The sequence below is a fragment of the Mesorhizobium sp. M0701 genome (assembly GCF_040320365.1).
Taxonomy (GTDB): Bacteria; Pseudomonadota; Alphaproteobacteria; order Rhizobiales; family Rhizobiaceae; genus Mesorhizobium.
The window spans coordinates 1-55,755 of the sequence record NZ_JAMYPO010000045.1; the positions used below are offsets into that span (position 1 = coordinate 1).

Annotated in this window: 55 protein-coding genes, 1 tRNA gene and 2 pseudogenes (1 of these 58 only partly in view); 18 read left to right on the top strand and 40 right to left on the bottom strand. The window is 61.9% G+C overall.

The genetic code is table 11. The annotated features are described in order from the left end of the window. Nucleotides 1-94 precede the first annotated feature (94 nt). Nucleotides 95-184, bottom strand: a tRNA-Ser gene (locus tag NKI24_RS29285). Nucleotides 185-644: 460 nt separating this feature from the next. On the opposite strand from NKI24_RS29285, the gene NKI24_RS29290 reads away from it, so the two are divergent. The 8 genes from NKI24_RS29290 (at nucleotide 645) to NKI24_RS29325 (ending at nucleotide 9,246) form a co-directional block, all read left to right on the top strand. Further along, nucleotides 645-1,376: a hypothetical protein gene (locus NKI24_RS29290; RefSeq protein WP_352750096.1), complete on the top strand. Its 732-nt coding sequence runs from the start codon at nucleotides 645-647 to the stop codon at nucleotides 1,374-1,376. Nucleotides 1,377-1,649: 273 nt separating this feature from the next. After that, nucleotides 1,650-2,873, top strand: a complete 1,224-nt coding sequence (locus NKI24_RS29295; protein ID WP_352750097.1) for a septal ring lytic transglycosylase RlpA family protein — start codon at nucleotides 1,650-1,652, stop codon at nucleotides 2,871-2,873. A 101-nt stretch (nucleotides 2,874-2,974) separates the two neighbouring features. Continuing rightward, nucleotides 2,975-4,135, top strand: coding sequence for a D-alanyl-D-alanine carboxypeptidase family protein (locus tag NKI24_RS29300; protein ID WP_352750098.1), 1,161 nt, complete (start codon nucleotides 2,975-2,977; stop codon nucleotides 4,133-4,135). 64 nt (nucleotides 4,136-4,199) lie between these two features. Next, nucleotides 4,200-4,874 (top strand): dTMP kinase, encoded by a 675-nt coding sequence (gene tmk / locus NKI24_RS29305; protein WP_352542016.1) that lies wholly within the window; start codon nucleotides 4,200-4,202, stop codon nucleotides 4,872-4,874. Further along, nucleotides 4,871-5,926: a DNA polymerase III subunit delta' gene (locus tag NKI24_RS29310; protein WP_352750099.1), complete on the top strand. Its 1,056-nt coding sequence runs from the start codon at nucleotides 4,871-4,873 to the stop codon at nucleotides 5,924-5,926. The genes tmk and NKI24_RS29310 overlap by 4 nt, the downstream gene beginning before the upstream one ends. 153 nt (nucleotides 5,927-6,079) lie before the next feature. After that, nucleotides 6,080-7,630, top strand: a complete 1,551-nt coding sequence (gene metG / locus NKI24_RS29315; RefSeq protein ID WP_352448923.1) for a methionine--tRNA ligase — start codon at nucleotides 6,080-6,082, stop codon at nucleotides 7,628-7,630. Next, a complete protein-coding gene (locus NKI24_RS29320) occupies nucleotides 7,630-8,424 on the top strand; it encodes a TatD family hydrolase (protein WP_352448924.1) in 795 nt (264 codons plus the stop codon). The genes metG and NKI24_RS29320 overlap by 1 nt, the downstream gene beginning before the upstream one ends. 3 nt (nucleotides 8,425-8,427) lie before the next feature. After that, on the top strand, nucleotides 8,428-9,246 hold the full coding sequence (locus NKI24_RS29325; RefSeq protein ID WP_352750100.1) for an MBL fold metallo-hydrolase: 819 nt from the start codon (nucleotides 8,428-8,430) through the stop codon (nucleotides 9,244-9,246). A 188-nt stretch (nucleotides 9,247-9,434) separates the two neighbouring features. Here the strand turns inward: NKI24_RS29325 and NKI24_RS29330 are convergent, their stop codons facing one another. Genes NKI24_RS29330 through NKI24_RS29350 form a run of 5 tightly spaced genes read right to left on the bottom strand, consistent with a single transcriptional unit; the run spans nucleotide 9,435 to nucleotide 12,445 of the window. Further along, nucleotides 9,435-9,695 (bottom strand): hypothetical protein, encoded by a 261-nt coding sequence (locus tag NKI24_RS29330; protein WP_352750101.1) that lies wholly within the window; start codon nucleotides 9,693-9,695, stop codon nucleotides 9,435-9,437. Nucleotides 9,696-9,729: 34 nt separating this feature from the next. Beyond that, the gene (locus tag NKI24_RS29335; RefSeq protein WP_352750116.1) at nucleotides 9,730-10,377 is read right to left on the bottom strand and encodes a DUF2076 domain-containing protein; all 648 of its coding nucleotides are present in this window, start codon (nucleotides 10,375-10,377) and stop codon (nucleotides 9,730-9,732) included. A gap of 32 nt (nucleotides 10,378-10,409) precedes the next feature. Further along, complete coding sequence (locus NKI24_RS29340) at nucleotides 10,410-11,117, bottom strand: Bax inhibitor-1/YccA family protein (RefSeq protein WP_352750102.1); 708 nt, start codon at nucleotides 11,115-11,117, stop codon at nucleotides 10,410-10,412. A gap of 24 nt (nucleotides 11,118-11,141) precedes the next feature. Continuing rightward, a complete protein-coding gene (locus tag NKI24_RS29345; RefSeq protein ID WP_352448928.1) occupies nucleotides 11,142-11,915 on the bottom strand; it encodes an anti-sigma factor family protein in 774 nt (257 codons plus the stop codon). Next, the gene (locus NKI24_RS29350) at nucleotides 11,912-12,445 is read right to left on the bottom strand and encodes a sigma-70 family RNA polymerase sigma factor (protein WP_502901495.1); all 534 of its coding nucleotides are present in this window, start codon (nucleotides 12,443-12,445) and stop codon (nucleotides 11,912-11,914) included. Before NKI24_RS29350 ends, NKI24_RS29345 begins: the two co-directional genes overlap by 4 nt. A 218-nt stretch (nucleotides 12,446-12,663) precedes the next feature. Here NKI24_RS29350 and NKI24_RS29355 point away from each other — a divergent pair, with 218 nt between their 5' ends. Together NKI24_RS29355 and mazG are read left to right on the top strand one after the other, a co-directional pair. Then, the gene (locus tag NKI24_RS29355; protein WP_352448930.1) at nucleotides 12,664-13,848 is read left to right on the top strand and encodes an amino acid aminotransferase; all 1,185 of its coding nucleotides are present in this window, start codon (nucleotides 12,664-12,666) and stop codon (nucleotides 13,846-13,848) included. 136 nt (nucleotides 13,849-13,984) lie between these two features. Then, nucleotides 13,985-14,809 carry a nucleoside triphosphate pyrophosphohydrolase gene (mazG, locus tag NKI24_RS29360; protein ID WP_352750104.1) on the top strand — a complete coding sequence of 275 codons (825 nt, stop codon included), beginning with the start codon at nucleotides 13,985-13,987 and terminating at the stop codon, nucleotides 14,807-14,809. A gap of 6 nt (nucleotides 14,810-14,815) precedes the next feature. Here mazG and hflX read toward each other — a convergent pair whose 3' ends face one another. The 8 genes from hflX to dusB all read right to left on the bottom strand — a co-directional run bounded on the left by hflX (nucleotide 14,816) and on the right by dusB (nucleotide 24,937). Then, nucleotides 14,816-16,207, bottom strand: a complete 1,392-nt coding sequence (hflX, locus tag NKI24_RS29365) for a GTPase HflX (protein WP_352750105.1) — start codon at nucleotides 16,205-16,207, stop codon at nucleotides 14,816-14,818. Beyond that, a complete protein-coding gene (gene hfq, locus NKI24_RS29370; protein ID WP_006202172.1) occupies nucleotides 16,208-16,453 on the bottom strand; it encodes an RNA chaperone Hfq in 246 nt (81 codons plus the stop codon). 145 nt (nucleotides 16,454-16,598) lie between these two features. Then, nucleotides 16,599-17,462, bottom strand: a complete 864-nt coding sequence (locus NKI24_RS29375) for a D-amino-acid transaminase (RefSeq protein ID WP_352750106.1) — start codon at nucleotides 17,460-17,462, stop codon at nucleotides 16,599-16,601. Nucleotides 17,463-17,550: 88 nt separating this feature from the next. After that, a complete protein-coding gene (gene ntrX / locus NKI24_RS29380) occupies nucleotides 17,551-18,912 on the bottom strand; it encodes a nitrogen assimilation response regulator NtrX (protein ID WP_352615761.1) in 1,362 nt (453 codons plus the stop codon). Beyond that, nucleotides 18,902-21,187: a sensor histidine kinase NtrY-like gene (locus NKI24_RS29385; protein ID WP_352750107.1), complete on the bottom strand. Its 2,286-nt coding sequence runs from the start codon at nucleotides 21,185-21,187 to the stop codon at nucleotides 18,902-18,904. Before NKI24_RS29385 ends, ntrX begins: the two co-directional genes overlap by 11 nt. A gap of 128 nt (nucleotides 21,188-21,315) precedes the next feature. Then, nucleotides 21,316-22,776, bottom strand: a complete 1,461-nt coding sequence (ntrC, locus tag NKI24_RS29390) for a nitrogen regulation protein NR(I) (RefSeq protein WP_023675074.1) — start codon at nucleotides 22,774-22,776, stop codon at nucleotides 21,316-21,318. Further along, nucleotides 22,773-23,915 (bottom strand): two-component system sensor histidine kinase NtrB, encoded by a 1,143-nt coding sequence (locus NKI24_RS29395; protein ID WP_023675075.1) that lies wholly within the window; start codon nucleotides 23,913-23,915, stop codon nucleotides 22,773-22,775. The genes ntrC and NKI24_RS29395 overlap by 4 nt, the downstream gene beginning before the upstream one ends. Continuing rightward, nucleotides 23,912-24,937: a tRNA dihydrouridine synthase DusB gene (dusB, locus tag NKI24_RS29400; protein WP_352448935.1), complete on the bottom strand. Its 1,026-nt coding sequence runs from the start codon at nucleotides 24,935-24,937 to the stop codon at nucleotides 23,912-23,914. Before dusB ends, NKI24_RS29395 begins: the two co-directional genes overlap by 4 nt. A 179-nt stretch (nucleotides 24,938-25,116) precedes the next feature. Here dusB and NKI24_RS29405 point away from each other — a divergent pair, with 179 nt between their 5' ends. Both NKI24_RS29405 and NKI24_RS29410 read left to right on the top strand, forming a co-directional pair. Then, nucleotides 25,117-26,337 (top strand): bifunctional 2-C-methyl-D-erythritol 4-phosphate cytidylyltransferase/2-C-methyl-D-erythritol 2,4-cyclodiphosphate synthase, encoded by a 1,221-nt coding sequence (locus NKI24_RS29405; RefSeq protein WP_352750108.1) that lies wholly within the window; start codon nucleotides 25,117-25,119, stop codon nucleotides 26,335-26,337. After that, entirely contained in the window at nucleotides 26,334-26,843 is a 510-nt protein-coding gene (locus tag NKI24_RS29410; RefSeq protein ID WP_352507412.1) for a CinA family protein, read from the top strand. Before NKI24_RS29405 ends, NKI24_RS29410 begins: the two co-directional genes overlap by 4 nt. Here NKI24_RS29410 and NKI24_RS29415 read toward each other — a convergent pair. From NKI24_RS29415 to eno, 11 genes are all read right to left on the bottom strand, one after another. After that, entirely contained in the window at nucleotides 26,819-27,280 is a 462-nt protein-coding gene (locus tag NKI24_RS29415) for a type II toxin-antitoxin system RatA family toxin (protein WP_023675079.1), read from the bottom strand. The genes NKI24_RS29410 and NKI24_RS29415 overlap by 25 nt on opposite strands. Before the next feature lie 12 nt (nucleotides 27,281-27,292). Beyond that, nucleotides 27,293-28,258, bottom strand: a complete 966-nt coding sequence (gene lipA / locus NKI24_RS29420; RefSeq protein WP_352448938.1) for a lipoyl synthase — start codon at nucleotides 28,256-28,258, stop codon at nucleotides 27,293-27,295. A 137-nt stretch (nucleotides 28,259-28,395) separates the two neighbouring features. Further along, nucleotides 28,396-28,653, bottom strand: a complete 258-nt coding sequence (locus NKI24_RS29425; protein WP_352448939.1) for a GlsB/YeaQ/YmgE family stress response membrane protein — start codon at nucleotides 28,651-28,653, stop codon at nucleotides 28,396-28,398. A 98-nt stretch (nucleotides 28,654-28,751) separates the two neighbouring features. Then, nucleotides 28,752-30,197, bottom strand: a complete 1,446-nt coding sequence (lpdA, locus tag NKI24_RS29430; protein WP_352507415.1) for a dihydrolipoyl dehydrogenase — start codon at nucleotides 30,195-30,197, stop codon at nucleotides 28,752-28,754. 11 nt (nucleotides 30,198-30,208) lie between these two features. Further along, a complete protein-coding gene (locus NKI24_RS29435; RefSeq protein WP_352750109.1) occupies nucleotides 30,209-30,847 on the bottom strand; it encodes an SGNH/GDSL hydrolase family protein in 639 nt (212 codons plus the stop codon). Continuing rightward, nucleotides 30,844-31,263, bottom strand: coding sequence for a hypothetical protein (locus NKI24_RS29440; protein WP_352750110.1), 420 nt, complete (start codon nucleotides 31,261-31,263; stop codon nucleotides 30,844-30,846). The genes NKI24_RS29435 and NKI24_RS29440 overlap by 4 nt, the downstream gene beginning before the upstream one ends. A 17-nt stretch (nucleotides 31,264-31,280) precedes the next feature. Next, nucleotides 31,281-32,657: a pyruvate dehydrogenase complex dihydrolipoamide acetyltransferase gene (locus tag NKI24_RS29445; protein WP_352448943.1), complete on the bottom strand. Its 1,377-nt coding sequence runs from the start codon at nucleotides 32,655-32,657 to the stop codon at nucleotides 31,281-31,283. Nucleotides 32,658-32,675: 18 nt separating this feature from the next. Then, complete coding sequence (locus tag NKI24_RS29450) at nucleotides 32,676-34,079, bottom strand: pyruvate dehydrogenase complex E1 component subunit beta (protein ID WP_352448944.1); 1,404 nt, start codon at nucleotides 34,077-34,079, stop codon at nucleotides 32,676-32,678. Between the two features lie 15 nt (nucleotides 34,080-34,094). Next, the gene (pdhA, locus tag NKI24_RS29455) at nucleotides 34,095-35,084 is read right to left on the bottom strand and encodes a pyruvate dehydrogenase (acetyl-transferring) E1 component subunit alpha (RefSeq protein ID WP_352448968.1); all 990 of its coding nucleotides are present in this window, start codon (nucleotides 35,082-35,084) and stop codon (nucleotides 34,095-34,097) included. A gap of 222 nt (nucleotides 35,085-35,306) precedes the next feature. After that, a complete protein-coding gene (locus NKI24_RS29460) occupies nucleotides 35,307-35,627 on the bottom strand; it encodes an FtsB family cell division protein (RefSeq protein ID WP_023675088.1) in 321 nt (106 codons plus the stop codon). A 134-nt stretch (nucleotides 35,628-35,761) separates the two neighbouring features. After that, nucleotides 35,762-37,036 (bottom strand): phosphopyruvate hydratase, encoded by a 1,275-nt coding sequence (eno, locus tag NKI24_RS29465; RefSeq protein WP_352747263.1) that lies wholly within the window; start codon nucleotides 37,034-37,036, stop codon nucleotides 35,762-35,764. 203 nt (nucleotides 37,037-37,239) lie between these two features. On the opposite strand from eno, the gene NKI24_RS29470 reads away from it, so the two are divergent. Continuing rightward, a complete protein-coding gene (locus tag NKI24_RS29470) occupies nucleotides 37,240-37,362 on the top strand; it encodes a hypothetical protein (RefSeq protein ID WP_084642452.1) in 123 nt (40 codons plus the stop codon). 77 nt (nucleotides 37,363-37,439) lie between these two features. Here the strand turns inward: NKI24_RS29470 and NKI24_RS29475 are convergent, their stop codons facing one another. From NKI24_RS29475 to NKI24_RS29505, 7 genes and pseudogenes are all read right to left on the bottom strand, one after another. Continuing rightward, the gene (locus tag NKI24_RS29475) at nucleotides 37,440-37,805 is read right to left on the bottom strand and encodes a PRC-barrel domain-containing protein (RefSeq protein WP_023675091.1); all 366 of its coding nucleotides are present in this window, start codon (nucleotides 37,803-37,805) and stop codon (nucleotides 37,440-37,442) included. 122 nt (nucleotides 37,806-37,927) lie between these two features. Then, nucleotides 37,928-38,779: a 3-deoxy-8-phosphooctulonate synthase gene (kdsA, locus tag NKI24_RS29480; RefSeq protein WP_352448946.1), complete on the bottom strand. Its 852-nt coding sequence runs from the start codon at nucleotides 38,777-38,779 to the stop codon at nucleotides 37,928-37,930. Next, nucleotides 38,776-39,663: a VOC family protein gene (locus tag NKI24_RS29485; protein ID WP_352747266.1), complete on the bottom strand. Its 888-nt coding sequence runs from the start codon at nucleotides 39,661-39,663 to the stop codon at nucleotides 38,776-38,778. Before NKI24_RS29485 ends, kdsA begins: the two co-directional genes overlap by 4 nt. Nucleotides 39,664-39,759: 96 nt before the next feature. After that, a complete protein-coding gene (locus NKI24_RS29490) occupies nucleotides 39,760-40,047 on the bottom strand; it encodes a Dabb family protein (protein ID WP_023675094.1) in 288 nt (95 codons plus the stop codon). Nucleotides 40,048-40,148: 101 nt separating this feature from the next. Continuing rightward, complete coding sequence (locus NKI24_RS29495) at nucleotides 40,149-40,283, bottom strand: hypothetical protein (RefSeq protein WP_023675095.1); 135 nt, start codon at nucleotides 40,281-40,283, stop codon at nucleotides 40,149-40,151. A gap of 368 nt (nucleotides 40,284-40,651) precedes the next feature. Next, a pseudogene (locus NKI24_RS29500) lies at nucleotides 40,652-42,624 on the bottom strand (bifunctional 2',3'-cyclic-nucleotide 2'-phosphodiesterase/3'-nucleotidase). Between the two features lie 131 nt (nucleotides 42,625-42,755). Next, nucleotides 42,756-44,021 carry an NAD(P)/FAD-dependent oxidoreductase gene (locus NKI24_RS29505; protein ID WP_352750111.1) on the bottom strand — a complete coding sequence of 422 codons (1,266 nt, stop codon included), beginning with the start codon at nucleotides 44,019-44,021 and terminating at the stop codon, nucleotides 42,756-42,758. A gap of 180 nt (nucleotides 44,022-44,201) precedes the next feature. On the opposite strand from NKI24_RS29505, the gene NKI24_RS29510 reads away from it, so the two are divergent. Further along, entirely contained in the window at nucleotides 44,202-44,858 is a 657-nt protein-coding gene (locus NKI24_RS29510; RefSeq protein ID WP_352705493.1) for a 5-formyltetrahydrofolate cyclo-ligase, read from the top strand. Between the two features lie 13 nt (nucleotides 44,859-44,871). Here the strand turns inward: NKI24_RS29510 and NKI24_RS29515 are convergent, their stop codons facing one another. Then, entirely contained in the window at nucleotides 44,872-45,345 is a 474-nt protein-coding gene (locus tag NKI24_RS29515) for an Lrp/AsnC family transcriptional regulator (protein ID WP_023675099.1), read from the bottom strand. A gap of 157 nt (nucleotides 45,346-45,502) precedes the next feature. Between NKI24_RS29515 and ald the strand changes: the two genes are divergently transcribed. Then, nucleotides 45,503-46,618: an alanine dehydrogenase gene (gene ald / locus NKI24_RS29520; RefSeq protein WP_352705491.1), complete on the top strand. Its 1,116-nt coding sequence runs from the start codon at nucleotides 45,503-45,505 to the stop codon at nucleotides 46,616-46,618. A gap of 248 nt (nucleotides 46,619-46,866) precedes the next feature. On the opposite strand, the gene NKI24_RS29525 is transcribed toward ald, so the two are convergent. The 6 genes from NKI24_RS29525 to NKI24_RS29550 form a co-directional block, all read right to left on the bottom strand. After that, nucleotides 46,867-47,334, bottom strand: a complete 468-nt coding sequence (locus NKI24_RS29525; protein WP_352457506.1) for a DUF1203 domain-containing protein — start codon at nucleotides 47,332-47,334, stop codon at nucleotides 46,867-46,869. 77 nt (nucleotides 47,335-47,411) lie between these two features. After that, entirely contained in the window at nucleotides 47,412-48,218 is an 807-nt protein-coding gene (gene dapB / locus NKI24_RS29530) for a 4-hydroxy-tetrahydrodipicolinate reductase (protein ID WP_352750112.1), read from the bottom strand. A gap of 150 nt (nucleotides 48,219-48,368) precedes the next feature. Beyond that, nucleotides 48,369-48,932 carry a GNAT family N-acetyltransferase gene (locus NKI24_RS29535; protein WP_352448953.1) on the bottom strand — a complete coding sequence of 188 codons (564 nt, stop codon included), beginning with the start codon at nucleotides 48,930-48,932 and terminating at the stop codon, nucleotides 48,369-48,371. Between the two features lie 5 nt (nucleotides 48,933-48,937). Continuing rightward, nucleotides 48,938-49,789 carry a 3-mercaptopyruvate sulfurtransferase gene (gene sseA / locus NKI24_RS29540; protein ID WP_352750113.1) on the bottom strand — a complete coding sequence of 284 codons (852 nt, stop codon included), beginning with the start codon at nucleotides 49,787-49,789 and terminating at the stop codon, nucleotides 48,938-48,940. Between the two features lie 35 nt (nucleotides 49,790-49,824). Further along, a complete protein-coding gene (locus tag NKI24_RS29545; protein ID WP_023675105.1) occupies nucleotides 49,825-50,568 on the bottom strand; it encodes an alanyl-tRNA editing protein in 744 nt (247 codons plus the stop codon). Then, nucleotides 50,568-51,602: a cysteine synthase A gene (locus NKI24_RS29550; RefSeq protein WP_023675106.1), complete on the bottom strand. Its 1,035-nt coding sequence runs from the start codon at nucleotides 51,600-51,602 to the stop codon at nucleotides 50,568-50,570. The genes NKI24_RS29545 and NKI24_RS29550 overlap by 1 nt, the downstream gene beginning before the upstream one ends. 215 nt (nucleotides 51,603-51,817) lie before the next feature. Here NKI24_RS29550 and NKI24_RS29555 point away from each other — a divergent pair, with 215 nt between their 5' ends. Next, nucleotides 51,818-52,639 (top strand): SDR family oxidoreductase, encoded by an 822-nt coding sequence (locus tag NKI24_RS29555; RefSeq protein WP_352457508.1) that lies wholly within the window; start codon nucleotides 51,818-51,820, stop codon nucleotides 52,637-52,639. A 28-nt stretch (nucleotides 52,640-52,667) separates the two neighbouring features. Beyond that, nucleotides 52,668-52,819 (top strand): annotated as a pseudogene (locus tag NKI24_RS29560) (alpha/beta hydrolase); the annotation flags it as partial. Between the two features lie 102 nt (nucleotides 52,820-52,921). Here NKI24_RS29560 and NKI24_RS29565 read toward each other — a convergent pair. Continuing rightward, nucleotides 52,922-54,340, bottom strand: coding sequence for a DEAD/DEAH box helicase (locus tag NKI24_RS29565; RefSeq protein ID WP_352448957.1), 1,419 nt, complete (start codon nucleotides 54,338-54,340; stop codon nucleotides 52,922-52,924). 388 nt (nucleotides 54,341-54,728) lie between these two features. Here NKI24_RS29565 and NKI24_RS29570 point away from each other — a divergent pair, with 388 nt between their 5' ends. Next, nucleotides 54,729-55,755: the 5' portion of an acyl-CoA carboxylase subunit beta gene (locus tag NKI24_RS29570; RefSeq protein WP_352750114.1), read on the top strand. 506 nt of this gene lie beyond the right edge of the window; 1,027 of the gene's 1,533 nt are visible here — the first part of the coding sequence; it begins with the start codon at nucleotides 54,729-54,731; its stop codon lies beyond the right edge, outside the window.

The following is a 55,755-nucleotide window of genomic DNA, read 5'->3' on the forward strand; positions in this document are numbered from 1 at the left end:
TGCAGACCATCGACAACCCGTTCGGCACGAGGTTGTCACCCATGTCTTAAGTACAATCTGTTACCCATGTCTCCGGGTTGGACAAGGACGGATATGGCGGAGGGAGTGGGATTCGAACCCACGGTGGGCTTGCACCCACGCCGGTTTTCAAGACCGGTGCCTTAAACCGCTCGGCCATCCCTCCAAGGTGATTTTTCAATCACTTAGGATATCGCGAGAGGAGCGGGTTCGAGCTGTCGGTACCGGATTGGCACCAGGACGTTCCCCGACCGGTTCGCGCTCCATTCCTGTAAAGCCGCATTCAACGCCAAGTCAACCGTGGCGGCCGCACCTTTCGGCGCGATCCAGCGCGTTGAGCAGCGTCATGGCGAGCTGTGTTTGTGCTGAGTGTGGAAAATCGTTTTTAAAACCCGCACGGACTATTAATCGTTGAGCGCTGATATGTTGGGCGCGTTAGGCACATGTAAGTAAATCGTATTCTGGAGTTGATTTTGGCCGTACTTGGCGCTCTCCCGCCCGGTCTTCGCTGTAGACCAGTCCGCGAAACCGACTGGGAGGGAGTGGTTGATTGCCTGTGCAGGGGCTTTCCGGCGCGTAACCGGAGTTACTGGATACACGCTCTGACCCGCTTGTCGCAGCGGCCTGTGGTTGCCGAGTTCCCACAATATGGCTTTGCTTTGGAGCATGCCGGTCGGATCGTCGGCGTTGTGCTCACCCTTTATGCTCGCTATCACGGGTCGGAGAGCGAGGAAATTCGCTGCAATCTTTCAAGCTGGTCAGTCGATGCAGATTTCCGTCCCTATGGCGCCATGTTGGTTGCGGCGGTTCTCAAGCGGAAGGACGTGACCTACACGAACATTTCGCCTGCACAAGCGACATTGAAAGCCAACCGGGCGCTAGGCTTTCGGCTCTTCTCCAGCGGACAATTTACCTTCTTGCCGGCTTTAAGTTCGGCGCAGCGGTCATGTCGCGTGGTCGAAGTGCGTCCCGATCTTCCGGAATTGGCGATGCTGCCCGAGGGTGAGAGATACATACTCTCGGAACACGCCGCGCTGGGCTGCCTGTCGTTGATCTGCATTTGCGACGGAGCAGCGTTCCCCATGGTGTTGATGCCGCGCCGAATGTTGCACGGTGTTATCCAGTGCCATCAGGTCATCTATTGCCGCTCGCTTGCGGATTTGAGCCGCTGCGCCGGCGCGATGGGGCGCTTTCTCTTGCGAAGCGGAATCCTGGTTTGCTTTGTCGACGCCAAGGAGCCGATTCCAGGCTTGGTGGGATGGTACCGCCCCAACAAGGGGCTGAAATACTTCAAAGGTCCCAGACCACCCGCACTTGGAGATCTGACGTTCACCGAACTTGTGATATTCGGTCCCTGAATCTGCGCTCGCAGCCACGCCAAGCCAGGGGCAAAGTGCGCCACGAATGGCGTTTCTGATCGATAAGCGATGATTTTCATGCCGATCAGCGAGGCGGTCCGTGCCACAATCTCGCCCGGTTCCGACCACAATCGGTTAATACGGTGATAAACAATTCCTGCGCACAAAAAGGATTGGGGTAGGGCGTCGCCGGCGTTTCTGGAGTGGGTGCTTTGGCATCGCTGACGTTCATGCTGCGGTGCCTTCGTCGATGCTATAGGGGACAATCAAAATATGCAGACCACGGCGCGCCCGCGTCTTCGTCGCGCTTCCGCTTTCGCGCTGTTTGCCTTGTCGGCAGCCTTTCTTGCAGCATGTGCCGGGCCGCAGCAAAGGGCGATGGTCAACAAGAAACCTCGCTCCAAGGAATATTTTTCCGAAGCCGAATACGGCGTGAAAGCCAGCCCGCGCGTCATGTTCAAGACGTCTCGCGGACGCGACCAGCTCGGCAAGCCCTATCAGGTGCGCGGCAAGTGGTATTATCCGAAGGAAGACAAACGTTACGCCAAGGTTGGCCTCGCATCCTGGTACGGTGAGGCCTTCCACGGCCGGTTGACGGCCAACGGCGAAGTCTACGACATGGCAGATCTGACGGCGGCGCATCCGACCATGCCGCTGCCGAGCTATGCGCGGGTCACCAACATGAAGACCGGCAGCTCGGTGATCGTGCGCGTCAACGACCGCGGGCCCTATCATGATGGACGCATCATCGATGTGTCGAAGCGCGCTGCTGAAATGCTCGATTATGCCAATGTCGGTACGGCCGAGGTGAAGGTCGAATATGTCGGCCGTGCGTCGCTCGAAGGCAATGACGGGCAGTATCTGGTGGCTTCGTATCGTCCAGGCAACAGGGCGCCGGATCCGTCGGACGGTCTGCCCAGCGGCGTCATGGTCGCGATGAATGGGCCGTCGCCAAGCCTGCCGGTGAGCGCTGCTGCCGTGCCGTTCCCCGGTCAGCTGACGAATTCCGGGCAGGGATCCGATGCACGGCCTGTCATGGCGGTGCAAGCATCTGCTTCGGGAGACATTGTACTGCCCGATTTCGGCCCGATCGTGCCGGAGCGTCCGGAGATCAACCTGCCGGCGCAATCGCCGTTCACCATGGCGTCGCTGTCTTACGCCGACGAGCGCGTGCAGCGCGCCTCCAACGCGTTTGCCGGGCTGGATCGCACCGGCATGTCGTCCGCCGAGCTTCTTCAATCGTGGAAGCGGCAAGCCCCTCCAGCCGGGTCGCCCACCGCCTATGTCGCGGCGGGTTCATTCGAGAATGCCGCCGAAGCGGAGCGTGTGGCTGCCCAGCTTTCCAGCTTCGGCAAGACCGAAATCCAGCGCTCGGAACTTGAAGGCAAGGACTGGTACTCGGTCAACCTCTTTGCCGACGGTCGTGGCAGCCTGGACGAGATGCTGCAGGCAGCGTGGTCGCATGGTGCGCCGGATGCGCTTGCGGTACGCAACTGAGTTCGGGGCTGCCTGGTTTTTTCGCGCGCGATTGATCCGCCAGGCAAAAGCCTGATAGCTTCTGCCAACTTGCAAAAGCGCCGGCTCACTGGTCGAACCTGATGAAATCTTTTCACCCTTTCACCGGGCTTGTGGCGCTCGGCCTGCTGCTGCTCTCGCTTGCGCAGGCCTCAGCTCAGCTTTTCGAGACCAAGGCCGCCCAGGCCTTCATGATCGATGCCGAAACCGGAACCGTGCTGTTTTCCAAGGACGCCGACAGGTTGATCCCGCCGGCCTCGCTGGCCAAGCTCATGACGATGGAAGTGGCTTTCGACGCCATCAAATCAGGGCGCATGACGCTCGATGACACCTTCGTGGTGAGCGAGAACGCCTGGCGCAAAGGCGGCGCTCCTTCGGGGACATCGACCATGTTCGCCAAGCTCAAGTCGACGATCCGGCTGGAAGACCTGATCCAGGGCGTGACCGTGCAGGCGGCCAATGACGGCTGTATCGTCATCGCTGAAGGGATGGCCGGGTCCGAAGCAAACTTCGCGGCGCAGATGACCGGGCGTGCCCGCCAGATCGGCTTGCAGAAATCGACTTTCGTCAATTCCACCGGTCTGCCGGCCGATGGGCAGCAAACGAGCGTTCGCGAACTCGCGCTTCTGGCGCTGCATATCTGGCGCAACTACCCGGATCTCTACCGCTATTACGGCCAGAAGGATTTTACCTGGAACAAGATTTCCCAGAGGAACCGCAATCCGCTACTGGCCATGGACATAGGCGCCGACGGGCTCGCGGTCGGTGCCAGCGAGCAATCCGGGTTCGGCATTGTCGGCTCGGTCAGCCACAACGGCACAAGGGTGATCGCGGCGATGAGCGGTCTGGCAAACGACCGTGAGCGGGCTGAGGAAGCGCGAAAGCTGCTCGACTGGGGCGTTCGCTCCTTCGAGAAGACTGAAGTATTCGCCAAGGACGAAGTGGTTGGCGAAGCCCAGGTCTTTGGCGGTGCCAAGTCCGGTGTCGCGTTAAAGGCAAAAGGACCGGTGGAGATCTTCCTGCCGATCACCAACCGCGACAAGCTCACCGCCAGGATCGTCTATGACGGACCGGTGGCAGCGCCGGTGGAGGAGGGGCAGCCGGTGGGTACGCTGCGCGTCTGGATCGGCGATACGCTGAGCCAGGAGACGCCGCTGTTTGCCGCCGAGTCGATCGGTGTCGGTTCGCTGCCGCAGCGCGCGCTCGACGCCGCCAAGGAACTGGCCGTCGGCTGGCTGCGTTAGCACCGTCGCGGTGGACCTTTTTTCCCGCCGGGACTATACGGTCCCCGAAGTATGGACAAAGGCTTTGGCGCGCGGATTTTTCATCACTTTTGAAGGCGGCGAAGGAGCAGGCAAGTCGACGCAGATCGAGCGGCTGGCAAAGAAGATGCGCGCCAAGAAATACGATGTGCTGGTGACACGTGAGCCGGGTGGCTCGCCGGGCGCGGAGGCGGTCAGGCATGTCCTGCTTTCAGGCGCAGCCGAGCCGTTCGGCCCCAAGATGGAAGCTCTGCTTTTCGCCGCTGCGCGTTCCGACCATGTCGAACAGGTCATCCGGCCGGCAGTCGAGCGCGGTTCGGTCGTACTTTGCGATCGTTTCATGGATTCCTCGCGCGTCTACCAGGGCGTCACCGGCGGCCTCGACCCGGCATTCATGGACGCATTGGAGAAGGTCGCCATCAACGGCATGGTGCCGGACATGACACTGATCTTCGACATCGACCCCGCCGAGGGCCTGAGGCGCGCTACCGCCCGGCGGGGCAGCAGTGACGGACCGGACCGCTTCGAGAAAGAAACATTGGCCATCCACCAACGCCGGCGCGAGGCGTTTCTCGCGATCGCCTCAGCTGAACCCGAACGCTGCGTTGTCGTCGATGCCTCAGCCGACCTAGATGCGGTGGAGGATGTCGTTACCGCCGCGGTCTTCGCGGCTCTCGAGAGGATGATGCCGGCGCAAAGAAAGCAGGCGGCGCCAGCATGATTTTCGAACGCATCGCGCCCGAACAGCACGACACGCTGGACGGGGTGCCCGAGCCATCCGAGACGCCGCGTCTTGTCGGTCACCTGCAGGCGGCCAACATGCTCGCCACCGCTTACCGCTCGGGAAAGCTGCCGCACGCACTGATCTTTGCCGGACCGGTTGGCATCGGCAAGGCGACGCTGGCCTTTCACCTGGCGCATCATCTGTTGAAGCACCCGGCCTTCGAGCAGGCGCCGGAAAGCCTTGCCGTTCCAGATCCGGCTTCGTCGCTGTTTCGACAGATCGCCACCGGCGCGCATCCTTCGGTGCTGCATCTTACACGCCCGGTGAACGACAAGACCAAGAGCTTCAAGACAGTGGTCACGGTCGACGAAATCCGCAAGGTCAGCCGTTTTCTGTCGCTGACCTCGCATGACGGCAGCTACCGGGTGGTTATCGTCGATCCCGCCGACGACATGAACACCAATGCTGCCAATGCCTTGCTGAAGAATCTTGAAGAGCCACCCGCGCGCACCTTGTTCATCCTCATCGTCCATGCGCCGGGCAGTCTGCTGCCGACGATCCGGTCGCGCTGCCAGATGGTGCGGTTGGCGCCGCTCGATGCCGAGAGCTTGATGACGGTTCTGGAAGGCATCGAGCCGCCGCCACCGGAGGATCCTGGGGCGCGCGCGGCGCTGGCGGAGCGGGCAGGGGGCAGCGCGCGCAATGCGATCCTGTTGACGCAGTATGGAGGGCTCGAAATCGCCGCCACCCTCGACGCCCTGGTGATGTCCAAGAAGATAGATGTCGCAGGCGCCTACCGTCTTGCCGAGGCGGTCGCCGGCCGCGACCAGGCAATCCCGTTCGAGATATTCAATCGCCGCGCGCTTGATCTGCTGTCGGCCGGCGCCAGCCAGGCCGCGCTCGCCGGCGATCTCGCGCGGGCCAAAACGCTGTCGGATACTTGGCACGAGGCTTTGAACGCTATATCTGAAACCGAGACCTACAATCTCGACAAAAAGCAGCACGCCCTGACCATGATCGACCGCCTGAATTCTGCAATGCGAATGTGACGGCCGCCGGCGTGGCTTTGAAGCCCCTGAGTATTGATCCCAATCAATCGCAGGAACTTCGAAGCCACCACATTGGCGTCGGATGGCAATTGCCGTTTCGATGCGATATCTCACCGCGACATCTTTCATTCAGACATTCATGACGGCTCATCCATGGCACGCGAAAAATACTACGTCACGACGGCTATTTCCTATCCGAACGGCAAACCGCATATCGGCCATGCCTACGAGTTGATTGCCACCGACGCGCTGGCCCGCTTCCAGCGGCTCGACGGTAAGGACGTGCTCTTTCTCACCGGCACCGACGAGCACGGCATCAAGATGCTGCAGACGGCGAAGAGAGAAGGTATTTCAGCGCGCGATCTGGCAGACCGCAACTCGGCCGATTTCGAGCGCATGGCCGTCGCGCTCAATGCCTCCAACGACGATTTCATCCGCACCACGGAAAAGCGGCACTACAAGGCCTCGCAGGCGATCTGGAAGGCGATGGCCGCCAATGGCGACGTCTATAAAGGCGGCTATGCCGGCTGGTACTCGGTGCGTGACGAAGCCTATTACGGCGAAGAAGAGACCGAGGTGCGTAGCGACAATGTCCGCTACGGGCCGCAGGGGACGCCGGTCGAATGGGTCGAGGAAGAGAGCTACTTCTTCCGGCTGTCGGCTTATCAGGACAGGCTCCTTGCACTTTACGAAAACCAGCCCGATTTCGTCGGTCCTGCCGAGAGGCGCAATGAGGTGATGAGCTTCGTCAGGTCCGGCCTGAAGGACCTATCGATCTCGCGCACCACGTTCGACTGGGGCATCCCGGTGCCGGGCGACGAGAAGCATGTGATGTATGTCTGGGTCGACGCCTTGACCAACTACATCACCGCCGCCGGCTATCCGGATCCGGCCAATGAGAGATGGTCGTTCTGGCCGGCAAACGCGCACGTCATCGGCAAGGACATCGTCCGCTTCCACGCGGTCTACTGGCCGGCTTTCCTGATGTCGGCTGGCATCGAATTGCCGAAGCGCGTGTTCGCGCATGGTTTTTTGTTCAACCGCGGCGAGAAAATGTCGAAGTCGGTCGGCAACGTCATCGACCCGTTCGCGATGATCGAGCACTACGGCCTCGACCAGGTGCGCTATTTCTTGCTGCGCGAAGTGCCGTTCGGCCAGGACGGCAGCTACAGCCATGATGCGATCGTCAACCGCACCAATGCCGACCTTGCCAATGGCCTCGGCAATCTGGCGCAGCGCTCGCTGAAGATGGTCGCCAAGAACTGCAGCGGCGCGGTGCCAAAGCGCGGCGAACTGACCGAAGCCGACAGCGCCATCCTCGACCAAGCGGTGGGGGCACTCGCCGTCGCGCGAAAGGCGATGGCGGATCAGGGCATCCATTTGGCGCTGGCGGCGATCTTCGGAGTGGTGGCCGAAGCTGACCGCTATTTCGCCTCTCAGCAACCCTGGGCGCTAAGCAAAAGCGATCCGGACCGTATGAAGACAGTTCTGTGGACGACGATCGAAGTCGTCCGGCGCGTGACGCTGCTCTGCCAGCCCTTTGTTCCGGGGTCGGCTGCAAAGCTGCTCGACCTGCTGGCGGTGCCGGCAAACAACCGTGACTTTGCGCATGTCCACGCCGACTATGCGCTGGTGCCCGGCACGGCATTGCCCGCGCCGGAGGCGGTCTTTCCGCGTTACGAAAAGCAGGACGCGAACGCCTGATGCTGGTCGACAGTCACTGCCACCTCGACTTTCCGGATTTCGCCGAAGAGCGGGCGGCCATTGTCGCCCGCGCCCTAGCGGCCGGCATCGGCCGAATGGTGACGATCTCGACGAGGGTTAGGCGATTTAACCAAGTGCTTGAGATTGCAGAGACTTTCGATGAGGTCTATTGCTCGGTCGGCACCCACCCGCATAATGCGGCCGAAGAGCTTGATGTCACTGTCGATGATCTGGTGCGGCTCTCTGCTCATCGCAAAGTGGTGGCGATCGGCGAGGCCGGACTCGACTATTTCTACGATCATGCGCCGCGCGACGCACAGGCGCAGGGCTTTCGCACCCACATCGCCGCGGCGCGCGTGACCGGTCTGCCGCTGGTCATCCATTCGCGCGACGCCGACGACGACATGGCTGATATCCTCGAAGAAGAAACGGGGAAGGGCGCCTTCCCCTTCATCCTGCACTGTTTTTCGTCGGGGCGCCGGCTGGCCGAGATCGGCGTGGCGCTTGGCGGCTACGTCTCGTTTTCCGGCATCCTCACCTTCAAAAACTCCGCCGAGCTGCGCGCCGTCGCCGCCGATGTGCCGCGCGACCGTCTGCTGGTCGAAACCGACGCGCCATACCTTGCGCCGATCCCGTTTCGCGGCAAGCGTAATGAGCCCGCCTATGTCGCGCATACAGCCAAGGTGCTGGCCGAGACGATCGGCTTCAGCGAGGCCGAGATCGCTAATATCACCACGGATAATTTCTTCCGGCTGTTCAGGAAAATGCCGCGCCCGAGCGCGCCGGGCGCCTGACGCATGAGCGACCGGTTACGTCTTACCGTCCTCGGCTGCGGCTCATCGCCGGGCACGCCACGCATCACCGGCGACTGGGGCGATTGCGATCCCGCGAACCCCCGGAACCGGCGCACGCGCACCGCAGCGCTCGTCGAGCGGATCGCGGCGAGTGGCGCCCGGACCACGGTCGTCATCGACACCGGCCCGGATTTCCGCGAGCAGATGCTGCTGGCATCGGTCAAGCGCATCGATGCGGTGGTCTATACACATCCGCATGCCGACCATATCCACGGCATCGACGATTTGCGCGGCTTCGTGCTCGAGCAGCGCCACCGGATCGACATCCATGCGGATCAGGCTACCATGCTGCGCCTACGCGAGGCGTTCCGCTACTGTTTCGAAACACCGAAAGGCAGTTCGTATCCGCCGATCGTCAACGCCCATATCATCGACCACCACAGGCCGGTGGTGATCGCAGGCGAGGGCGGCGCCCTCACCCTCGAACCGCTGCTGCAGCTCCATGGCGACATCACCTCGCTGGGTTTCCGCATCGGCGGGCTGGCCTATTGCCCTGACGTCAGCGACTTTCCGGAGGCGACCGCCAAGCGTTTGCGCGGGCTGGACATGCTGGTCATCGACGCGCTGCAATACACCGTCCATCCGAGCCATCTGTCGCTTGGCCAGGCGCTTGGCTGGATCGAAAGACTGGCGCCGAAGAACGCGGTGCTGACGCATATGCATGTGCCACTCGACTACGCTACGGTAATGGCCGAGACGCCGGCCAACGTCGAGCCTGCTTATGACGGCATGACGATCGAAATCCCTTACGAATCAGCGTGAAAGACTAAGTTTTTACGTCCTGGGTTCCCGAGTTGGATCTCGCGAGGTGCTAGCTTCACGTCACATCCAATCGGCCATGCCAGTTCCATAATCTATCTTATGCGACTACACCTATAGGATCCGTCGGCGGCGAGATCAGGCCGGTCACTCTTAGACATTCGCAACAGCGCTGTGGGGCAACGGGCATGCTAGGGTTGCGAATCATGAACACGCTTCCGCTGCTTGCAAGTCTTGCCCTCACCCTCGCCTGCGCGCTCACTGGCGCGCGAGCGCAGGACCTTGATCGTGCGCCAGGCAAGAACGACCTGGCTTTCGCCAAACGTGTTGTTGGGTTCGCCGACAATGCTGATCCGCACACCACAGCCGTGAGCTGGAATGGCCTCCAGACACTCTTCGTCGATTACCTGACCGCTGAGGACTATCCGGAACGCCCGCTCGTCGCGCTGCAACGGCTAGCCGACAACAGATATCGCGCAATCCAGGTCACGATCGGTGAACAAGAGGGCGACACACCGGACATAGCGCTCGGCCTCGCCAACGCCGACCACGACCCGGCAAAGGAACTGATCGTGATACTTTCCTGGGCTCAGATGCACTACGATGTCGAAGGGACGCTCTACGAAGTTCGCATCTTCGATGGCCCCAAGCCAGCGGCGTCGGCTGTTCAGCTGCCTTCGCTTCGCTGCCGCCAAACCCGCCGGCGATCGCGTTGCCGAGCAGCACGCCGCCCGCCACGCCCATCGCGGTCTGCGCGGCGCCGGCAAGAAAACCGCCGCCTGCCCGCTGTGGCGAGTCCTGCGGCCCTTCAGTTGCAACGGAGGCGGTGCGCCCTACCCGCGGAACCGAGCCTGAGCGCCTGCCGCCGCTGCGGCCGAAGAAGCCGCTGAGCGGTCCACCGCCGGCCGGCTGCCGCGCCTGCTCCTCCAGTTCTTCTATGCGCGCCTGAGCTGCGTTCAGGGCCTGCTCCTGAACCACGATCGTCTGGGCCATGTAATATAGCGCCCCAGGCTGCTGGGTGATCTGGTCCTGGATGAAGCGCTCTGCTTCGGCATCGCGCGGCGGCGCCTGGCGCTCGGCGCTTGCCAACTTCTCGAAGAGCTGTCCGATCGCTTGCTGATCGTTTCTGTCCATGATGTCCAACTCCGGTCTTGGTTCAACGCCGGCTATTCGCGCTCGCCGGTGAAGTTCAACAGCAGTTGGAAGATGTTGATGAAGTTCAGATAGAGCGAGAATGCACCGAAGACAGCGAGTTTCTGCTGTGATTCCGCGCCGAAGTTTTCCGCATACTGCTCCTTGATCGTCTGGGTATCCCAGGCGGTGAGGCCGATGAAGACGGCGATGCCGATCACAGAGATCGCGAATTGGAGCGCGGTCGAGCCCAGGAAGATATTGACGATGCTGGCGATCACCACGCCGATCAGGCCCATGATCAGGAACGACGAAAACTGCGTCAGGTCGCGTTTGGTCGTGTACCCGTAAAGGCTGGTCACGCCGAACATGGTGGCGGCGATGAAGAAGGTGCGCGCGATGCTGGTGCCGGTAAAGACCAGGAACACGGAAGCCAGCGACAGGCCCATGACCGCGCAGAATGCCCAGAACATCGCCTGGGCGCCGCCTGCCGACATCGCCTGCATCCGAAACGAGAACAAGAGCACAAAGGCCAGCGGGGCCAGCATCACCACCCATTTCAGCGGTGTGGAGAAGATCGGCACGTAAAGAGCGGGCGTAGAAGCCACCACGAACGCGATCACGCCCGTAACGACGAGGCCAAGGCCCATATAGTTATAGACGCGCAGCATGTGCCGGCGCAGGCCTTCATCGTAGACGGCTCCGGCTCGGGCTCCGGCCCCGATATATCCGAGATTGTTCATGTGGTTCTCCTTCTTGCAAGTCGATCAGTAAAGCGTTTTGGCGAGGGCTTCGGCCGTGCGATCGAGACCGCCGACATCGCTGCGTCCGACGACCGCGTAGGCGACCTCGCCGATCTGGAAATAAGCCGAGGAAACTTCGCCCGAGGGAACGACGGTCGGCTTGACGACGTCGAATGTTCCGGGCCTGATCGCGAACAACGAGACCAGCCCCATCTCTTTCGTCTCGACAGCCATCTCGACGCTCGGTCCGAATTGCGATGGATAGATCTGCACGTCACGGACCGTCCAGTCCGCTGGCAGCGATGGCATCACGATCGCCGTCGCGGCGCGGATTTCGTCGGCATTGTAGCCGGGTGCTTCGGGTTGCGACGACATCGCCTCGCGCACGAGCGTCGTGCGGTGCGCCCGGACCGCATCCTCCACATAGGCCGGCGGATGGGTCGAAGCGACGACTTCCGTCACCGATATCGGTCCGATGAGCCCGTTCGCAAGCCAGCCGGCAGCGACGAAGACAGCGACTGCCGCAGCTCGCTGCAAAGCACCAAGGACGCGGCCGCGCGCCAATCCCCGCTCCAGCCGCCGTGCAGCATCGGCCGTCGCGGGCCGCGCCATGCCTTTCGATCCGGCAAGCGCCACGCGCAATTCGTCACGCATCCGTAAGTCGGACATCACCCGCGCGGCCGCGTCCGGGCGGGCCGAAAGGAACGCCTCGACCTCGATGCGACGAGCCACGTCCAGCTGATCGTCGACATAGGCGTCGAGATCGGCGTCGGTCACGGGATCGCGCAGTTGGTTCATGATCCACCTCCGACGATCTTCAGATGGCCTTTCGCGCGTGCCGGCACCGCGCCCTCCATCTCGCGCAGGGCCGCACGCGCCCTGCCGATGCGCGACATCAGCGTGCCAAGCGGCACGCCACTCACCTCAGCGGCCTGGCTGTAGCTAAGCCCCTCGATGGCGACGAGATGCAACGCCGAACGCTGCTCCTCCGGCAATTCGAAAAACGCTTCGCGCACCTGCGCCAGACGGACCGAATGTTCCTGCGGAGCCGGGACATTCGCCTCGGCGAGATAGCCCGCCTGTTCGATGCGCATTGCTTCGGATTTGCGGGACCGCAGACCGTCGATGAATGCATTATGGACGATCGACAGCAGCCATACGCGAAGATTTCCGCCGGAGCGGAAGCTGCCGCGTCGCTCATAGGCACGCACCAGCGCATCATGCACCAGATCCTCTGCATCGGCGCTGTCGCGCGTCAGCGAGCGTGCATAGCGGCGCAGCGAACCAAGCTGTCCCAGAATATCGAAGCGTGGCATCGGCCGTTTCATGTCCTGTTTACGGAGCAGGTCGGGATGTTAATCCCGCTCTCCCCGAAATTTTCTTACGGCTCGCCGCGTTCTCGTCCTGGGAGATATCGGGCCCGCTCTCGCCCGCCAGATAGTATCGGCCGCCTTCGAGGCAAACCGGCGCCGAGTTGGCGCATATGAAACTGCTGGCAAAGCACGGCCGGTTTGCGTATCACTCCGCCGCCAACGGAACCTTATCGATGTTCGAAAATCTCCAGCCCGCGCCTGCCGACAAGATCCTGGCCTTGATCGGCCTCTATCGCGCCGACCCGCGTCCCGACAAGGTCGATCTTGGGGTCGGCGTCTATAAGGATCGCGACGGCAAGACGCCGGTGATGCGCGCGGTGCGCGAAGCCGAAAAGCGGCTGCTGCAGGGCCAGGATACCAAGACCTATCTCGGCCTTGCCGGCGATACCGCCTTCAACGCGGCGATGGCCAGGTTGGTGTTCGGCCCAGCCGCCGACATGACGCGCATTCGTGCGGCGCAGGCGCCAGGCGGCTCCGGCGCGCTGCGGCTGGTAGCAGAGCTGCTGAAAAGGACCCGCACCGACGCGATGGTCTGGCTGTCGGATCCGACATGGCCGAACCACATGCCGGTGATGCGCGCCGCTGGCCTGCAGACACGCGAATATCCCTATTTCGACGCTGCTTCTGGTGCGGTTCGCTTCGACGACATGCTGAATGCATTGAGAACCGCGAATCCTGGCGACGTCGTATTGTTGCATGGCTGCTGCCATAACCCGACAGGCGCCAATCTAGACATCTCGCAATGGGCTGCCATTGCCGATCTTGTCGTTGAGCGCGGCCTGCTGCCCTTTGTCGACATCGCCTATCAGGGCTTTGGCGAGGGACTTGATGCGGATGCCGCCGGCTTGCGCCTTCTGGCGGCAAAAGTTCCGGAAATGGTCGTTGCCTCCAGCTGCTCGAAGAACTTTGCCGTCTATCGCGACCGAGTCGGTGCAGCGCTGATCATGGCGAAAGGTGGCGCGCAGGCGGATTTGGCGATGGGCCAGATGCTGTCGGCGGCGCGCGCCATGTATTCGATGCCGCCGGACCACGGCGCGGCGGCGGTGCGCATCGTGCTTGAAGACCCCGTATTGCGTTCCGACTGGGAGGCAGAGCTTGAAGAGATGCGGCTGCGCATGCTGCGGCTGCGCGTCCAGTTCGCCGAGGCGCTGCGGCGGCAGTCCAACTCCGACCGTTTCGATTTCGTCGCCAGCCATCGCGGCATGTTTTCCCGGCTTGGCCTGTCGGAAGCGCAAGTCGAGCGGCTGCGCGCCGAGCATGCCATCTATATGGTCGGCGACAGCCGCATCAACGTTGCCGGCCTGCCCGAGGACGGCATGGATGCGCTCGCCAAGGCGATAGTCTCCGTGCTCGACTGATGCTTTTGCTAACTAGGATCTTCCGGAAACCGGCTTCCACTTTCGTATCATGGTCTGGCGGCCCGTCTGTGGACAAGGCGCCCTCACCGGCTGAAGCCGTTGGCCGCACAGCCGTGTACAGGATAGCGTTTCCCAGATGAAACCCTCGAAAGACATTTCCCGACTGATCGAGATCATGGCAGCGCTGCGGGCGCCGGAAACCGGCTGCCCGTGGGATATCGAGCAGGACTTTTCGACAATCGCGCCGTACACGATCGAGGAAGCCTACGAAGTGGCGGACGCCATTGCGCGCGGCGATCTGGACGATCTGCGGGATGAACTCGGCGATCTCCTGCTGCAAGTGGTCTACCACGCGCAAATGGCCGAGGAGGCCGGCGAATTTTCATTCGGCGATGTGGTCCTGGCCATCACCACAAAACTGATCCGCCGCCACCCCCATGTCTTCGGCGACGACAAGGCGCGCAGCGCCGGCATGGCCAAGGGCATGTGGGAAAAGATCAAGGCAGAGGAAAAGGCGGAGAAGCGCAGTGCGCGCCTCGCCCGAGGGCTCGACCCGGAAGACCATGGCAAGGGCTTTCTCGACAGTGTGCCGGTCGCCCTGCCCGCACTGACCCGAGCGCTCAAGCTGCAGGAAAAGGCCGCCCGCGTCGGCTTCGACTGGAGCGAGGCGGCACCGATCCTCGAAAAGATCGAGGAGGAGATCGGCGAATTGCGAGAAGCGCTGGCCAAAGGCGACAGCGCGCCGATCAAGGATGAGTTCGGCGACATGCTGTTTGCGGTCGTCAATCTCGGCCGGCACCTCAAAATTGATTCCGAAGCGGCACTCAGCGGCACCAACGAAAAATTTCGGTCGCGCTTCCACTATGTCGAGCGGACGCTGCAAGCGTCGGGAAACAGCCTTGAAGAGGCAACGCTGGACGAGATGGAAGCGCTCTGGCAGCAGGCAAAAAGCGCGAAGTAAACGCCCCTACCCATTGTTTTGACGGCGCAATCGGCTTTCGATCTCCTGCCGGGCGCTGTGCGTGGCCTTGAGCGCGATGGTCACACTGCCATCCTCATTGTCATCACGCGAGACGATGTCGCCGTTGCGGTAAAGCCAGTCGATGACGCCGAGTTGGTCAGGCTTGAGTGTGACGGTGAACGTCTCCAGTTCGCCCGACATCATCGTCTCGATGATCGCCTTCAGCGCATCGATGCCCTCGCCGGTCACCGCCGATATGGCGATCGGCGGTGCCTTCTTGCCGTCAGCACCATCGGCAAGCAGCCGCGCCCGGTTGCCCTCGTCGAGCCGGTCGATCTTGTTCCATACTTCGATGACGCGCTTGCTATCGCGGGCATCGACGCCGAGATCGGCAAGGATGCGCTCGACATCTTCGGCCTGCGCGGCCGTATCGGGATCGGAGATGTCGCGCAGATGAATGACGAGGTCTGCCTCGACCACTTCCTCCAGTGTCGCCCTGAAGGCCGCGACAAGATGCGTTGGCAGGTCGGAAATGAAGCCGACCGTATCGGAAAGGATGATCAGCGTGCCGTGCGGCAGACGCACGCGGCGCAGCGTCGGGTCGAGCGTGGCAAACAGCATGTCTTCGGCCAGCACCCCTGCTCCGGTCAGCCGGTTGAACAGAGTCGACTTGCCGGCATTGGTGTAGCCGACGATCGCCACCACCGGAAATGGCACCTTCTTGCGCTTGGCGCGGTGCAGGTCGCGGGTGCGGCGCACAGTTTCGAGCTCGTGCTTCAGCTTGGTGATCTTGTCCTGCAGCACACGCCGATCCGACTCGATCTGGGTCTCGCCAGGGCCGCCGAGAAAGCCGGCGCCGCCACGCTGGCGCTCGAGGTGGGTCCAGCTCCGCACAAGGCGGCCTTTCTGGTAGTTGAGATGGGCAAGATCGACCTGCAGCGTGCCTTCCTTGGTGCGGGCGCGCTCGCCGAAAATCTCCAGGATCAGCCCGGTGCGGTCGAGCACCTTGGCGTTCAACTCTTTTTCGAGGTTGCGCTGCTGTACCGGGGTCAGCGGATGATCGACAATGACCACTTCCGCGTGGCCCTCTTTGACGATCTCAGCGAACTCCGCCACCTTGCCGCTGCCGAGCAAGGTCGCCGGGCGTGGATCGTTGACGGTCACCACCGCCGTGTGGACCAGGTCGAGGTCGATTGCGCTGGCGAGGCCGACGGCCTCGTCGCGACGAGCCTCGGCGGAGCGGGTCAGGCGGGGGCGGTTGGTGTCGTCGTCGCCACGAGGCTGCCGGGTAAGCACCGGCACGATAACCACCGCCCGGGTCGGGCCGTTGGCCTCTGTCCCGGTCTGATGTGCTGGTTTTCCGCGAACGCTGCGGTCCGCGTCTTTCTCACGTGCCAATCAGGCGCCCTGGCTTTCCTCACCATCGAACATCTGAACCGGCTGGCTCGGCATGATCGTGGAAATAGCGTGCTTGTAGACAAGCTGGGAATGGCCGTCGCGACGCAGCAGAACGCAGAAATTGTCGAACGAAGTGACCACGCCGGTCAGCTTCACGCCGTTGATGAGAAAGATGGTGAGTGGATTTTTGCTCTTGCGAACTGAATTCAGGAACAGGTCCTGAAGATTTTGCGATCGTTCCGCCATTGTTCTTGTCTTTCGCCGATCCCCTTCGGTTTGCAGGCCAATGCGCCAAATTAGCCGGCACATGTCAAGCACGCAAACACCATCTTGCCGTCAGTAACGACAAGCAGAACGAGATATATTGATGTTCATTCCATCTGTGCGGTTATCAGGCTGGACTTTTTTCCGCAACGTCAAAAAAGGCCTGCCGTAATGAAACTGTTATCGAGCCCGGGTAGCCGTTGGCGACGGGAGCGCCATCGATCGCCACCACCGGCATGGCAATCGTGGTCGCGGAGCTGATGAAAACCTCGCGCGCGGCCTTGGCTTCAGCCACCGAAAAACCGCGCTCCTCGATCTTCAGGCCGAGCTTGGCGGCCACGTCGAACAGCGTCGTACGGGTGATGCCGCGCAGGATGCCGTGCTCGGCCGGCCGCGTCACCAGCACGCCATCCCCGGTGATGATCCAGGCGTTCGACGATCCACCTTCCTTGACGGTGCCGTCGACATCGACGAACCAGGCCTCCTGAGCGCCGGCTTCCTTGGCTTTCTGCTTGGCCAGCACGTTCGGCAGCAGGCCGACCGACTTGATATCGACCCGATCCCACCGGTTCTCCGGCACCGTGATAACCCGGATCCCGCTCTCGGCCCGCTTCGCGGCAGCTGCAGGATCGGCTTTTTTGGCAGTCACCACCAGCGACGGCTTCGTGTCCGCCGGCGGGAAGAAAAACTCGCGGCTGGCGACGCCGCGTGTCACCTGGACATAGACCAGGCCGTCGACGACATGGTTGCGGCGCACCACCTCGCGCATGACGAGCGGCAGCACGCCGCGCGTGATCGGCCAATCGATCGAGAGTTCGGCAAGTGAGCGGTTCAATCGGGCGAGATGGCGCGGCATGTCGACGATGAAGCCTCGTGCCACCTCGCAGACCTCGTAGACGCCGTCGGCGAATTGATAGCCACGGTCCTCGACATGCACGGAAGCTTCGGCGTGAGCGACGTAGCGCCCGTTCACATACGCAATGCGCGGCATGGCTAATCCCTGAAAAAAGTCCAGCTTTCTTATGCGATTCCAAGACCGCCGTAACCGATAATTGGGTGGGCCACGACTGGTTTGGCTGTCAGACGCCCAGCGACTTCAGCTTGCGGTGCAATGCAGAGCGTTCCATGCCGATAAACTCTGCCGTCTTCGAGATATTGCCGCCAAAACGGTTGATCTGGGCGATCAGATAGTCCTTCTCGAATTGTTCGCGCGCTTCCCGCAGCGGCAGCGCCATTATGTGCTGATCGGATTTGTTTGGAGTGCGCGGCATGACGTCGCCGATCTCGGCAGGCAGGAGATCGGCGGTGATCGGCGCATCGACATCGTCGCCGCGCGCCAGGATCATCAGCCGCTCGACATTGTTGCGCAACTGGCGAACGTTGCCCGGCCAGTTATGCGCCTGCAGCACCGCCAGCGCGTCGTCGCCGATGCGGCGCGGCTTGATGCCGGCCTGGCGAGCGATCTGCTTCATGAAATTGTCGACCAGATAAGGAATGTCCTCGCGACGCTCGGCCAGTCCCGGCACCATGACCGGAACCACGGCCAGGCGATGATAAAGGTCCTCGCGGAAACGGCCGTCGGCGATCATGGCTTCCAGGTTCTGCGAGGTCGACGAGATGATGCGCACGTCGACCTTGACCCGCTTGGTGCCCCCTACCCGCTCGAACTGCTGTTCGACCAGCACGCGCAGGATCTTGTTTTGCGTCTCGCGCGGCATGTCGGCCACTTCATCGATGTAGAGAATGCCGCGATGGGCTTCCTCCAGCGCGCCGACCTTGCGTTCGACGCCGTTCGATTCGGTGCCGAACAACTCGATCTCCATACGCTCAGGCGTGATGTTGGCGGCGCTCAGCGTCACAAACGGTGCACTCTTGCGCGCAGAGAGCGCGTGAATGGCGCGCGCCGCCAGTTCCTTGCCCGAGCCGGAGGGGCCGATAATCATGACGCGGCTGTTGGTCGGCGCGACGCGCTCGATGGTCTGGCGCAATTGGCTCATTGCCGATGACATGCCGATGAGGTCGAAAGTCTCGCCGCTGCGCAGCTTGAGATCCGAAACCTCGCGTCTCAATTTGGAGGTTTCGAGCGCCCGTTCGGCAATGAGGATCAGCCTGTCGGCCTTGAATGGCTTTTCGATGAAATCATAGGCGCCGCGGCGGATGGCCGAGACTGCCGTTTCGATATTGCCGTGGCCCGAGATCATCACCACCGGCAGGTTCGGGTGCATCGTCTTGATCTCGTCAAGCAAGACAAGGCCATCGAGCCGCGAGCCCTGCAGCCAGATGTCGAGGAAAATCAGCCTGGGTGCCCGGTCGGCAACCGCCGCAAGCGCGCTGTCGGCGTCAAACGCCGTGCGTGTTTCGTGACCTTCGTCGCTCAGGATACCGGCGACGAGTTCGCGGATGTCTTCCTCGTCATCGACGATGAGAATATCAGACGCCATTACCGACCTTTTCAGTTTCTTTTTCGTGTTCCGTCTTGCCCTCGCCGCGTATCGGAACGGTGGCGGCAACCGGCAGGATGATGCTGATCATTGCGCCCCGCCCATCGTGGAAGTCCGCTGGTGCATCGTGCAATTCGAGTCGCCCGCCATGGTCCTCCACGATCTTCTTGACGATAGCGAGGCCAAGCCCGGTGCCTTTCTCGCGTGTCGTCATGTAAGGCTCGAGCAAGCGCTGCCGGTTTTCGCGCGGCAAGCCCCTGCCGTTGTCGATGACGTCGATTCGAATCGCGCCATTCTGACGCCCGGCTTGAATCCGGATTATGCCGTGCGGACGATCCTCTGCATCAAGTCCGTCGATGGCCTCGGCAGCATTCTTGACGACGTTGCCGAACGCCTGCGCCATCAGCCGGCTGTCGAACGTGCCTTTGAGCGGCTCATTGCCGAAGACGCGCTCGAAGGTGATGTCGGCGCGGCTCACTTCGACCAGGAACGAGGCCTCGCGCAACGAATCGCGCAGATCGATTGCCTTCATTTCCGGTTTCGGCATGCGGGCGAACGCCGAGAACTCGTCGACCATGCGGCCGATGTCCTCCACTTGCCGGATGATGGTGTCGGTGCATTGATCGAAAACCTCACGGTCCTCGGTGATGACCTTGCCGTAACGGCGCTTGATGCGCTCGGCCGAAAGCTGGATCGGCGTCAGCGGGTTCTTGATCTCGTGGGCGATGCGCCGCGCCACGTCGGCCCATGCAGAGGAACGCTGTGCCTGGACCAGATCGGTAATATCGTCGACTGTCACGACGTAGGATTTATCCTCCGAACCGTCGTCGCCGGCTTCGATCGTGATCTGCACGTTGAAGGTCCGTTCGGTGCCGGCACGATAGAAGGTGACTTGTTCGCGATAGACCGGCTTGCCCGACTTGCGGCCGATCTCGAAGACGCGGCCGACATGCGGCAGCACGGCCGAAAGGTTCTGCCCAAGCGCTGCCGTGGCGGATATGGCCAGCATCGTTTCGGCCGAACGGTTGACGATGGTGACGATGCCATATGGATCGACGCCGATGACCCCGGCGGTGACGCCGGCAAGCACCGCCTCCGAAAAGCGTCGCCGCTCGTCGATCAAATCCTTGGCCGACAGGATCTCGTTACGCTGCGATTTCAGCTCCATCAGCATCTTGTTGAAGGTGTCGCCGAGCGAGGCGACGTCGCCGTCGGAGGGGCGGACTGGCACGGCCACATCGAGATTGCCGGTGGCGACCTCGTCGGCCGCGCCGATGAGCTGACGAATCGGCCGCACCAGGCGGTCGGCCACCGCAATGCCAGTCCAGATGGCGGACAGGATGATGATCAGCGTCAGCGACAGATAGGGAAGCGCGAAAGCCACTTGCGAGGTGCGGCGATTGTCTTCGAGACCGCGATATTCGGCGGTGTTGGATTTGACGATCTGCCGTGCCTTGATCACCTCGGGATCGACGAGGCGGATGGTGTAGAGATAGAGGCCGTCGATCTCGCGCAGCTTGACGATCGCACCCATGATGTTGCGGGTGCGCGGCTCTATCAGCACCGGCTTGCCGTCGGCAGCGCTTGCCACGGCGCCCTCCGGCGGCTCTGGCATGGCAAAGTCCGCGTCGGTCTTGGCGCTCATAACGAAGGAACCATCGGGCTTGATGAGTGCTGCGTGTGCCAGCGAACGTCCCACCGCCTCCTTGTTCATGAGATCGAGGAACCCGGTGCGATCGAGGCCGTAGAGCGTGCGCGAAGCGTCGAGGTCGTAAGCCATCGACAACGTCGTGCCCTGAAGATTTCGCGCGTTTTCCTGCACATAGGCGTCAGCGATCGACAACGACGAATTGACGATCGTCTTGGTGCGGATCTCGAACCAGCGATCGAGGCCGATGTCGAGCGTGATCGACGCGATGATCGCCACCATGATCGCGGGGATGGCGGCGACCAGCGCAAACATCGCCACTATGCGCACATGCAGGCGCGACGCAGCCTTGCCGTGCCGGCGTGCCATCAGGATGCGATGCACCTCGCGGCCGACCAGCAAGATCAGAAACAGGACGAACGCCGCATTAAGCGCAATCAGCGCCAGCGTCGTCCTCGCGTCGGGCGTGATCGGCGTCGCGCCGACCAGAATGGCGAAGGAGATCGCCGCCGTCACCAGCGCACCGGCAACGGCGATCACGCCGGGCAGCGCAAGCAGCCGGCGACCGTCTCGCGCGCCCGTATTGCTGAAAAGCGATTTGCTCAGTGTCGGTGCGTGCAGGGCCATGTCGCCGTCTAGAGCCAGTGATTGCGTCGGATGTATGCAACGCATTGTGGCGATTATGCAACAAGTGTGGCCGAGACGGAAATCTTTCCGCAATCGATCCCCTGGAAAGCGCTCGTAAAGGGATTCGTCTAGACCTGCCTGGACGATTTGTAGACGTTGACGCCGAGTTCGCGAATCTTTTTGCGCAGCGTGTTGCGGTTGAGCCCCAGCAATTCCGCAGCCTTGATCTGGTTACCGCGCGTTGCGGTCATCGAGGCGAGGACCAGCGGGTATTCGACCTCGGAGAGGATTCGCTGATAGAGCCCGGCCGGCGGCAAGTCGCCGGCAAACGAGGCAAAATAGCGCTGCAGGAAATGCTCCACCGCCTGGCCGATGGAAAGGTCGTCGGGAATGAGGTTGCCGCCACCTGGAACGACAGGCCTTTCACCGGTCTTCAACTCCGCCTCGATGATCTCGGCGGAAATCTCGTCCTGCGAATACAGTGCGGCCAGCCTGCGGATGAGGTTTTCGAGTTCGCGCACGTTGCCCGGCCATGGGTAGCGCTTCATCAGCTCGATGCCGCCGGTGGAAATGCGCTTGGTCTGCAGGCCTTCACTGGCGCCGAGCTTGAAGAAGTGGCGGACGAGGTCCGGAATGTCCTCCGATCGCTCGCGCAGCGCCGGCAGCCTGAGCGGCACAACGTTCAAGCGGTAGAACAGGTCCTCGCGGAAAAGCCCCTGATTGATCAGCGTGCGCAGGTCCTTGTTGGTGGCAGCGACGATGCGCACGTCGGTCTTGATCGGCGTGCGGCCGCCGACCGTGGTGTATTCGCCCTGCTGCAGCACACGCAGCAGCCGCGTCTGCGCTTCCATCGGCATGTCGCCGATCTCGTCGAGGAACAGCGTGCCGCCTTCGGCCTGCTCGAAACGGCCAGTGGAGCGGTTCTGTGCGCCGGTAAAGGCGCCCTTCTCGTGCCCGAATAGTTCCGATTCGATCAGGTCGCGTGGGATCGCCGCCATGTTGATGGCGACGAAGGGGCCACCACGACGACGGCCATATTCATGCAGCGCGCGCGCCACCAGTTCCTTGCCGGTACCCGATTCGCCCGAGATCATCACCGTCAGGTCGGTCTGCATCATGCGCGCCAGCATGCGGTAGATGTCCTGCATGGCCGCCGAGCGGCCGACCAGCGGCATCGTTTCAGGCGGCTCGTCGGCACGCGTATCGATCTTGGGCCGCCGCGGCTCGGAAAGCGCGCGGTTGACGATGTTGAGCAGCTCCGTCAGGTCGAACGGTTTCGGCAGATATTCATAGGCTCCGGTTTCGGAGGCCCGGATCGCAGTCATGAACGTGTTCTGCGCACTCATGACGATGACCGGCAGTTCCGGTCGCGCCTTCTTGATGCGCGGCAGCATGTCGAAGGCGTTCTCGTCGGGCATGACAACGTCGGTGATGACCAGATCGCCCTCGCCCGCCGCCACCCAGCGCCACAGCGTCGAGGCATTGGAGGTGACGCGCACGTCGTGGCCGACGCGCGAAAGCGCCTGGTTGAGGACAGTGCGGATGGCCGCATCGTCGTCGGCGACGAGAATATTGCCGCGAACGGTCATTTGCGGTCTCCTTCACCGTCGTCGTCGGTGCCAAACTGAGTTTCTTTCCACGCCGGCATCAGGATGCGGAAGGTGGTCCCGCGCGGCGTCGATTCGCATTCAATGATGCCGCCATGCTCGCCGACGATCTTTGCGACCAGCGCCAGACCGAGACCGGAGCCGTTCGGCTTGGTGGTGATGAAGGGATCGAACAGGATCGGCAGGATATCCTCGGAGACACCCGAACCGTTGTCGCGCACGCAGAATTCCAATGGCAGCGACACGCGGTCCTGCGTTCCGGGCACGGAAACACGGATGCCCGGGCGGAAGGCGGTCGACAGCATGATCTCGCCCTGCGGATCGCTGCCGATCGCCTCGGCGGCATTTTTTACCAGATTGAGGAATACTTGGATGAGCTGGTCGCGATTGGCAAAGACCGGAGGCAATGATGGATCATAATCCTCTAATATCTTGATCCTCTTGGCAAAACCGTTCTTGGCGATTGCTTTGACATGGTCGAGCACGACATGGATGTTGACAGGGTAGCGGTCGATCGGCCGCTCGTCCGAAAACACCTCCATGCGGTCGACCAGCGAGACAATGCGGTCGGTCTCGTCGGTGATCAGCCTGGTCAGTGCGCGATCCTCGTCGGACGCCGACAGTTCAAGCAGCTGCGCGGCACCACGAATGCCGGACAGCGGGTTCTTGATCTCATGGGCAAGCATCGCGGCAAGGCCGGTGACCGAGCGCGCCGCACCGCGATGCGTCATCTGCCGGTCGATCTTGTCGGCCATTGAGCGTTCCTGGAACATTACCACGACGGAGCCTGGAAATTCCGTCACAGGCGCGACGTAGAGATCGACCACCTTCTCGATGCCGAGCCGCGGCGACGACACGTCCACCCGGTATTCGTTGACCGGCGCCCGGCGCTCGCGCACCTGGTCGACAAGCGTCAGCAGCGGACTGCCGAAAGGAATGAGCTTGTGCAGCGTGTTGCGGGCGAGCATCGTGGCGCTCGACCGGAAAAAATCCTCGGCATCGGCATTGGCGAAGGTGATGAAACCTTGCGGATCGACCATGATCACCGGCCGGCGAATGGTGTTGAGCACAATATGCGCGGCGTCCGCCATATCCGTGCTCTGTGTGACGGTGGCGTTCATGCCGCACTCCGCAGGTTCGCCGCTTCGGGAGCGGTTGAAAACATGTCGCGCAGCAACGCAATGACACGCCCAGGCTCGAAAGACGTGAGTATGGCCTTGCGCCGGTCATCGCTTGTGGCGGCGTGGCGGTCGAGATACCAGCCGAGATGCTTGCGCGCCTGGCGCAATCCGCTTTCCACGCCATAGAACGTCAGCATGTCTTCGTAATGGGCAATGACGTAATCGGACAGCGCTTGCGGGCTTTCCGGCATGCCGGATACCGGCTCGGCCAGCGCGGCCGCTACAATGCTGCCGGCGGTCCACGGCGCGCCATAGTGCGCACGGCCGACCATCACCGCGTCGGCGCCGGACTGGTCAAGGATCGACGCAGCCTCTGCCGGCGAGCCGACATCGCCATTGGCAACGACCGGGATCGAGACGGCCTGCTTGACGCGTGCGATGGCACGCCAGTCGGCCGTGCCCTGATAGAACTGGCACCGTGTGCGGCCGTGCACCGTCACCATCATCACCCCGGCCTGCTCGGCGCGTCGCGCCAGCATCGGCGCGTTGAGCGCGCCTTCGTCCCAGCCGAGCCGCATTTTGACCGTGACCGGCACGTCGACCGCGCCGACTACCGCTTCGATCAGCGACAGCGCGTGGTCGAGGTCTCGCATCAGTGCCGAACCGGCATAGCCGCCCGTCACCTTTTTGGCCGGACAGCCCATGTTGATGTCGACGATGTCGGCGCCTTCGCCGACCGCGATTCGCGCGCCCTCGGCCATGTGCATCGCCTCGCGGCCGGCAAGCTGGACCATGTGGACAGGCAGCCCGGAATGACGGATGCGCAGGCCCGAGCCAGCCCTGCCCTTTGCAAGCTCACCGCTCGCCACCATTTCCGACACGACCAGCCCGGCGCCATGGACATAGGCGCGCTGCCGGAACGGCTCGTCGGTGATGCCCGACATCGGCGCGAGAAACACGCGGTTGCGGATTCTCACGCCACCCACATCCAGCGGCGAAGCCAATTTGGTCACATCAGGCATGCACAAAAACCAAGCACCTTGGGTTGCTGCACATTCTCTAGCCAGAACGACGGCAATGTGCAACGCGCAATGTCGTGACATTAAGGCGCATTTGGGAAAAAAGGATCGCCGGACAGCATCAATCCTGGGTCTTCCGAAAGCGATACCACTTTTCGGGATCATGCGCTAAGCGTCTCGGCATGAGAGATGTAAGCGAAAAGCAAGCTGCGGACGACAAGGTCGCGGTGGTCATCGTTGCCGCCGGCCGCGGCGCGCGCGCCGGACAGGCCAATGGACCGAAGCAGTACCAGCAGATTGGCGGCGGCGCCGTTATCGCACGCACGCTCGACGCCTTTCTGACGCATCCGAAAATTGGAGCTGTCGTCGTTGCTATACATGCCGAAGACGACGCGCTTTTCCGCCGCGCCGCCGGCGCGAACGCCGACCGTGTCGTCGCGGTGATCGGCGGTACGTCACGGCAGGAGTCCGTCCGGCTTGGACTGCTGGCGTTGAGAAGCCATGCGCCGAGCCGGGTGCTGATCCATGATGCGGCTCGGCCGTTTGTCGACGCGGAACTGATAGACCGCACGATCGCCGCCATTGGCGAGCGCCAGGGAGCACTGCCTGCCTTGCCCGTTGCCGATACGCTGAAGCGCGAAACGGCCGAAGGCATGATAGGCGAAACCGTGTCCAGGGCCGGGCTTCATGCCGCACAGACACCGCAAGGCTTTCCGTTCTGGCCGATCCTGGCTGCGCACGAAAAGGCTCATCATCTGGGCAAAGCGGATTTCACCGACGATGCGGCAATCGCCGAATGGGCGCATATTCCGGTGAAGATCGTTCCCGGCTCGCCGGACAATGTCAAACTGACCTGGGCACGGGATATTGCAATGGCGGATCAGCGACTTTCCAGCGCCCCACGTTTTCCCGACATCCGAACCGGCAATGGCTATGACGTGCATGCCTTCGAGCCCGGCGACCATGTCACCCTGTGCGGCGTCGCCATTCCACACGACAGGAAGTTATCCGGCCATTCGGATGCCGATGTCGGTCTCCATGCCTTGACCGACGCCCTGCTGGCCACCTGCGGCGCCGGTGACATCGGCACGCATTTCCCGCCCTCCGACCCGCAGTGGAAAGGGGCCGCTTCACGCATCTTCGTTGAACACGCGGTGAAGCTGGTGCGCGCGCGCGGCGGGCGCATCGCCAACGCCGACATCACCCTGATCTGCGAGGCGCCGCGCGTCGGCCCACATCGCGAGGCAATGACCGAAGCGCTTTCGGCAATGCTGCGAATTTCGCGCGATCGCATCTCGATCAAGGCGACAACCAATGAGAAGCTCGGCTTCGTCGGCCGTGAGGAAGGCATAGCGGCCATCGCGACCGCCAGCGTTGTGTTTCCAGGGGATGTCCCCGAGTGAGCAATAGCGATCTCGCAGATGCCCTGCTTCAGGCCTGCCAGCAGCGCGGCATCATGCTGGCGACGGCGGAGAGCTGCACCGGCGGCATGATCATCGCCGCGCTGACCGACATCGCCGGCTCTTCCGCGGTGGTCGATCGCGGCTTCATCACCTATTCCAACCAGGCCAAGACCGAGATGCTCGGCGTCTCGGCCGCTACACTCGAGGCGCACGGCGCGGTCTCGCGCGAGACTGCGGTGGAGATGGCGGCCGGAGCCTTGGCGCATTCGCCGGCCGGGCTCGCCCTGGCGGTGACTGGCATCGCCGGTCCGGACGGCGGCTCTGCGGAAAAACCTGTCGGCCTGGTCTGGTTCGGCGTTGCCGTGGCTGGCCGGCCGGTAGTCAGCGAATGCCAGCTGTTCGCCGACAAGGGCCGTGATTTCATCCGCCGGGAGACGGTCCGACATGCGCTTGAACTGGGTCTACGCGCGCTCGCCGCGGATCAGGCTGCCGATGGCGCGCCGTAGATGATTTCGGCACGTTTCTCGAACGCCTCGGAGAACATGCGGAAGGCGCGGTCGAACATGGTTCCCATGAGCGCACCCAGAATGCGGCTCTTGAACTCGTAGTCGATAAAGAAACAGACGTTGCAACCGCCGCCGTCCGCCGGGTCGAAGCGCCAGACATTGCTGAGATATTTGAACGGGCCGTCGATATATTTGACGTCGATGGCGTTCTCGTCAGGCTTCAGCAGAACCTGCGTGGTGAAAGTCTCGCGGATCGCCTTGTAGCCGATGCTCATGTCGGCGATGAGCAAGGTGCGTCCGTTGCGTTCCTTGCGCGAGCGAACCGTAAGTGCCTCGCAAAGCGGCAGGAATTGCGGATAGGATTCGATATCGGCAACCAGAGCGAACATCTGTTCCGGCGTATGCGCAACGCGGCTATGGGCTTCGAATTGTGGCATGAAACCAGTGGGTTAGGCGGACTTTTTGAGAAACGCTTCGCGCGCCGCGCGCAACCTGGCAAAGTCGTCCCCGGCATGGTGCGACGAGCGCGTCAGCGGGCTCGACGCCACCAGCAGGAAGCCCTTGGTCCTGCCGATCGTCTCAAAGGACTTGAATTCCTCCGGCGTGACGAAGCGGATCACCGGATGGTGCTTCTTCGACGGCTGCAGATATTGGCCGATGGTCATGAAGTCGACATTGGCCGAACGCAAATCGTCCATCAGCTGCAGGATTTCGTTCCGCTCCTCGCCAAGGCCGACCATGATGCCGGACTTGGTGAAGATCGAGGGGTCGAGTTCCTTGACCCGCTGCAAGAGCCTGATCGAGTGGAAATAGCGCGCACCCGGCCGAACAGTCAGATAGTTCGACGGAACGGTCTCGAGATTATGGTTGAAAACGTCCGGCTTGGCCGCCACGACGATCTCCAGCGCACCGTCCTTGCGCAGGAAGTCGGGCGTCAGGATTTCGATCGTAGTCGATGGGGTCGCTGCCCTGATCGCACGGATGACATCGGCAAAATGCTGGGCCCCGCCGTCGGCGAGATCGTCGCGATCGACGGAAGTGATGACGACATGGCTCAAGCCCATTTGCTTGACCGCATGCGCGACACGCGCCGGCTCGTCGGGATCGAGTGCGGTCGGGATGCCGGTGGCGACATTGCAAAAGGCGCAGGCCCGCGTGCAGATCTCGCCCATGATCATGAAGGTGGCGTGCTTCTTCTCCCAGCACTCGCCGATATTGGGGCAGCCCGCCTCTTCGCAAACCGTCACCAGTTTGTGAGACTTCACGATTTCGCGCGTCTCGGCATAGCCTTTCGACATCGGCGCCTTGACGCGGATCCAGTCAGGCTTGCGCAGTACGTCCTGATCCGGCTTGTGCGCCTTTTCGGGATGCCGCAGGCGCGGCGCATTGGCAATCGTGTCGAGGACGGTGACCATGTGAAACCCGGCTCATTGGCAAGCGCTTGTCCAGCGCTCGCTCTACCCACGTCATCTAGGACTTTTCGGCGAAAAGAAAAAGGCCGCGATCACGCATGCCGCGGTGGCCTTTTTCGCATAGCAAGTGCCGACAGAGGTTAGCGGCGCACCAGTCGTCCGACCGCAATCAGAATGCAGGCACCGATGAAGCCGGTGATCAGATAGGCGATCCAGCCGACGCCGAAGATGCCGATGTTCAGGGCCTGCAGGATGGCGTTCAACACGATTGCGCCGACAATGCCGAGAACGATGTTCATGAGGATGCCGGTGTTGCTCTTCATGAACATTTCGGCGAGCCATCCCGCCAGGCCGCCGATGATGATGGCTGCAACCCAGCCCACGCCGTTCATTTCCATATGCCCTCTCCTTGTATGATGGATGATGCCTGCGAAACGAATTGCTCTGCCGTCGAGTTCCTTTGTGTCTTCCGTGTGAGACTCGCCCAACTAATTTATCATGCATTCAGTGCGCGGCCATAGGCGTCGAGTACACTCTCCTTCATCATCTCCGACAGCGTCGGGTGCGGGAAGATCGTGTGCATCAGCTCTTCCTCGGTGGTCTCCAGATTCATCGCCACGACGAAGCCCTGGATCAGTTCGGTTACTTCTGCGCCGACCATATGGGCACCCAGCAACTGGCCGGTCTTCTTGTCGAAAATGGTCTTGACGAAGCCTTGGTCCTCGCCGAGCGCAATCGCCTTGCCGTTTGCCGCGAACTGAAAGCGGCCGACGCGGATGTCCTTTCCGTCGGCTTTCGCTTTGGCTTCCGTCAGTCCGACCGAGGCGACTTGCGGATTGCAATAGGTGCAGCCCGGGATCTTCAGCTTGTCGATGGCATGCACGCCGGGGAAATTGGCGATCTTTTCCACACAGACCACGCCCTCATGCTCGGCCTTGTGGGCGAGCATCGGCGGTCCGGCAACGTCGCCGATGGCGTAAACGCCCGGCACATTGGTCTTGCCGTAGCCGTCGACGACGACGCAACCGCGGTCCGTCTTCACGCCGAGCGTCTCGAGGCCGAGGTTCTCGATATTGCCTTGTACGCCGACGGCCGAGATCATGCGATCGGCGGTGATCTTCTCGACCTTGCCGTCCTTCATCTCGACATGCGCGGTGACCGAGTTAGTGCCCTTCTCGACCTTGGTCACCTTGGCTTCTAGGATGATCTTCATGCCCTGCTTCTCGAACTGCTTCTGCGCGAATTTCGAGACCTCGGCGTCCTCGACCGGCATCACAGCCGGCAGCAGTTCGACCACCGTCACCTCGGCGCCCATGGTGCGGTAGAACGAGGCGAACTCGATGCCGATGGCGCCCGAGCCCATCACCAGCAGCGATTTCGGCATCTCTTTCGGCACCATCGCCTCGAAATAGGTCCAGATCAACTTGCCGTCAGGCTCGATGCCGGGCAGCGCGCGCGGCCTGGCGCCGGTCGCCAGGATGATGTGCTTGGCGCTATAGGTGCCCTCGCCCTTGACGCCCTTGGGCGCCGGCGGCTGCGGCTCCATCGGCTTCTTCGACGATTTCGACACGACGATCTCGCCGGGTTTCGTCAGCTTGGCTTCGCCCCAGATGACGTCGACCTTGTTCTTCTTCATCAGGAAGCCGACGCCGCCGTTGAGCCGCAGCGAGACCTTTCGCGAGCGATCGACGACGGCGGCTGTGTCGACGCCGACCTTGCCATCGATCTTCAGGCCGTAGTCCTTCAGATGATCCGAATAGTGCATGATCTCGGCGGAGCGCAGCAGCGCTTTGGTCGGAATGCAGCCCCAGTTGAGGCAGATGCCGCCCAAGTGCTCGCGCTCGACGATAGCCGTCTTGAAGCCAAGCTGGGCCGAACGCACTGCAGTGACATAGCCGCCGGGGCCGGAGCCGATGATGATGACGTCGTAGTTCTCAGCCACGGCTTTCTCCTTCACAATTCCAACATGAGGCGCACGAGCGGCGCCAGCGCTTGCCCGACGTTCCGCGTGTTTTCCGCGTCCAGGTGGACGCCGTCGAGCGGCGTGGTTTTGGCCACCGTGCCGGCATCGAAGAAGCCGCAGCCGGCCTCGTCGGCAAGGGCGGAATATTGCGGCGCCAGCCGCTTTGACGCGTCATCGCCGCCGGCGAACATTTCCTTGAACTCGGCGTTTTCCGTGCGGCTGACTACGGGCGGCGCGACGATCAGGATCTGCGGCGCCGGCCAATCGAACGGGTAATCGTGACCGCACACGATGTCGATCAGGCGTTGCATGCCTTGTTTGGCCGCGACCGGATTACCGTGAATCCACGGCTTCATATCGTTGGCTCCGAGCATGATGACGATCAAGTCGATCGGTGCGTGCGTCGTCAGGATTGTTGGCAACAGCCTTGCGCCATTGCGGTCCGCCCCGGCCAAGTGATCGTCGAAGGCGGTGGTTCGGCCATTCAGGCCTTCGGCGATGACCTCGACGCCGCTGCCCAATGCTGCCTGCAGCACGCTCGGCCAGCGATCCGCCGGCGGATGACGGCCGAGGTTTGCCGCGTCATAGCCCCAGGTCAGCGAATCGCCGTAGCAGAGGACCGTCTTCATGTGCCTGCCCCGCCGAAACCTGGTTGCGAGCGCGCCAATCGCCAGCGCACGAAAAGCCACTGGACCAGCACTGTAGCGATGCCCGGCAGAACGAGACCGGCGACTATGGGAAGATCGCCCGACCACTGGCTCCTGCCTGGGGGCTGGGAGAAAGTCCAGCCGATCAGGGCAACTCCAACGAGCACAAAAAACGCTACCCCTATGATCGCGGTCAGTTTTGTTGCCCGTCGTGGGTCCGACATGAATTGTGCGATGAAGAATGCGAGCGTCGCGAAGATGGTGACGAGAGCCGAGATCATGAGTACAAGGATGTACTCCACGTCGGCCTTGGTGGCGACGGCGAGCCACTGCGCCACCAATCCGCCCGCCAAACCGGAAAGAAAGAAGGCAAAAAGGCTGGTGAAGAATTTCCGCACCGCCCTGTTCCCTTCTCTTAAACCAGCATGCCCATCGGGTTTTCGACCATGCGTTTGAAGGCGACGAGCAGCTCGGCGCCGAGCGCACCGTCGACGGCGCGGTGATCGGTCGACAACGTCACCGACATGATCGTGGCGATCTTGATCTCGCCGTTCTTGACCACCGCGCGTTGCTCGCCGGCGCCGACCGCCAGGATCGTCGCATGCGGCGGGTTGATGACGGCAGAAAAATCCTTGATGCCGAACATGCCGAGATTGGACACCGCCGTGGTGCCACCCTGATATTCTTCCGGCTTCAGCTTGCGGCTGCGGGCGCGGCCGGCAAGATCCTTCATCTCGTTGGAGATGACGGACATCGTCTTTTCGTCAGCACGCCGGATGATCGGGGTGATCAGGCCGCCGGGGATCGATACGGCAACGCCGACATCGGCGTGCTTGTGCTTGATCATGGCGTTTTCTGTCCATGACGCATTGGCATCCGGAACCGCCATCAGCGCCATGGCAAGAGCCTTGATGACCATGTCGTTGACCGACAGCTTGTAGGCCGGCGTTTCGCCCTTCTCGGTCTTCTTCACCGGCGCGGCCGCATTGATCTGCGTGCGCAGGGCCAGAAGTGCGTCGAGCTCGCAGTCGAGCGTCAGATAGAAATGCGGGATGGTGGTCTTGGCTTCGACCAGCCGCCTCGCAATGGTCTTGCGCATATTGTCGTGCGGGATCAGCTCGTAGGAGCCTTCGGCAAACAGTTTGAGCACCTGCTCGTCCGACATCGCCTTGGGTGCTGCGGCCGCAGGTGCCGGAGCGCCGGCGGGCGCCGCTTTTGCTGCTGGTGCCGCCTTGGCGCCGCCACTGGAAATTGCGGCATCGACATCGGCCTTTACTACGCGGCCGCGGGGGCCGGAGCCTGTCAGCGCCGCGACATCGACGCCGGCTTCCCTGGCAATGCGCCGGGCCAGCGGCGAGGCGAAGATGCGCTCACCGCTTGCGTGGCCGTTGGCGACCGGCACCGCTTCCGCCTTAGGCGCAGGTGCGGCAGGCTCCTGCTTCGACGCTTCGGGCTTTGATGTTTCAGCTTTGGGGGCTTCCGCTTTCGGAGCCTCAGCCTTGGCCGGCGCAGCGCCATCACCGCTTTTGGCGGCAGAAGCAGCATCCTCGCCCTCGGCAGCCAGCACCGCGATCAGCGCATTGACCTTGACGCCTTCTGTGCCGGCCGGAACCACCAGCTTGGCGACCGTGCCCTCGTCGACGGCTTCGACTTCCATCGTCGCCTTGTCGGTCTCGATCTCGGCAATCACGTCGCCGGGCGAAACTTTATCGCCTTCCTTGACCAGCCACTTGGAAAGATTGCCCTCTTCCATTGTGGGCGACAGCGCCGGCATGGTGATGTTGATCGGCATTTTGTCCTCCCGCCCTGCTCAGCGATACGTGACGGCTTTGACCGCCTCGACGACCTCGCCGACATTGGGCAGCGCCAGCTTTTCGAGGTTCGCCGCATAGGGCATCGGCACGTCCTTGCCGGCAATTGTAATGACCGGTGCATCGAGGAAATCGAAGGCGCGCTGCGAGACCTGATTGGCGATATGGTCGCCGACCGAGTTCTGCGGAAAGCCTTCCTCGACCACCACGAGGCGATTGGTCTTTTTGACCGAGGCGATGATCGTGTCGAAGTCGAGCGGGCGGATGGTGCGCAAGTCGATGATCTCGGCATCGATGCCCATGCCGCGCAACTCCGCCTCCGCCTTGAGCGCGTAGGTCATGCCGATGCCGAACGAGACGATGGTCACGTCCTTGCCGGATTTGTGAATGCGCGCCTTGCCGATCGGCAACACGAAATCGTCCATCTTCGGCACGTCGAAGGAGTGGCCGTAAAGGATTTCGTTTTCGAGGAAGATGACCGGGTTCGGATCGCGGATCGCCGCCTTGAGCAGACCCTTGGCGTCGGCGGCGGTATAAGGCATCACCACCTTCAATCCAGGAATATGGCTGTACCAGGCGGCATAGCACTGCGAATGCTGCGCGGCGACGCGGGCAGCAGCGCCGTTCGGACCGCGAAAGACGATCGGGGCGCCCATCTGGCCGCCGGACATGTAGAGCGTCTTGGCGGCTGAATTGATGATCTGGTCGATCGCCTGCATGGCGAAGTTGAAGGTCATGAATTCGACGATCGGCTTCAGGCCGGCCATCGCCGCGCCAACACCAACGCCGGCAAAGCCGTGCTCGGTGATCGGCGTGTCGACCACGCGTCTCGGACCGAATTCCTGCAACAGGCCCTGTGTGATCTTGTAGGCGCCCTGGTACTCGGCGACTTCCTCGCCCATGACGAAGACGTCGCCGTCGCGGCGCATTTCCTCCGCCATTGCGTCGCGCAAGGCTTCACGCACTGTGGTCGAGACCATTTCGGTGCCGGCCGGGATGTCCGGATCGGCGGCAATTTCCAGCTTGGGCGAGGCGGCAACAGGTGCTGCCGCTTCGTTCTTGGCCGGAGCAGCCGCGGGCGGCGGAGCCGCCGCGGGCGCTTCCGCTTGCGACTCAATAGCCTCCTCGCCGATACCTTCGCCTGCCTCGTCGATGTCTTCGCCATCGACGGCCAGCACAGCGATCAGTGTGTTGACCTTGACACCCTCGGTGCCGGCAGGAACCACGATCTTGGCAAGCGTGCCGTCGTCCACGGCTTCGACTTCCATCGTTGCCTTGTCGGTCTCGATCTCGGCAATGGCGTCACCGGCCGCAACCTTGTCGCCCTCTTTCTTCAACCACTTGGAAACGTTACCCTCTTCCATGGTCGGCGAGAGGGCGGGCATGAGAATTTCGATCGGCATGTCCTTGCCCTCTCGTTAAAGTACGATGTCGGTCCAGAGCTCGGACAGATCCGGCTCCGCGTCGTTCTGGGCAAATTCTGCGGCGTCGGCGACAACGTCGCGGACTTCCTTGTCGATGGCCTTGAGCTCGTCCTCGCTTGCCCATTTCTTGTCGAGCAGCCGCGCTTTGACCTGCTCGATCGGGTCACGTTCGGAGCGCATTTTCTGCACTTCTTCCTTGGAGCGGTATTTTGCCGGATCCGACATCGAATGGCCGCGGTAACGATAGGTCTGCATTTCGAGAATGAGCGGCCCGTTGCCGGCGCGGCACCATTCGGCGGCGAGGTCGCCGGCTGCCTTTACAGCGCGCACATCCATGCCGTCGACCTGGATGCCTGGAATCTTGAAGGACGCGCCGCGGTGCGAGAAATCCGTCTCGGCCGACGAGCGCGAGACCGAGGTGCCCATGGCGTAGCGGTTGTTCTCGATAATGTAGATCACCGGAAGCTTCCACAGCGAGGCCATGTTGAAGCTTTCGTAGACCTGGCCCTGGTTCGCCGCGCCATCGCCGAAATAGGTCAGCGTCACATTGTTGTTGCCGCGATAGCGGTTGGCGAAGGCAATGCCGGTGCCGAGCGACACTTGCGCGCCGACGATGCCGTGGCCGCCGTAAAAATGCTTCTCCTTGGAGAACATGTGCATGGAGCCGCCCTTGCCTCTCGACAGGCCGCTACGGCGCCCGGTCAGTTCGGCCATGACGCCGCGCGGTGACAACTCCATGGCCAGCATATGACCATGGTCGCGATAGGCGGTGATCATCTGGTCGCCGTCGATCAGCGCCATCTTCATGCCGGTAACGACCGCTTCCTGGCCGATGTAGAGGTGGCAGAAACCGCCGATGAAGCCCATGCCGTAAAGCTGGCCGGCCTTTTCCTCGAAGCGGCGGATGAGCAGCATGTGCCGGTAGGCGGCAAGCTCCTGGTCTTTGGTGAATTCAACAGGCTTCGGGGTGGAAAGGCCCGGCATCTTGCCGTCTGATTTGGATTTGGCAGGCGCTTTTCTGGTGGCGGTGGCCATGCATCACTCCCTGTTGGCGTCTCTTGGCGGACAGCGAGGGAGATCAGTTCTCCCACCGATTTGAGACAGGCTAACATGCAGGGAAGGCTTTCGCCATGCCGAAAACGCATGGCTGTCATGCATCTAAGCAATTAAAATCGTTGCAAATATCGCTGATTAACTGAGATCAGGTTATCTTGCGACCGGCAGCATGATGGTGATCTCGTCGGCGTGGGACAGATTAAGCGCCTTGCGCGCCTGCTCGTCCAGCATGTCCTTCTCCAGCGTGCCCTCATGCATCAGCTGAACGCGGCGCTCGAGATCGATCCGGCGCGCCCTGACGGCATCGAGCCTGCCCTGCAATTCGGCAGTCTCAGCTTCGAGCTGATACTTGGAATAGATGCCGAACTCGCCATGATAGGCATGGAAACCGAAATAAGTCAGGAACACCACGCAGAGCGAGGGGATGATCAGCCGGCCGGTGTTTCTTTGCTTGTGCTGGCGTGTCCACATGGTCCGAATCCTCTACGCCGCCTTTGTCGCCCGATTGTGCTTAATGGACGGTTACAGCCTGTTGGATTCAGAGCCTGGAAGCAAAAAAGGGCGGGAATGTCCCCGCCCTCGTCGCCACGGTTTTTCTCTCGAAATCAGATTTTCACGATCGACTTGCCGGCATATCGCGCCTGCTTGCCGAGCTCCTCCTCAATGCGGATGAGCTGGTTGTACTTGGCCATGCGATCCGAGCGCGACAGCGAGCCCGTCTTGATCTGCCCGCAATTGGTGGCAACGGCGAGGTCGGCGATGGTCGAATCCTCGGTCTCGCCCGAGCGGTGCGACATCACCGCGGTATAGCCGGCCTTGTGCGCGGTCTCGACGGCGTCGAGCGTTTCGGTAAGCGAGCCGATCTGGTTGACCTTGACCAGGATCGAATTGGCGACACCCATGCGGATGCCGTCGCGCAGCCGCGCCGTGTTGGTGACGAACAGATCGTCGCCAACCAACTGCGTTTGCTTGCCGATGAGATCAGTCAGCATTTTCCAACCGTCCCAATCATCCTCGGCCAGGCCGTCCTCAATGGTGATGATCGGGTAGTCGGCAGCGAGTTTGGCCAGATATCTGGCCTGCGCCTTCGGGTCGCGGGTTTTCCTCTCGCCTTCATAGACGTAGTTGCCATCCTTGAAGAATTCGGTCGCCGCGCAGTCGAGGCCTAGGGCAACCTCCTCGCCGGGCTTGAAGCCAGCCTGCTCGATCGATTCCATGATGAAGTCGAGCGCGGCCGGCGCGCTCTTCAGGTTGGGGGCAAAGCCGCCCTCGTCGCCGACATTGGTGTTATGGCCGGCGTCCTTCAGCTTCTTTCGCAGCGTATGAAAGATCTCCGAGCCCCAGCGCACGCCGTCGCGCAGCGTCGGCGCGCCGATCGGCAGGATCATGAATTCCTGGAAATCGATCGGGTTGTCGGCATGCGCGCCGCCATTGATGATGTTCATCATAGGCACCGGCAGCACATGGGCCTTGGTGCCGCCGACATAACGATAGAGCGGCAGGTCGGCCGCTTCGGCTGCGGCCTTGGCCACAGCCAGCGACACGCCGAGGATGGCATTGGCGCCGAGCCGGCTCTTGTTGGGCGTACCATCGAGCTCGATCATGGTCTGGTCGATATGGATCTGATTCTCTGCCTCCATGCCGCCGATCGCCTCGAACAGCTCGCCGTTCACCGCCTCGACCGCCGTGAGCACGCCCTTGCCGAGATAGCGGGGGCCGCCATCGCGCAGTTCGACCGCCTCATGCGCGCCGGTCGAGGCGCCGGACGGCACCGCGGCGCGACCCATCGAGCCGTCTTCAAGCACGACGTCGACCTCGACGGTCGGATTTCCGCGGCTGTCCAGGATTTCACGCCCGACAATGTCGATGATGGCCGTCATTGCGATGTCCCCGATTGATCGATTGAAGCGTCGCGCACCTCTTAGCCAAAGCGCCGCAAAACGCAATCGGGGCACTTGCAAATATTGCCCGTGCGCTACGGGATTCACGAAGCACGAAGCGCTGTCATCATTTGTCATACGCGGCATGCCGGTTTCTGATTTATGGCTGTTGTCGCGCGGGGCGAAACAGGAGGAGTTTCGCCATGTCCCAGTTGAGCGGTATTGTGAGTTTGTTCCTGATCGCGGCTGCGTTCCTGACGTCGTGCGACAATCAGCAACCCCCGCAGGGATCGTCGCCTTTGCCGGCCCTGCAGATTGCGCAGTAGCATCCCGCCACATCGAAAGGCCCCCGATTTCCAGGGGGCCTTTTTGATTCCAGGAGACTTAGTCAGTGCCAGTAAGGTCAGTGCCAGTAAGGCTCGACCTTGTAGTAGTTGTATGAGGCGTCACGCGCGGCCTCGCCGTCGGCGCCGGTCAGCTCGTTGATCGAATAGGAAGGAGCGGCCATCAGCTGGTCTTTGGTGAACGGCACGACATAGCCGCCTTTGTTCTCATCGTAGTCAAGGCTCGCCCACGGAATGGCGTGGTATTTCTCGCCGATGCCGAGAAATCCGCCAAAACCGATCACGGCAAACATGATTCCGTTCGACAGTTTGTCGAGCATGACGTCCTCGATGTCGCCGATATGGGTGCCTTCAGTATTGTAGACCGATGTGCCGATAACCCGCGAAGCGGCGATGGCTTCGGTGTGTCCCGTCTGGGTCGTCATGGTGTGCTCCTCGTCGTCGTTGACATTAGATTTTGACAATGAGGGCCGCGGGCTAAGGTTCCAGGCGGGTTCGAAATTCTTCAAAGTTTTCTTGGCCGCGCTGCTGTGGCGCAACTGCTGGTTCAACCCACGCTTTTGGCAATGCGATCGAACGCCATCAGCCGTTCAAGCAATGCGGGAAGATCCTTTAGCGGCACCATGTTGGGACCGTCGGAAGGCGCGTTGTCGGGGTCCTGGTGCGTCTCGATGAAGACGCCGGCGACGCCAACCGCGACGGCCGCGCGCGCCAGCGTCTCGACAAAGCGCCGGTCGCCTCCAGACGAACCGCCCTGCCCACCCGGCTGCTGCACGGAATGGGTGGCATCGAAAATCACCGGCGCGCCGATCTCGGCCATGATCGGCAGCGCCCGCATGTCGGACACCAGGGTGTTGTAACCAAAGGATGCGCCGCGCTCGGTGACCAAGACATTGGCGTTGCCGGAGCCGATGATTTTGGCGACGACGTTCTTCATGTCCCACGGCGCGAGGAATTGCCCCTTCTTCACATTGACCACCTTGCCGGTTCTTGCCGCAGCAATCAGCAAATCGGTCTGGCGGCTGAGGAAGGCAGGAATCTGCAGGATATCGGCATGCAGAGCGACGATCGCGCATTGTTCCTCAGTGTGGACGTCGGTCAGGATCGGCAGCGAAAAGTTCTTGCGCAAGTCGTCGAAGATCGGCATTGCCGCTTCAAGTCCCGCACCGCGCGTGCCGCCGAGCGAGGTGCGATTGGCCTTGTCGTAGCTGGTCTTGTAGACGAGTCCGATGCCGAGCCTTTCAGTCAATTCCTTTAGCGCACCAGCCATGTCGAAAGCGTGCTGCCGCGATTCCAGCTGGCATGGACCGGCGATCAGCGATAGGGGCGCGCTGTTGCCGAAAATGACCTTGCCGATCGCAATGGAAGAATTTGGCATCAGAGGATTGAGCTTGTTCATGCGATCTCCCGGAAAATGAAGGCTGCGCCCTGCCCTGGCGCCGGCGGCACGATGGTATCACCGCCGCGCATGTGGTGTTCGACGGAATTGGCTGCAAGCAGCTTGGCGACGGCATCGCCGTGCCTAATCGAAAAGACGATCCCAGCAAAGCGGAGTTCAGATGGTGCGCCGGCAGGAATGCCGAAGCGTGCCGAATAGGCTGCAGGATCCAGAACGGTCACGACGGCATTCGGCAGCTCATAGACAGTGCCGCCGCCCTGCGCCTCGATTCCGGCTGCGATCGAAATCAAACGGCCTTGTTCGAAAGGTTCGCCAGTGACTGCCACGACTTCGACAATGCCGGTTGCGCCATTAGCGTGGGCCTGCAACGCAGTGCGGTCGACGTTCGGCGCATTGATCCGCTCGCAGGCGAAGAGAAAAGCGTCCGTTGCCTTGCCTGTAGCCGCGAAGGCCAGTTTGAACGATGCGGTGTCGCTCTTTCCCGTCGCATCGGTGAAGGCGCGCGAAAAGCTTAGCGCGTCTCCCGCCGACAGACCGGCTTCCATGTAGCGCGCGTGGTCCGCGGCGGCGCTTTCGGTGCCCAGCGCCACGGCAGAAAATCCTTCATCGCCGTTTTCTTCGCGATACGTGCGATCACGCACGACAAAGACATTGCGGTTCGCGATCGCCGTCGCCGCGGCCTGCCGGTCAGCGACCGCGAGCGGCTCGAGATAGGTGCCGTCGGTGAGAAAGACACAGCAGTTTTCCGTTCCGAAGGGATGGATACCCGTCGGCGCAACGGTAAAGCCGAGCAAGGTCAAGCGCGCCCGCGCAACATCGAGGCTCGCGGTCGGCAACACCAGGTGATCGAGCGGATGAGGGCTTGCGGAGGTGTTCTCGGTCATGTCCCGCGCGGTGTGCCTCATTCCTTAAAATCGTTCAAGGGCTTGGCCGGCGCCTCAGCGGAAAGACCACATCAGCGCGTAGGAGACGGCGGGTCGTCAACTTGCCACGATATCGGCCGAATAACGCAATTCGCGCAGCGGTTTTACCCGGCTGGTGGTCTCTGCATAGAGCGGATGCGCCTTGTAGGCGGCGAGCGCTGCCTCGTCCTCGAACTCGGCATAGACGACCACATCGATTTCATCCGAGAGTGGGTCGACCTTGGTGTTGAGCATCACCTCGAAATGGCGCGAGTGGGGTATCTCGCCGAGCGCCAGCAGACCCGTACGCACTGCCTCGACGTCCGCTTTACGCCGCGCGCTGAAGAAAACGATATGCCGGATCAACCCAGCCTCCTGGACCGTTGGACCGGCGTTCTTTTGTGTCAGCGGGAGCGTGCCGTCAATCGGCAGGATGTCGCGTCGCGAACCGTGACGAAGAAGAGAAACTACACCATGCTGGTTACATAGTGCACGACGCGGGTCACCTCCCTGATGGTCCTGTCGAGATAGCGGCCTTGGTTGTAAATGCCGTCCCAGATCAGGAAAAAGGTGACGGTCGTGATGATGATGACATAACGCATGGCTAAAACTAGCGTATATGGATGCTTGCAACCATAGTGATTCCGGCCCTGCTGGGACCCTCCCCGAATTTTAACGGCCTTTGGTCTGTCCGCTGCGATGCTTGCTGGCCAGAATGGCGCTACCGCTGCAGGGCGCCTTGGAAAGATAACCCCGCTCGGCTTCGACGACCGCTTCCCGCCTCGATCGACCAACTGCCACACGATTATTCCGGTGGGATTTCGACGGACGCGCTGGATCTGGTCATGCCGCCGTCAAGCGGCGTTTCGCACCACCTGCTTGAAGAGGCCCCCTGTCTCAAACGGATTGGCCGTATCGGGACAGTATCTTAACGCTGAGACAGTTTCGAGCCGACGCTCAAATCCTTGCCTCAAAGCGTGATGCGGTATTTTGCAAAGCCCGCTTCGCCCTCGCCCGCCGGCTCGATCTTCAGCGACTTCACTTGCGCAATAAACTCCTTCGCCTTGGCGCCGGTCTCGAATACGACGCTGGTTCCCGGTAGTGGCGCAAACGACCAGTTGGCGTCCGCCGACGGGTTGATGGTGCCTTTGCTGACGATATAGCGCACGATCACGTCGCGGTTGGTGTCGGGCGCTTCGTAGATGACTTTCGAGGCATTGATCTCCGGGAAATTGCCGCCGCCGCCGGCTCGGTAGTTGTTGGTGGCGACGACGAATTTCCGCATGGGACCAATTGGTTTGCCGTCGAACATCAAGTCAATGATGCGGGTCGAGCCGGTGTTCACCAGCCCGCCCTTCGAATCATATTTCGGTGGCTGCGACAGATCGATCTTGTATGTGACGCCGTCGATCACGTCGAAATTATAGGATGGGAAGTCAGTGTTGATGAGCGCCTGGTCGGCTTTGCCCGGTTCGATCCGGTTGAAGATGCCGGCCGACATTTCCAGCCATTCCTTCACCTCTGCCCCGGTGATTTCGACGGCGCGCACCGTGTTTGGATAGAGGTAGAGGTCGGCGACGTTCTTGATGGCGATATCGCCCACCGGCACGTCGGTGTAATAGTCGGCGCCGTTGCGCCCGCCCGCCTTGAACGGTGCCGCCGCCGACAACAGCGGCATATCCTTCCACTCTGTGTTCTTCAGGATGTCCTTCAAGTACCAGGTCTGCGCCTGGCTGACGATCTGCACCGATGGATCGTCGGCGACCAGCGCAAAATAGGAATAGAGCGGCGCCGAGGTTTTGCCGACCGGCCGGCGCACATAGGCAAGCGTCGCCTCGTGGTCCTGTTTGAGCGCGTCGACGATGCGCTGGTCGTCCGCGACGGTCGGCTTGTTCGTCTTGTCGACCCGCTCAAAGATCGGCCTGGCCTCAGAGGTCGTCGAAACCACGTTGATCCGTCGCGCTCCAGCAACAGATCGATCAGCCCCATGTGCGAGCCCCAGAAGCCGGCCATGACGGCGGGCTTGCCTTGCAACGTGCCTTTCGCCGTATCGACGGCGCCCAGCGACTGAAAGTCCTTCTTGCCGGGGAAGACCAGATGCTGGTGGCCGGTGAACACCGCATCGATACCTTCGACACCGGCAACGAAGAAGGAGGCGTTCTCCATCATGTCGCTTTGCTTCACGTCGATGCCGGAATGGGAGAGCGCAATGACGATGTCGGCGCCTTCTTCCTTCATTTGCGGCACCCACGCCTTGGCCGCCTCGACGATGTCGCGCGTCTTGACGCTGCCCTCGAGATTTTTCAGGTCCCAGACCATGATCTGCGGCGGCACGAAGCCGATGATGCCGATCCTGATCGGTTGCTCGGCGCCCGACCCGTCTTTGATCTTCCTGTCGAGGATGACGAAAGGCTTGAGATAAAGCTTGTCGTCGCGCGGGTTCGCGGCGAACTCCGTGCCGCGGATCAAATTCGCGCAGACAAACGGGAAATTGGCACCGGCCAGCACCTTGTCCATGAACGACAGGCCATAGTTGAACTCGTGGTTGCCGAGCGTCGAGCATTCGTAGCCGAGCAGGTTCATGCCCTTCATGACCGGATGCAGATCGCCATCCTTCATCCCCCTCTCGTAGGCGATGTAGTCGCCCATCGGGTTGCCTTGCAGAAGGTCGCCATTATCGATCAGCATCGCGTTGGTTGCTTCCTTGCGCACGGCTTCAATCAACGATGCCGTTCGCGACAGCCCCATCGTGTCGTTAGCTTTGTCGGCGTAGTAGTCGTAAGGCAGCACATTCACGTGGATGTCGGTCGTCTCCATAATCCTCAGATGCGCCTGATTGGCTTGAGCCCGGGCGGAGAACGGGTGCAGCATGATCAGCGCTCCGCTGGCGGCAAAGCCGGCGAGGAAATCGCGGCGTGAGACGAGGTGGCGCAATTGGGACATTCGTTTTCTCTTTCTTCCACGACGTGACAAGTCCTGCCCGAAGCAAAGCTTCGCGCCGAAATCCAGCCGAGTCCAGAAGCCGATTCCATCAAGAGGAGGTGACGCGCCGATGAATGTCCGGCAGCGAACAATCAGCCCTTATCGTCGTCGCCCTGCGTGATCAGCCGCGCGCTGCGCTGACCGGTGAAGTAGATCCATAGCCAACTCAGGGAAACCGCAAGCCGGTTACGAAAGCCGATCAGGAAGTAAATATGCGCCAAGCCCCATAGCCACCAGGCAAGCCGGCCGGTAAGCTTGATCCAGCCGAAATCGATGGCCGCCGCGCGCTTGCCTATCGTCGCCAAATCGCCGTCATGCCTGTAGCTGAAAGGACGCGGTGTCGCGTCACCGGCAAGCCTTGCCTTGATCGCCGTGGCGACGTGCCGTCCCTGCTGCTTGGCGGCGGGCGCGACGCCCGGCACCAGCCGGCCATCCGGTCGCAGGACGTGCGCTGCGTCACCGATGACGAAAATCTCCGGGTTTCCCGGCACACTCAAGTCGGGCTCGACAAGCACCCTGCCCGCGCGGTCCGCTGCCGCGCCGAGCCATTCGGCGGCCGGCGAAGCGGCGACGCCCGCCGCCCACAGGATTGTCCTGGCCGGCAAATGTGTGTCGCCGAAGACGACACCCTCGGCATCGCAGCGCGTAACCGCCCGGCCGAGTTCGACGGTCACGCCGAGCCGTTCGAGCGCCTTCATTGCATAATCGGAGAGTTCCGGCGCGAAATTGGCAAGAACGCGGTCGCCGGCCTCAATCAGCACCACACGCGTCTGCCGCGTGTCGATGTTGCGGAACTCGCCGCGCAGCGTGTCATGCGCCAGTTCGGCAATGGTGCCGGCCAATTCCACGCCGGTCGGCCCGCCGCCGACGATCGCCAGCGTCAGCAATGCCTGGCGCTGGGCGGGATCGGTTTCCCGCTCGGCCTGCTCGAAAGCCAAAAGAATACGCCGTCGAATGGTGGTGGCGTCCTCCAGTGTCTTCAGGCCCGGCGCGAACGGCTCCCATTCGTCATGGCCGAAATAGGCGTGCCGCGCACCGGTGGCCAACAGCAACGTGTCGTAGGCGACCGCTCCGCCATCCTGCAGCAGCACGCGCTTGCCGGTGCGGTCGATGCCAGTCACGGTGGCAAGCAGCGTCGTCACGTCCTTGCGTTTGCGCAGGAGATGGCGGATCGGCCAGGCGACTTCGGAGGTTGCCAGCGCCGTCGTCGCCACCTGGTAGAGCAGCGGCTGAAAGAGGTGATGATTGCGCCTGTCGATCATGGTGATGCGCACCGGCGCGCCGGTAAGTGCGCGGGTGAATTCGAGGCCGCCGAAACCGGCGCCTACGACGACGACGTGATGGTTGGCTGTATTCATCTCACTCATCCCTCTCGCCAAGGGTGATGTAAGTATCCTTGTGCAGTGCAGCAATGCCTGCGCTGCAACTGCGTGGGAGTCGTCGCTTGATGTCGTGAATACGCATGCTGCAGACTCATTCCCGGATATAGCTTACGTCCCAGATACGACTTGGTTGGAACAGTATATTGCAGGTGAAGCATGGCTAGGAATGAAGATGAAGACCCAGCGCAGTACGCCTCGCCGCCTTGTTTTATGCACGAGCTTGATCCGGAGTTCCAAGCGCCGCTATCCGACTGGACCGACGTAAGGCGCTGGCGCAAGGCCGAGCGCGAGCGGTTGATCGTATCCCGCCTTGCCGTTTCGGCCGACACGCGCGCAGCCATGTCGCAGCGCATTGCCGAAGGGCTCGACGCGGTGATCGGCGACATCGCCGGCCGCATGGTCAGCCTCTATTGGCCGTTTCGCGGCGAGCCGGACCTGCGCCCATGGATGGAAACCGTTAACGCGCGGGGCGGGCGCACGGCGTTGCCCGTCGTCGTCGAGAAAGACCGGCCGCTTGTCTTTCGCGCCTATACTCACGGAGACCGGCTGGAGAAGGGCGTCTGGAATATCCCGATACCGGCTGACGGCGATCCGGTGTTGCCCGACATCGTCATTTCGCCGATCGTCGGCATCGATCCCGGGCAGTTTCGCCTGGGTTATGGCGGCGGCTTCTTCGATCGCACGCTTGCCGCGATGCCCTTCAAACCGCTGGTCGTCGGCGTCGGCTATGAACTGCAGCGCATCGTCACCATCTACCCGCAGCCGCACGACATTCCGATGGACCGTGTGGTGACCGAGGCAGTCAACACCTAGGCGAGTTCGGGGCCTAGGCGAGTTCAGGCTTCATTCCCACAGCCGTGCGATCGACGATTTCGCGCAAGGCAAAAGACGAATTGATCTTCGTCACATGCGGCATTGCCGACAGCCACTCCTTGTGGATGCGTTCGTAGTCGACGAGATCCTTTGCCGCGATGCGCAGGATGTAGTCATATTCGCCCGACATCAAATGGCAGGACAGGACGTTCGGGCAGCGCTTTATCGCTGCCTCGAAATCCGACAGCGTCTTCTCGAATTGCCCGGACAGCGATATATGCACGATCGCCGTCATCTGGTGCCCAAGTGCAGCGTTGGACAGCCGTGCGTGATAGCCGCGGATGGTTCCGGATTTCTCCAGATTGTCCAGCCGCCGCGAACAGGCCGACTGCGACAGGCCAACCTTCTCGGCGAGCGCAGCGTTGGGTATTCGCCCGTCTTTCTGCAACGTCTCGAGAATGGCGATATCAATCCTGTCGAGCGGCATTTTTGCGGGTTCCTGCGAGAATTCTAGTGTTTTGCGCAACGATTATCGAACAGTGGCCTCTCTGGCAAGCGCATTCGCAAACACTTACCGAACGATTCGTGGTTCACTATCTCTAGACAGGGAACGAGCCCCAAAGGGCCGGATCAGGAGAAAAAAGATGCGCGTCGGTTGCCCCCGGGAAATCAAGAACCATGAATACCGCGTCGGCCTGACACCGGGTTCGGTCCGTGAATATGTCGCGCATGGCCATGAAGTGCTGGTCGAGACCGGCGCCGGCGCCGGCATCGGCGCCGACGACAACGCGTATCGTGCCGCCGGCGCCACGATTGCCAAAACGGCCGCCGACGTTTTTGCCAAGTCTGACATGATCGTGAAGGTCAAGGAGCCGCAGCCCAACGAATGGGCTCAGCTCCGCGACGGCCAGATCCTCTATACCTATCTGCATCTTGCTCCGGATCCGGAGCAGACCAAGGGTCTGCTGGCCTCCGGCGTGACCGCAATAGCTTACGAGACCGTCACCGACGAGCGCGGCGGCCTGCCGCTCTTGGCGCCGATGTCGGAAGTTGCCGGCCGCCTGTCGATCCAGGCGGGCGCAACGGCGCTGCAAAAGGCCAATGGCGGCCGCGGCGTGCTGCTTGGCGGCGTGCCCGGCGTGCTCCCCGGCAAGGTAACCGTGCTCGGCGGCGGCGTAGTCGGCCTGCATGCTGCACGGATGGCCGCCGGCCTTGGCGCCGACGTCACCATCATTGACCGCTCGATCCCGCGCCTGCGTCAGCTCGACGACATCTTTGGCGGCCGCGTCCACACCCGCTACTCGACCGTCGAGGCGCTGGAGGAAGAATGTTTTTCGGCTGACATCGTCGTCGGCGCCGTGCTGATCCCAGGGGCAGCAGCGCCCAAGCTGGTGACGCGCGAAATGCTGTCGGGCATGAAGAAAGGCGCCGTGCTGGTCGACGTCGCCATCGACCAGGGCGGCTGCTTCGAGACCTCGCACGCCACCACCCATGCCGAGCCGACCTATGAGGTCGACGGCGTCATCCACTATTGCGTCGCCAACATGCCGGGTGCGGTGCCGGTCACCTCGGCCCACGCGCTCAATAATGCGACGCTGCATTATGGCCTGCAGCTCGCCGACAGGGGCCTCAAGGCGCTGGTAGACGACCACCATCTGCGCAACGGGCTGAACGTCCACAAGGGCAAGATCACGAATCGCGCAGTGGCCGACGCGCTCGGTTACGAGCTGGTCGAGCCGAAGGCCGTTCTCGCCGCCTGAGCTGTCCGAATCTGCCTCTCCAGTGCCCGTCGGATTCGTCCGACGGGTTCTTTCTTATGTCGAAAGACTGAAAAGTGTCGGGCGCGCGGAATAACCGGACAACAAAAAAGCGGAGCCAAAGCCCCGCTTCCTCGGTTGTCGAAAATTCCCGCCGGTTCATCCGCGGTCGGCAAATCGATCGACAGTGTGTTTCTACCGCTTGTATGCGACGGGAGTACGACAGCCCCAAGCCGGTGCAGCCTGTCCGGTTACGCGCGGTCGATCCGGCACTGATAGCAATTGTTGCGCGCCGAGCGGATGTGGACGTAAGCGATGTCGTCGCGTTCGAACAACGTCTCTGCCCGTGCGGCAATGGCGTCGGTCGGAATGACGCCGCCGCTGCCGTAAACGATGCGGTCGTCCTTGCCATAACCGCGCACAATGTAATCGCTGCTTTCGAGCATTTCGGGAAGCATTTTCCCCTCGGCGGCGCGTTCGCATTCTTTCGCATGCAGAAAGATCGGCCCCGTTTCGGCATAAGGCTGCAGCTCCGGAAAAGGCCGATAGGCCAAAACAAGATAGGCTTCTCCCACAGCAATATTTTTCAAGCAATGACGGCAAGGCACGCCGTCGCCATCCGAAATTTGCCGCTCTGGCTTCAAGCCATAAGCATCCGGCCCGCCGCGCTGAAGTGCCCGGACAGCATTGGTTGGCAAGGCTTTGAATTTTAGCGTCATGGCAAAATCTCCGGTGTCGTTGACCGGAAATTATGCTCGCAAGACAGAGCTTCCCACCCGATTCCTGCCGAAATGGATCAATCCATCAGCGCGTCGAGACCACGAACCAGACCTTTGACCTGCTGTACCCGTCTGATGGCGAGCAGCGTGCCCGCCACGTAAGGCGCCGCGGACGAGCCGGCGTCGTGGCGTATGGTCAGCCGCTCGTCTGGCAGACCGAACAGCGCCTCGCAGGACAGGATGTAGGACGGCAGGCGAAGCGCGTGCACTTGCACCCCCTCGCCTGCGCCGACCGCACCACCGCGTGTGGCCGGCACGCCGGAGACCTCGGAGACCGGCTTTGCCGTTGAGGCCTTGCGGATGTCGGCCAGCGCTTCAGCAAGCTCTCGTGCGGTTCCGGAGGGCGCGTCGGGCTTCTTTGCACTAGCATAATCGATGACCTCGACATCCGGCACGTATTTTGCCGCCATAAGTGCAAACCGCTTCATCAGCGTGGCGGTGATGGAAAAGTTGCCAGCGGCAACAACGCCGACGCCATTGGCGCGCGCCGCGGCGTCGATCTCGGCATAGTCGGCAGCTCCCAGTCCCGACGTGCCGATCACCGTGTGCCGTCCGTTGTCGATGGCGAGCAGCACATGGTCTTTCACGACATGCGGCTTGGTGAAGTCGACCAGCACGTCCGACGGCGCCTCCAGCGCCTCGGCCAGCGAGGCCGAAACGGCAATACCATTAGCCGGCATACCAACCAGCAGACCGGTATCCTGCCCCGCGCCGCTGCGTGATACAGCCCCGGCCAGCGCCATGTCGCCTTGCGCCCCGATCGCCGGAACCAGCGCTTTGCCGACCCAGCCGGTCGCGCCGGCCATTACCACGCGTATTGCCATCGTGCGATCCTCCATCACCCATCGGTTTTTAGACGATAGCGATATGGAAAGAGCCAAGCTCATTCAAGTCGGGCTCGCCTTTGAGTGTTGATCCAGAGACTCTGGGACATTGCAAAGACAAGCTGAAGCTCGGATGAACGGGCCTGAAAATCAGGGCCGCATGACGCTGGCCGCGCGCTCGGCAAAAGACATCGGATGTACGACCTCCTTTTTTTGCGCCACTGGCGTAAAGCCGAGTTTTTGATAGAGCGGCAGTGCTGCTGGGTGATCGAGGGTGCAGGTCTGCACCGTCACCCGCTTTGGCCCGTGCGACCAGGCTGCGGCGATTGCCGCACCGAGGAACCAGCGGCCGATGCCTTGCCCGGTCGCGTGCTCCATCATTCCGAAATAAGCGAGTTCCACTTCCTCCGGCAAATGCGGCTTGAGGTCGAAGAAGCCGGCCGGCGCACCATCCAGATAAAGCACCCTGATGTCGCGGTCCTCGCGGTGGATGCCCGCCGCAAGCTCCTCGTCGCTCAGCCTCAAAACATTGACCCAGTGCCATTTGCGGCCGACCCGATCCATCAAATAGCGGTAGAAATGCAGGGGAATGTCTTTGGTCTTGAGCAGCGCGATCTGGCGGTTGTACGGCAGCGGCGGCGAATAGGCAGGCGGCACATGCATTTCGAGAAACGTCACGGTGACATCGATGTCTTCCAGCGATCCGTCTTCCATCACCGTCAGTCCTTGCCCGTCACGACAGGCGTGTCGGAAAGCCCGCCCCATTCGGTCCATGAACCGTCATAAAGCCTGTTGTCGGCATGGCCAAGCGTCTCCAAAGCTAGCGTGACGGCTGCCGCGGTGACGCCCGACCCGCAGGAGGTGACGACCGGCTTCGACAGGTCGATGCCGGCTCCTTCGATCACTTTGCGCAGCCTGTCCTTCGGCAACAATTCGCCGTTTTCCGAAAGCGCCGAAAACGGCACGTTGTGCGCGCCCGGCATATGGCCGGAGCGGATGCCGGGGCGCGGCTCCGGCTCGGTGCCGGCAAAACGGCCAGGCGAGCGCGCGTCGGCGATCTGGCTCTCCCCCGTCTCGACGATCCGGCGCATGTCGGCAAGGCTGGCGACGCGGGCGGCATGGAAGTTGGCATAAAACACGCAAGGCGCGATCTTCGTCGGCTCCGCAGTCACCGGCCGTCCGGCGGCTTTCCAACGATCGAAGCCGCCGTCGAGTATATAGACCTGGAACACGCCCATGACGCGAAACAACCACCAGGCGCGCGGTGCAGAAAAGAACCCTGGCCCGTCATAGACAACAATCGTGTCATCGGCCGAAATACCCATCGCGCCGACATATTGCGCGAAATGCTGCGGCGACGGCAGCGTGTGCGGCAGAGCCGCGTCGGGGTCCGAAACCGCATCCTGGTCGAGGAAGCGGGCGCCTGGAATATGCGCTACGTCGTACTCGGCGCGCGCGTCACGCTTTTGCGCCGGCAGATACCAGGACGCGTCGACAATCGTCAGGCCGGGTTCGCCGAGCCGCTTCTGTAACCAATCGGCATCGATGGTGAAAGGACTGTCGTCGGCCATCTTTTCTCTCCTGTCCCGTCCGTCGCAGTCCTATATCAGGCTGGCGGCATAGGACCAAAGCGAATGCGGAAGCGCCGGTTCTCGCGGCCCTTCTTCTCGATCTTGCCGATATGGATCTCGCCGATTTCGCTGGTGCTCTTTACATGGGTGCCGCCGCAAGGCTGGCTGTCGATCGAAGCGTTCTCGCCGATGCAGACCAATCGGATCCTTCCCGTGCCGGCCGGGGGCCGCACATTCTTGGATTTCACCAAGCCCGGATTGGATGCCAGTTCCTCGTCGGAAATGAGCCGGGTGAAGATCGGGTGGTCGGCTCGCACCAGCTCCATCAGTCTGGCCGTCACGTCTTCCTTGGTAAAGCCGGCGTCCGGGATGTCGAAATCGATACGGCTGTCGTCCTCGGAAACCGCGGCGCCGGTGATCGGGAACGGACAGACGACGGTAAGCAGGTGGCAGGCAGAATGCATGCGCATCAGCAACTGCCGCCGCGGCCAGTCGATGGCGAGCCTCATGCGCTCGCCCACCTTTGGAACTGCCTGCTCCGGCGCCGGCACATGGATGATCTCGTCCTTGGTTTCGCCGGTGATCGTAGCGGCAATCGCTATGCCGGTGCCGTCGGCGCGTTCGAGGCTGCCGGTGTCGCCCGGCTGCCCGCCCGATGTGGCGTAAAACACCGTCCGGTCCAGAATGATGCCGCCGCGATCATTGACTGCGACGACGGTGGCGTCGGCCGTCCCCAGATAGGCGTCGTCACGAAACAGCGCTTCGGTCTTGTGCGCCATCACGCAACCCTTTCGAACGGTACCGAAATCGTGCTCTGTTGCTCCATCCAGCCCGGCACCGGCAGCTTCTTTTCGCGCAGGAATTCAGGATTGAACAGCTTCGACTGGTAGCGCGTGCCGTAGTCGCAAAGCATGGTCACGATGGTGTGGCCGGGGCCTAGCTCGCGCGCCAGGCGAATGGCGCCGGCAATGTTGATGCCCGTCGAACCGCCAACGCAAAGCCCCTCCTCCTGGATCAGGTCGAATACGATCGGCAGCGCGTCCTCGTCGGGGATCTGGAAGGCAAAATCGGGTGTAAAGCCTTGGAGGTTGGCGGTGATCCGCCCCTGCCCGATGCCTTCGGTGATCGAACTGCCCTCGGATTTCAGCTCGCCGCTGGTGTAGAAGGAATAGAGCGCTGCCCCCAGCGGATCGGCCAGCGCGATCTTGACCTGGTTGTTTTTGGCCTTCAGCCCGAAACCGACGCCTGCCAGAGTGCCGCCGGAACCGACCGCCGACACGAAACCATCCACCTTACCGTCGGTCTGGTTCCAGATTTCTTCGGCCGTGGTGCGGATATGGCCGTCACGGTTGGCGACATTGTCGAACTGGTTGGCCCAGATCGCGCCATTCGGCTCGCTCTTCGCCATCTGCTCGGCCAGCCGGCCCGACAGCTTCACGTAGTTGTTCGGGTTCTTGTAAGGCACGGCGGGCACTTCGATCAGCTCGGCGCCGAGCAGTTTGATTGTATCCTTCTTCTCCTGGCTCTGGGTGTCGGGAATGACGATCACCGTGCGGTAGCCGAGCGCCTTGGCAACCAGTGTCAATCCGATGCCGGTATTTCCGGCCGTCCCCTCGACGATGACGCCGCCGGGCCGCAGCAGCCCGCGCTGCTCCGCATCGCGGATGATAAACAGGCCGGCGCGGTCCTTTACCGACTGCCCGGGATTCATGAATTCGGCCTTGCCCAGGATCTCGCAGCCGGTTGCTTCCGAGGCCTTGTTGAGGCGGATCAGGGGCGTGTTGCCGATCACGTCGATCACAGAACGGGGCATGGAGATTCCTTTGTGGGTGCGGCGAAACCCTAGAAACCCGAAGCTTCGGTTTCAAGGCAAGAATTTGCCTGGTCCAGTCGCATTTCGCACACTGCAATTCCTGCAGCCAGGAGCGCCCTACCGGTATTCATTTCAACCATGTACCGAAAAGCACTCTTTTCATTCGATTTCTTCACCGGTAGAGCACAGGCTAAGAAGAGCCGGCGGGGCGCAACATGACACTCTATCGGGCCAATCCGAAGCATGGCGTCGCCTGGATTACGGGCGGCAGCAGCGGTATCGGCCGTTCGCTGGCCAAGGATCTTGCCGCTCGGGGCTATGTCGTCGCGGTGACTGCGCCAGATGACCATCCGATCGATACTCTCATCGTCGAAACGGCGCAGATGGCGGGCCGTGTCGCAGCCTATCCTTGCGACGTGACCGACGAAAAACGCATGGCGAAGACGGTTGCAGCGATCGAGAAAGATCTCGGTCCGATCGTGTTGGCAGTGTTCAACGCTGGAAGCTATATCGCAACGCCGGGCGAGGATCTTGTGGCGCGCAATTTCCGTCGGTCTTTCGAAGTCAATTATTTTGGCATCATCAATGGCCTGCTGCCAGTCATCGAACGCATGCGCGTGCGCTCGCGCGGCCATGTCGTGCTGATCGGTTCGGTTACCGCCTATTTCGGCTGGCCCACCACCGCCGCCTATGGCGGCACCAAGGCGGCGGTCAATATCCTGGCCGAGTCGCTGAAATACGATTTCGACAAGATGAACGTCCGCATCCAGGTGATTAATCCGGGCTTTGTCGACACGCGGCTGACCGAAAAGAACTTCCTGCCGATGCCGGGCTTGATGCCGGTCAATCTGGCCTCGCGCCGCATCGCGCAAGGCATCGAATACGGCGGCTTCGAAGTCACTTTCCCACGCCGCCTGAGTTGGACGCTGAAGTTGCTCAGGATGCTGCCGAGGCCGTTCTGCCGATGGGTGATCAGCACGGTCACCCGCTGGAATGCGCGGCCATTGAATTTCGACCGCAAGCCGCCAGTCGAGTAGGATCGGTGATGGGCGAGCGATCGTGTTTGCGGGTCGCTGGGGCGCCGCACATGAATTGGTGCCGGTCGACGATACCGGCGACCCGGACAACCACGTCATTGCCGGCGACGCGCTGTCGCATCGACCACGGCTTTCCTCGCGCAGCGGATCGTCGTGTCGATCGAGGCGGTGGTAAGGTGACCCAAAGGCCCCCAAGCAAGAGGGCGACCGAAGCATCGCTCCGGTCGCCCTCTTCAATCGTGTGTGACCAAGCCAGGCTTGGCCGACCGCAACACGGTCAGATTATGCGGCCCGCGCTGCTGGCCGCTTGCCGCCGAAGCGGCGCTTGTTATTGCCCTTGAAGGGCTTGGCGCCTTCCGGCTTGCGCTCGCCCGCAAAGGCCGGCTTGTCGCCGAACCGCTTCTTGCCGAAGCCGTTGTTTGCGCCGCTGGGCCGCCTGCCGTCGCGACGGCCATTGTGGTCGTTGCGATCATTGGCCGGTTCGAAGCTGCGCTCGTTCTTCTCGGCGGGATTGCGCTGCGGATCGGGGCTGCCGAGATGGTCGGCAACGATCGGCAGCTTGGTGCGGATGATGCGCTCGACCTGACGCAGCTTGCTGTTTTCAGACGGGTCGCAGAGTGTGATGGCGATGCCGTCCATGCCGTTGCGGCCGGTGCGGCCGATCCGGTGGACATAGCTCTCCGCCTCGTCCGGCAGGTCGAAATTCACCACATGGCTGATGCCGGGCACGTCGATGCCGCGTGCCGCAATGTCGGTCGCCACGAGAATGCGCACCGAACCCTCACGGAAATCGTTGAGTGCCTTCTGACGGGCATTCTGCGACTTGTTGCCGTGGATGACAGCGGCCTTGAAGCCGTCGCGCTCGAGATCCTTGGTCACCCTGTCGGCGCCATGCTTGGTGCGCGAGAAGATGATGACGGACTTCATCGCCTCACCGGCAAGCATGTTGGCCAGCACCTGGCGCTTCTGCTTGGTGCGGGCAAAGACGACACCCTGCACGATTTCGGCTGCCGCGGTGCTGTGAGGAGCGACTTCGACGCGGATCGGGTTCTTCAGCAGGCCTTTCGCCAGTTCGGCGATCTCGGCCGGCATAGTCGCCGAGAACAGCACCGTCTGACGGTCCGGCGCCGTTGCCCTGGCGATGCGCTTCACGTCGTTGATGAAGCCCATGTCGAGCATGCGGTCGCCTTCGTCGAGCACCAGCCATTTGGTGTCGGCAAGCATCAGGTCGCCTTCACGCACAAGGTCGGTCAGCCGACCGGGCGTTGCGATCAGGATGTCGACGCCGGGCGCAACCTTCTTCACCTGGCTGAAGCGCGAGACGCCGCCCAGCACGAGCGCGGTCGATACATGCGCGCCCTTGGCGAGCAGCTTGATCATCTCCTCGATCTGCACCGCGAGTTCACGTGTCGGCGCCAGGATCAGCGCGCGGGCCGTCTTCGGCCGGCGCTTGGTGCCAAGTGCGATGATCTTCGACAGGATCGGCAGCGCGAACGCCGCCGTCTTGCCCGAGCCGGTCTGGGCGATGCCGAAAATGTCGCGGCCTTCGAGCTGCGGCGGGATCGCCTGGGCCTGGATCGGCTTCGGATCGGTAAAGCCGGCGGCATTGGTGGCCTTGAGCAGTGCGCCGGTAATTCCAAGTGCGGCGAAACCGTTCAGTTCCCCAGTGTCCTTACCGGTCAAAGTGTTTTCATTGGTCAAAATATTCTTCTTTCATGCGGCTCCTGGCCGCAAACATCAATGGGCGGCAGGGCGCAACCTGCCGTCGAAAATTGTCATGAAACGACAAGGCGGGCGGACATTATCGTCCGCACGGCTGCGCTGTCGTGCCCGCAGGCATCATGCCACGGGGCTTTTTCGCCGCCTTGCCGATCTGTCGGGAAGAGGGAAAACAGACGCAACCAGTCTCATTCGTCGAGAAGGCCGGATTATCCCGGCCCAAGCGCCTATGCCGCCGCATATGGCCCAGTTCCCATCGAAATGCAAGGGGCCCGATGCTGCAGCGCAGCAAAAGCCATGAGGAAGCGGCGCTTGCGCTCTCTCGCGGGCATGATTACCACAATGCAGCTTTCCGTTTCGGGGACCGGTCATGAAGGACGTGCTGAAGGAACTCGAGCGCCGCCGCGAGATCGCCCGCATGGGCGGCGGCCAGGCCCGCATCGACGCCCAGCACAAGAAGGGCAAGCTGACCGCCCGCGAACGCATAGACGTCTTTCTCGACGAGGGCTCGTTCGAGGAGTTCGACATGTATGTCGAGCACCGCTCGACCGATTTCGGCATGGAGAAAACCAAGATCGCCGGCGACGGCGTCGTTACGGGCTGGGGCACCGTCAACGGTCGCCCGGTCTATCTTTTCGCCAAGGATTTCACCGTGTTCGGCGGCTCGCTGTCCGAGGCGCATGCCGAAAAGGTGGTCAAGGTCCAGGAGATGGCGCTGCGCAATCGCGCGCCGATCATCGGCCTTTACGACGCCGGCGGCGCCCGCATCCAGGAAGGCGTGGCGGCGCTCGGCGGCTATGCCGAGATCTTCCAGCGCAATGTACTGGCCTCCGGCGTCATCCCGCAGATTTCACTGATCATGGGCCCCTGCGCCGGCGGCGATGTCTATTCGCCGGCGATGACTGACTTCATCTTCATGGTTCGCGAAACCTCCTACATGTTCGTCACCGGGCCGGATGTGGTGAAGACCGTAACCAACGAGACGGTCACCGCCGAAAGCCTCGGCGGCGCTTCTATCCACACGACGAAGTCCTCGATCGCCGACGGAGCCTACGACAATGACGTCGAGGCGCTGCTGCAGATGCGCCGGCTGGTCGATCTGCTGCCCGCTTCCAACACGGCGGAAATTCCCGAGATCGAATGCTACCAGTCGGTCACCGATCACGATCTGTCGCTCGACAGGCTGATCCCCGACAATGCCAACAAACCCTACGACATCAAAGAGTTGATCCTTAAAGTTGCCGACGAGGGTGACTTCTTCGAGATCCAGCAGAATTTTGCGAAAAACATCGTCACCGGCTTCGGCCGTATCGAGGGCCGCAGCGTCGGCTTCGTCGCCAACCAGCCGATGGTGCTGGCCGGCGTGCTCGATTCGGATGCCAGCCGCAAGGCGGCTC

What these genes read in the sequence shown, in the direction of transcription:
- mazG (WP_352750104.1), top strand. Translation starts at nt 13,985, where the DNA reads ATGAAACCCTCGAAAGACATTTCCCGACTGATCGAGATCATGGCAGCG.
- NKI24_RS29340 (WP_352750102.1), bottom strand. Translation starts at nt 11,117, where the DNA reads ATGAACAATCTCGGATATATCGGGGCCGGAGCCCGAGCCGGAGCCGTC.
- NKI24_RS29345 (WP_352448928.1), bottom strand. Translation starts at nt 11,915, where the DNA reads ATGAACCAACTGCGCGATCCCGTGACCGACGCCGATCTCGACGCCTAT.
- sseA (WP_352750113.1), bottom strand. Translation starts at nt 49,789, where the DNA reads ATGGCCGACGACAGTCCTTTCACCATCGATGCCGATTGGTTACAGAAG.
- NKI24_RS29325 (WP_352750100.1), top strand. Translation starts at nt 8,428, where the DNA reads ATGAGCGACCGGTTACGTCTTACCGTCCTCGGCTGCGGCTCATCGCCG.
- kdsA (WP_352448946.1), bottom strand. Translation starts at nt 38,779, where the DNA reads ATGAACAAGCTCAATCCTCTGATGCCAAATTCTTCCATTGCGATCGGC.
- NKI24_RS29450 (WP_352448944.1), bottom strand. Translation starts at nt 34,079, where the DNA reads ATGCCGATCGAAATTCTCATGCCCGCCCTCTCGCCGACCATGGAAGAG.
- hfq (WP_006202172.1), bottom strand. Translation starts at nt 16,453, where the DNA reads ATGGCGGAACGATCGCAAAATCTTCAGGACCTGTTCCTGAATTCAGTT.
- NKI24_RS29300 (WP_352750098.1), top strand. Translation starts at nt 2,975, where the DNA reads ATGAAATCTTTTCACCCTTTCACCGGGCTTGTGGCGCTCGGCCTGCTG.
- lipA (WP_352448938.1), bottom strand. Translation starts at nt 28,258, where the DNA reads ATGGTCACCGTCCTCGACACGATTGCCAATGCGCCGCGCCTGCGGCAT.
- ald (WP_352705491.1), top strand. Translation starts at nt 45,503, where the DNA reads ATGCGCGTCGGTTGCCCCCGGGAAATCAAGAACCATGAATACCGCGTC.
- NKI24_RS29475 (WP_023675091.1), bottom strand. Translation starts at nt 37,805, where the DNA reads ATGACGACCCAGACGGGACACACCGAAGCCATCGCCGCTTCGCGGGTT.
- NKI24_RS29385 (WP_352750107.1), bottom strand. Translation starts at nt 21,187, where the DNA reads ATGGCCCTGCACGCACCGACACTGAGCAAATCGCTTTTCAGCAATACG.
- NKI24_RS29355 (WP_352448930.1), top strand. Translation starts at nt 12,664, where the DNA reads ATGTTCGAAAATCTCCAGCCCGCGCCTGCCGACAAGATCCTGGCCTTG.
- NKI24_RS29395 (WP_023675075.1), bottom strand. Translation starts at nt 23,915, where the DNA reads ATGAACGCCACCGTCACACAGAGCACGGATATGGCGGACGCCGCGCAT.
- dapB (WP_352750112.1), bottom strand. Translation starts at nt 48,218, where the DNA reads ATGGCAATACGCGTGGTAATGGCCGGCGCGACCGGCTGGGTCGGCAAA.
- NKI24_RS29375 (WP_352750106.1), bottom strand. Translation starts at nt 17,462, where the DNA reads ATGCCGCGCATTGCGTATGTGAACGGGCGCTACGTCGCTCACGCCGAA.
- NKI24_RS29505 (WP_352750111.1), bottom strand. Translation starts at nt 44,021, where the DNA reads ATGAATACAGCCAACCATCACGTCGTCGTCGTAGGCGCCGGTTTCGGC.
- NKI24_RS29425 (WP_352448939.1), bottom strand. Translation starts at nt 28,653, where the DNA reads ATGGAAATGAACGGCGTGGGCTGGGTTGCAGCCATCATCATCGGCGGC.
- NKI24_RS29535 (WP_352448953.1), bottom strand. Translation starts at nt 48,932, where the DNA reads ATGGAAGACGGATCGCTGGAAGACATCGATGTCACCGTGACGTTTCTC.
- NKI24_RS29510 (WP_352705493.1), top strand. Translation starts at nt 44,202, where the DNA reads ATGGCTAGGAATGAAGATGAAGACCCAGCGCAGTACGCCTCGCCGCCT.
- NKI24_RS29335 (WP_352750116.1), bottom strand. Translation starts at nt 10,377, where the DNA reads ATGGACAGAAACGATCAGCAAGCGATCGGACAGCTCTTCGAGAAGTTG.
- NKI24_RS29310 (WP_352750099.1), top strand. Translation starts at nt 4,871, where the DNA reads ATGATTTTCGAACGCATCGCGCCCGAACAGCACGACACGCTGGACGGG.
- NKI24_RS29545 (WP_023675105.1), bottom strand. Translation starts at nt 50,568, where the DNA reads ATGGCGCACAAGACCGAAGCGCTGTTTCGTGACGACGCCTATCTGGGG.
- NKI24_RS29320 (WP_352448924.1), top strand. Translation starts at nt 7,630, where the DNA reads ATGCTGGTCGACAGTCACTGCCACCTCGACTTTCCGGATTTCGCCGAA.
- NKI24_RS29525 (WP_352457506.1), bottom strand. Translation starts at nt 47,334, where the DNA reads ATGACGCTAAAATTCAAAGCCTTGCCAACCAATGCTGTCCGGGCACTT.
- NKI24_RS29295 (WP_352750097.1), top strand. Translation starts at nt 1,650, where the DNA reads ATGCAGACCACGGCGCGCCCGCGTCTTCGTCGCGCTTCCGCTTTCGCG.
- NKI24_RS29405 (WP_352750108.1), top strand. Translation starts at nt 25,117, where the DNA reads ATGAGAGATGTAAGCGAAAAGCAAGCTGCGGACGACAAGGTCGCGGTG.
- NKI24_RS29350 (WP_502901495.1), bottom strand. Translation starts at nt 12,445, where the DNA reads ATGAAACGGCCGATGCCACGCTTCGATATTCTGGGACAGCTTGGTTCG.
- ntrC (WP_023675074.1), bottom strand. Translation starts at nt 22,776, where the DNA reads ATGACCGTTCGCGGCAATATTCTCGTCGCCGACGACGATGCGGCCATC.
- NKI24_RS29495 (WP_023675095.1), bottom strand. Translation starts at nt 40,283, where the DNA reads ATGCGTTATGTCATCATCATCACGACCGTCACCTTTTTCCTGATCTGG.
- NKI24_RS29485 (WP_352747266.1), bottom strand. Translation starts at nt 39,663, where the DNA reads ATGACCGAGAACACCTCCGCAAGCCCTCATCCGCTCGATCACCTGGTG.
- NKI24_RS29415 (WP_023675079.1), bottom strand. Translation starts at nt 27,280, where the DNA reads ATGCCACAATTCGAAGCCCATAGCCGCGTTGCGCATACGCCGGAACAG.
- NKI24_RS29550 (WP_023675106.1), bottom strand. Translation starts at nt 51,602, where the DNA reads ATGCCCCGTTCTGTGATCGACGTGATCGGCAACACGCCCCTGATCCGC.
- dusB (WP_352448935.1), bottom strand. Translation starts at nt 24,937, where the DNA reads ATGCCTGATGTGACCAAATTGGCTTCGCCGCTGGATGTGGGTGGCGTG.
- ntrX (WP_352615761.1), bottom strand. Translation starts at nt 18,912, where the DNA reads ATGGCGTCTGATATTCTCATCGTCGATGACGAGGAAGACATCCGCGAA.
- NKI24_RS29435 (WP_352750109.1), bottom strand. Translation starts at nt 30,847, where the DNA reads ATGAAGACGGTCCTCTGCTACGGCGATTCGCTGACCTGGGGCTATGAC.
- NKI24_RS29460 (WP_023675088.1), bottom strand. Translation starts at nt 35,627, where the DNA reads ATGTGGACACGCCAGCACAAGCAAAGAAACACCGGCCGGCTGATCATC.
- NKI24_RS29555 (WP_352457508.1), top strand. Translation starts at nt 51,818, where the DNA reads ATGACACTCTATCGGGCCAATCCGAAGCATGGCGTCGCCTGGATTACG.
- NKI24_RS29445 (WP_352448943.1), bottom strand. Translation starts at nt 32,657, where the DNA reads ATGCCGATCAACATCACCATGCCGGCGCTGTCGCCCACAATGGAAGAG.
- metG (WP_352448923.1), top strand. Translation starts at nt 6,080, where the DNA reads ATGGCACGCGAAAAATACTACGTCACGACGGCTATTTCCTATCCGAAC.
- NKI24_RS29470 (WP_084642452.1), top strand. Translation starts at nt 37,240, where the DNA reads ATGTCCCAGTTGAGCGGTATTGTGAGTTTGTTCCTGATCGCGGCTGCG.
- pdhA (WP_352448968.1), bottom strand. Translation starts at nt 35,084, where the DNA reads ATGCCGGGCCTTTCCACCCCGAAGCCTGTTGAATTCACCAAAGACCAG.
- eno (WP_352747263.1), bottom strand. Translation starts at nt 37,036, where the DNA reads ATGACGGCCATCATCGACATTGTCGGGCGTGAAATCCTGGACAGCCGC.
- NKI24_RS29515 (WP_023675099.1), bottom strand. Translation starts at nt 45,345, where the DNA reads ATGCCGCTCGACAGGATTGATATCGCCATTCTCGAGACGTTGCAGAAA.